Below are 57,671 nucleotides of genomic sequence, written 5' to 3' on the forward strand. Positions count from 1 at the left end.
ACATCAAGTTGTTTGACATTCACAGTCTGACGATGGAGCAACTGAACCGCCCTGGTGCCCAGCGTGGTTTGCTCTATGACTCGATTGTCCGGGCGATTGCGAGGACACTTCCACTTCGGGCCGTGCGCAGGGGACGACAGCATTTCTTGATCGTCGGAGGACAGCGTGAAAAAGAACCCCGGCTGAAACCACTCGTCGACATCACGAAGCGGGTCTTTGGAAAGATTCCCCAAACCACACTTTCCTGGGCTGAAGCGATCACCGTCCGAGTCGAACATGCAAACGATCATTTGTGGTTGTTGCTTGAGCCAACCGTGTTGGGCTCAACTGTGACGGACGAAACGCCTGCGGATGAACGGCAACGTCGCAAGGAGTTCGTGCGTGAGCGATTGGCGACTCGCTACAACAAGAGATGGAACGAGTTACTGGATGCGTGGATCAATGTTCTTTCAGGTGGACAAGAGAAGTGGACCGTATCGACCTTTGGCCTAACGCAAGGAATTGATGCCAGCTTCACGATCAACGCCACAACCGGGTTCTCGCGGAGGCATCAAGGATGAGCGAATTGCCAACGTTTCCAGCGCATGGCTGGCAAGACGAGCCGTGGTTGAGTTTTCATCCGGAGAGAGAGGAAGACCGTGATCGCCATCCGCTAAAAGGGCTGCGACGATTTGGTCCACTCAGTGGTTCACTCGTCAGTTCAATGATGGACCCAATCCGCGTAGCGGCGATATTCCCGCACGGCTGCAGAACGTGGTTTACCGGCATCATTGGTGAATTGAACCGGACGCATCATCCACAAGAACGCCAACAGTATTTGGTGGAGTATCCTGGATTCTCCACCGCTTTCCGTGTTCGAGCCGTCGAAGCCGAGGGCATTAGTCGTGAGCTGCCCGCAGCCACAGATGGCGCAATCACAGCAAGTTCGACACCGCATCGCGAATTGGCGGATCGGCTGTTGTCGGAGCTGAATGCCCTGCGGCGGACATCCAGCCAGTTCGATGTCCTCTACCTCTTTCTGCCGGAACGCTGGTCGCCAGGATTTCGTGGACCTCTGGGCGAGGACTTCGACCTTCACGATTTCTTGAAGGCTGAGTGTGCCGCCGCCGCAATTCCACTTCAGATTCTGCGAGAAGATCGTGTTCTCAAATACAAATGTCGCGCAAGCGTCATGTGGCGACTTGGCCTGGCAACGTACTGCAAGGCTGGTGGAATTCCGTGGAGGATCGCTGGGGGAGACCCAGGTACGGCGTACATTGGGCTCAGTTACGCGATCCGGGCTTCTGATACTGGCCCGCGGTTCGTCAACTGCTGCAGTCAGGTCTTTGACGCAGATGGCTGTGGTCTGCAGTTCCTGGTCTACGAATCGGAGGAGTTCCGCGAATACGGCAAGAACCCATTCTTGACGAGAGACGGAATGCGGCGACTGATGTCGCGGAGCCGCGTCATGTACCAGAAGCGGCACGATGGCCGGTCACCGAAGCGAGTCGTGGTCTACAAGACGACACCGTTTCGTTACGAAGAGATCGACGGCTGCCTTGATGCATGGAGATCCCTGGCCGTCGATCTGATCCAGGTTCAGCAAGACACTCCGTGGCGGGGAATTCGTGTGGCGGGCAAGCATGACATTGCAGGCTATCCGGTCCATCGCGGCTCGTGCCTACCTTTGAGCGGAACGGAAGCGCTTTTCTGGACTCAGGGAATCGTACCGTCAGTGACGGGTGACAATTTTTACGCTGCCCAAAAAGGTATCCCCAATCCGCTGCTGCTGACCCGGTTTTCTGGGCACTCGGGTTGGGCAGAGTTGACGGCAGAACTCCTTGGGCTGACCAAGATGAACTGGAACAACGACAGCCTGTATGACAGGCTCCCGGTCACAATCGAATACGCGTCGTCGCTCGCTCGGATTGTGAAACGACTGCCTTCGCTGTCGCCCCGCCCATACGACTTCCGGTACTTCATGTGATACCGATCACCTTCACAAAGATACTGGACGAGCCGATGTCGGTGCGGATTATCAAGTACGGCCGGTTCGTGCCGCCCGATTGCAATTCTTTGGTTTCCGGTGGCCGGTGGAAACCGGCCCATTCTGAAAGCCAACCCGCTAAAACGAGCTGACCTGGACGAGTTCGTCGAATGCTACAACCCAAAGAATCCCAATCGCCGCAAGGCCACCTAGACGGAAGAAACTCCCGAAGGTCGCTGGCGTTGCTACGAATACGACGAGCTGCTGAATCGAGACAAAGCCAACCTGGACATCTTCTGGCTGCGTGACGAAACCCTGGAAGAATCCGACAACCTGCCCGACCCCGATATCCTCGCCCAGGAAATCGTCGACGACCTGCAAACGGCCCTGGAACAGTTCGCAAACATCGCGGCAGAATTGAAGGACTCACGCCCGAGATCTCAGCGGCAGCCAGTCGTCTTTCACCAGTCGACGCATTCAGGCTTTCTGCCGAAGCGATAGCCTTACAGGCACTCGGGCAAATGATGACGAGCGGGCGAGAATAGGTTCTCAACCGATTGTTTCTTGCAAAGATGGGCAACCAGCATTCCGACAGTTGAAACCGTTGGCTCCAACAACTATGCCCGTTCGGCACGATGTTTCTCGATACCCCCGCCACTCGAGAAACTTCCGGTGCCTGATTTCCACACAAAGGACAAATCACCTGTTCGAACATTCAGCCCCAAACTGATCGAACCCTTTCAGACCAGTTGTCATTCTGAATCACAGCGACACGAACAGCGTTCCCAGACAAACACAGTGTTCATGAACGTCGTTCCTTATCATCCACAGTGATTCGTAACTACCTGGCTGGTGGTTGCCACGGTACAGCGCCGCCGCGTTGGAGATGGAGACGCAGTTTCGCATTGAGCTGGTTGACGATGCCTCGGTTTTTGTCTGCCAGATTGTTTTGTTCCCGGGGACCCGCCGACAGGTTGTAGAGTTCCAGTGGTTCAAACGGGGAATTCTGAAGCAGTTTCCACTCGCCTTCGCGGATGGCTTCAATCGTCTTGCCTCCGTATCGAATCCCGCCTTCGCGTCGAGTAAACAGCCACTCACTGCGCAGCGGTGGCTGGTCTTTGCCCTGAAGTGCCGGAAGAAAACTACGGCCATCGAGATCATCCGGGACAGACAAACCAGCCGCTTCAAATAACGTTGGCAGAATATCCATCGACATCATCGCCAAATCCGTCTTCGAACCGGGCGCAATCCGGCCCGGCCAGACTGCACACATGGGAACTCGGATGCCGCCCTCGTAGACGCTTTGCTTACCGTCTCGCAACGGTCCGTTATTGGCCCCTGCGTCCAGCTGGCCACCGTTGTCGGACGTGAACACGATGATGGTGTTTTCCCATTGACCGTTCTGTTTCAATGCTGCCAGAACTTTGCCGATACCGTCGTCCATATGTTCAATGAGTGCGACCAGTTTGGCTCGATGTGGTGGCTGCATATTCGGTTCGCGCACCTGGACTTTCTTCAGCCAGTCTTCCGGAGGCTGAATAGGAGTATGCGGCGCGTTATAGGCCAGATACATCAGAAATGGCTGATCGGAATCCCTTTGCAAATCCAGAAAGTCGACCGCCCACTGCGTGAATAAATCGGTTGCGTGACCTTTCGGATCAATCTCCTTTGTTCCATGGCGCATGTAGTTCACATCGTGACGCCGATGGTGGTAATAGTCATCCATCATGTCGCCGAGAAATCCGTGGAACACATCAAAGCCCCGTTCGGTCGGTGTATTGGGTGATTCCAGACCCAGGTGCCACTTACCAACGATGGCCGTTCGGTAGCCGGCCTTCTTTGCGTGAGACGGCAGCAGTTCAATTTCAGGTGAAAGATAGCCCCAACTGTTTTCGGGATGGGTTCGGATGACTCCCGGAACACCAACAACGTCCTGATATCGACCGCTCAGCAATGCGGCTCTTGATGGCGAACACACCGGACAGTTCGCATACCCATTGGAAAACTGCATACCCGCCGAAAACAGTGCATTCAGATGCGGCGTTCTCATATCGGTCGAACCACAGCACTGCAAATCTGCGTACCCCAAATCATCCGCCAGAATCACCAGCAGGTTAGGGCGGTCAGCAGCGATGGCACGGGACGACAACGAGAAGCCAATGGCGCATGCCAGCAGAATTGTGGAAGCCATGGACGGCAGGATCCTGTCCATCAGATACTTTCTCCCCAGATTGATCACCACTCGAACGGACGACGCTGCTGCATATGGTGACGGAATACGGCCTCCAGGAAAACCAATACGTCCAGCACAACGTTTGCAACTCAGGCAGCATCAACTCAGGCAACATCAGTCAATGCAGATGGCCCGGGCCAAAATCCCCTGGAATGGCCCTGGTGCAGAAGTTGACATCAACGTGGTGGGAGTCTTCAGGGTCGCTTTCGTTTGGTTGCATCCCTGTCAGCGGAGGACTCAATGACATGATCCGGTCAGTCTGATCCGGAATTTGGTAATGACGAGGCATGTCATGGCAGGACGCGGAGGCGTTGCGGCGCCGCAGGTAATAAATTCGTCAACGCTGAAAAACTTCCGACGCTGTCTGAATGTATTCGCCAAGTGGAATTCATTTCCGATCCTGAATTTCAAAAGCAGCACATCGATTCAATCCAACGGTTCATTGGCCGGTCGAATTTGGCTGTGAAAAGAGAATACGATGGCGACATTGCCGAAGCGAAACCTTGGGTCGAGTTCGCTACGAATCGTGTAAGCGAGAGTCGATGTCTTTCCTGCGGCTCAACTGAACTTCTTGATCAGGCAACAGCAGACGGAATCTTTGTTCCGAGTCACGGACACTTTCAAATACGATGGATTGGCCTGTGCAGCCGAGAATATCTGGACTGGTTCTACACTCCGGAAGGCCTTCGGATTGCGGACGGATAGTGACGAAGTCTGGATTTCTGCAGCACGATGTGTGGCCGTTGTGCCACAGGCTGTCCTGGCGTTGGCGAGATAAGGAACGTCACGTTTACAATGTGGTGACAACTCACTGACACACATCGTTCCATCCTGGAGATGCACGTCCCATGCGATTCATAGTCCGCTTATTGATGACCGCTTGTTTGTTTGTATCGGCAGTCGTTCAGGGTGCTGATGCGTTGCGAGTGGGCGTTGCTGAAACCGATATCACGCCGCCGATTGGCTTTCCGATGGCAGGCTACTATCACGAACGGTTGGCCGAAGGTTCGATCGATCCGCTGAAGGCGAAGGCGATTGTCTTTCGAGACGGCGACAAGGCCGCAGCGGTTGTTGTGTGCGATCTGATTGGCATCGCCACTGACCTGTCCCGCGAAGTGCGGCGGCGTACCAGCGAAGCGACGGGCATTCCGACAGAGCACATCGTCATTGCGGCTACACATTCGCACACCGCGCCCGACTATATGAAGGAGCTGTATCTGTACCTTGGCAAAGAAGAGCAGGAGCCGCTGCGAGCCGAATATATTGAAAAGCTGATTACCGGACCGGTCGATGCGATCACGCGAGCGTACGCCGGTGCGAAGCCTTCACTGCTCACGACGGGCTCGGCACTGCAACAAACTCCCGTCGCCTTTAACCGCCGATTCGTCATGCGTGACGGCAGCGTGAAGACGTGGCAAAGTCTGTCCAATTCGGAAGTCGTCCGGGCAGCCGGGCCGATCGATCCGAACATCGGTCTGCTGGCTGTTCGCGATTCCGAAGACGGCCCCGTGCGAGGCATCTTCAGCAACTTCGCTCTGCACCTGGATACCGTGGGAGGGATGCGGTGGAGTGCAGATTACCCGTTCTTCATTGAACGCACGCTTCGCGGTTCGCTTGGGCCGGATGTCATTTCCATCTTCGGCACGGGTTGCTGCGGTGACATTAATCATGTCGATCCTTCAAGCCCCGATCGCAACAAAGCGGACTTCATTGGAAGTTCCATCGGGAACTCGATCGACACGCAAATCGTATCACTTTCGCCGGTGGAAGACACACGACTGACCGTTCAGTCGCGAGTGGTTCAGTTGCCTCTTCAGGATGTTTCACAACAGGAAGTTGAGCGAGCTGTGGAGATCGTTCAGCTGGCCAAACGCGGCGGAAAGGTCGACTTCTTCGACCATGTGACGTCCTACAAACAGATTATCCTCGACCAGTTTCTGCATCGTGAACCTTTTGTGAAGGCGACCGACCACATCACCTGGGGACTCAGCCGTTCGCTCGCGGGCATCGGACCGACCATTCCCGTCGACGTGACTGTGATCACGATCGGGCACGACGTTGCAATTGTGTGCCTGCCGGGCGAAGTGTTTGTGGAACTGGACTGGCTATCAAGCAGGCGTCTCCCTTTGGCACGACTATGATCGTCGAGCTGTCGAACGCGGTGGAAACAATTTACATCCCGCATCGCAAGACTACGCCGGCGGCAGTTATGAAGTCACCAATTCTGCTTTGCAACCGGGAGGCGGTGAGATGCTCGTCCAGACCGGCTCCTCGAACTGCTGCATCAGGCAGCATCAAACCGCATCCGAGAGCCAATAAGGCGAGCGGCGGTGTCAACCCGCTGATTGCGTGATGCCTGGCCTCCAGTGGACAACCCTCATTTTTGAGTCGAACCTCTCTGATGTCGGGTTCATAAGGCTGGCAGATACTGTGGCAGCGCCTGCGGCTATTTGGCATCCGGGTCGTTGTCAGCAGGCTCGATGTGGTTGGTTCGGATTTCGGCGTTTGACAGGAACAACGGCATCGGCAGGCCCCGGTCTCTGTTCAGGTGCATGCGTGATGGATTCATCAGGTAGTGCTCGTTTCAACGTGATGCCGTGTTCTGATTCGCCACAATGGATGGTGACGACAAAGAAGTCCGCAAATTGAAGTGACAAAGGCCGCCTGATCGTTGGTCTCGGACCGGACCACAAAATGGCAGTGATTCGGCATTGCGACCATCGCATAAATTGGCATGATTTCTCAGGTCCCTGCGAAGACAAGCATGAAGTGCCATCGTCATCGCCCGATTCAGAACGTGGAAGACTTTACTGTGCCAAATTGCGTTTCCGTGCGTGCCATGACTACTAACGTCAATCAAGAGACAAGATCCAACGCAATCAAAGAGACCTGGACCTCTTCCCTTGCTACTGCATACTGCAGTGCAAATGGACGCACCGCTGCCCCCTTTTCACTTTACTCCTCCTCTTCCCTTTCACTTTCCAACTTTTACTCTCGACTCCTTTTTTACTCGGCCATGGCAGTACCGGCATTCATAGAGACGCTAGTGGATTGGCCACGCGTTTTGAGCACCTAAGAAATGAGACTCCACGAGATAGAATTGAAATCGCCTGGTTGGGATGATGCCTGCGGCTCGATGCAGATCGTCAGCCACGTACCCGGGCGCCCAAGGATTCTGCAGCCGAAGCGGACGAACAGTTTCGGCGAGTCTTGTGATCCGAATCCGGATGTTGAAGAGGTTACGAAACGGTGCAACATGACTAATACGAATCTGTGCGATTGAAGTGCCCCGCGTAAAAGGGTGCGATGGCTCGCGGCCACCGCAAGAATCTCTCCCGCGATTTGATGCGCCCTAAATGCCGAACTACAGTACGATTTCAGCTGTTGCCTTCGATACGCCACGAGCAAGAGTGCGAGCCAGATGCTCATGTGGCGTCAACACCGCCGAGTCTGCCAATTCAACCACTTGTTTCCATGTCTGGGATCGCGACCTGGTGATGATGGCGACTCGTCTGAGAGTGAATCACCCCCAATCGTCCGCGTGCCGAGAGTGACGTTTGCTCGCAATCCACGAACCACCACAGCAATTCGATTCACACGGAGACGATCGCCGGGCAAGTGCCGCAGCCATCGGATTTCTGTGTCTCATAGTGTCACCGTTCCTTCAGGGGTGAATTTTGGAGCGGGGGGACTTACCGGCATAATTGGCGACGGCAAGTACTCAGGTGCGGGGATCATTGCGGCCGTCTTGTTCGGATTGTCAATCACTAGACGTCCGTTGCTGACTATCCCCCTGTTGATTTCTCAAGGAGTCGGTACTTTGGCTGTCTTTTGGATGGCTGCTCTTCTCTGGAAGATGAGTTCGGTGTTCAACACTCCCGAGCTTCGGAATAACCCGCTTGGCGGCCTAGTGCCGCACTTATGGTTAGCTCAAAGTGCGGGATTGTACTTCGGTCTTGTCGGTGGCATTTTGGTTGCTGGGGCCATTGGATACCCGTTCTCCGTCAGCCCGGCAGGGACCCGTGCCCTTGATCATCAATCAAACCGTGTTCACTGCTGGTGGGCTGCTTCTTGCAGTATACATCGGCGGGGTGGCTACGTGTTGCAGGACGGTTTGACGATTGGTGCTCCAGCTGGCGATCCATCGCGCCCTGCCCAACCATTTCAAGTTCCTGCGTTCGTAACACCGGAAGACCCAAGGGTCGCTTGGCGACGCAAGTACAACGTGGACGAGGGACAGTTTGAAGGCATGATTGCCAACTATCGTGCAAGGAAGTACCCCGAACAGGTATCCGGCTCCGACTGGTGGGAAGAAACGCCGCACCTCGAACACCAGTCGAAATCAATGACCTCTACCCACCGCTCAAATCACGAGAATGGTATGTGGCGGAGTGGAGCGGAGGCTTCTCGTCATCGCGCAACTTTGATCGCAACATCAATTTCGGAAGTGGTGAAACGACGTACAAACTGACTCTTTAAGACGCGGGTCCGCACGGAACCCAATTTGCCGATCAAAGAGCTTCATGGAGAGATGTATTTTGTCAAGGACGGAAACACGATCTTCGCGACGGAAGTATCAGATGTTCCTGACGTGAGTTTTACCGGATTCATGCCCGGTCTGGTTGAAGATCGATCCTTACGACGACAACAACCCCGCGCATCGGGAGTTGCGATATGCGAAGGATGAGGAAATCATGCCGATCTTCAAAGTTCGTCGGGTGGTTCTGGCGGATGGGATCGAAAAGCGATTCGACTAAAGGGTCTGACCGGGGACGGTTGTTGGGGAGACGGGGGCGAAGAGTTCCGCCGAGCTGCAGCGAGTCGGCTCGGACGAGTTCCCAACAGGACTTCTGCTCCAGAACAGATGATTGCCCGTGCAGCCGATCGGTGGGGACTCACCGGCAATTGTCAACCACCGCGCGGGCTGCTTGATGCCGAATTGTCCCCGTGACAAATCGACCGGGGCCGTCGGCAATCTCGGAACACGCTTCGATCGCCAGCATTTTGGCATGACCGTCGATGCCGCATTCGGGGACGGCGATGGGCTTCCGCTGCCGCAGCGTCACACTGGCGTCGATGTCACGAGATTGTGACGATGATGATGTCCCTCTGCGATCCAGCCCGGAGGGCTTGCAGAAATTAGCCGGCGGTCAGCGCAGCGCCACCGCCGGTCCCGAGCCCCGAATCGCCCGCATCCTGAAGGGATGCCAGAACACGGTATCGGAGGTTTTCATGTGCACGTTTCTCAGCCTGCCCGTCAACATCATCTTCAGAACGAAACATCGAAATCCATGGATCGTTGACGGCTGGATTGAACGATTTCACGAATACATCGGCGGAACCATTCGAGCACTCGATGGTGTTCCTGAATCCGTCGGTGGCATTGTCGATCACGTTTAACTGCTGGTCGGATTGAAGTCCACTCACTGACGGTCGGATTTCACGCGTGAAATGAAGAAGAGCACGGCTCAGACAGCTTCCGGTGGTGCGCCGCTCGGCGGCGACCACCGGCTAATTTCTGATGTCCCTCCGGGACGAATCACAGGAGGTCGCAACAAATCATCAGCAATCGCCAATTGCTGATATTCGTCCCATATGCCGTGTTCGTGGAACAGCATCGCATCTGCATCAACGCTCTCGACCACGACCGAACCCTGACCTTCGCCGTTGCAGACACCTTTGCTGGTGCCTGATGAAGCCTTGAATACCAGAGAGTTTACAATCGACAGTCGTTTCCAAACTGAATTCAGGATCAAATGCAACTTCCCTGTTCACTCTCCGATCACTTTCACCAGAACACGTTTGTCCCTGCGACCATCGAACTCGCCGTAGAAGATTTGTCTCACGGCCAAAAGTCCAGCTTCCCCTTCGGTGATGGCGACGACGACTTCGCGGCCCATGATCTGGGTCGTTTCGCTATGAGCGTCGGCATTGTCTTCTCCGGTTCGGTTGTGAGCATATCGCTGAGGTGAGGCGTCGAAGGGTGCGAGACCTTTCCAGCCATTTCTGAGCCGTCCTCGTGGAGACCTGATTCGTCATCGTTGATAAAGACAGATGCCGTAATGTGCATTGCATTGACCAGGCAAAGTCCTTCCTGAATTCCGCTCCTGCGTACGATTTGTTCGATTGTGGGTGTGATGTTTTGAAAGCCCATTCGGGCGTTGACGTTGAATGTCAGATATTCAGTGTGGGATTTCATGGCTGGTCTGTCCGGGAAAGTGAAACAGTGGATTCTGATTCCTCGAACGTTACCAGAGGCGGTCTGTCCTGGGGTGTCTGAAGACAGGAAAACAGGATCGGTCGTCCAACCGCGAATGGCTTCTCATCCGGATTCTGGGCGGGTGGACGGTGATCGCAGAGACGTTCTGCCGCCGGGATCTGCGTCGTCTGGTTGAAAACACTCGGTTTTTTACGTGATTCCTGAGATCAGAAGAAAATTCTGCAGAATCTTCCAGGGATTTCTCATGCCCGCCGAATAGCTACCTCGTGATGCGAGATGTGGGCTCGCGGATCAATCGTGTGGTCCCCCGGTGAGGAGAAGAGAGATGCTGAAGAAACTGGTTGTTGGCGCTATGGCAATGGGTCTGGCAACAGGAATGTTGTTCGGGACCGATTCGTTCAGCTACTTGAGGACATTTGGTAAGAATGTCCGGACGGCTGTGAAGTCTGAAATCACGCCGGAATTCGAGCTGGCTCGAATTCGCGACGAGGTCGATAATCTGCTGCCCGAAATTCGTCGTCATATGACGGTTGTTGCCGAGCAGTCGGTGGATGTCAAAGACATGGAGCGATCTCTGGCGGATAAAGAGTCAAATCTGACTCGTCAGAAGGATGCGATTCTTGCGTTGCGGAGCGATCTGGAGAGTGGTTCCAGCAAGTTCACCTACAAGGCGGTTTCGTACACCCGCGGCGAAGTCGAGGCGGATCTTTCACACCGTTTTGAAAGCTACCGATCTGCAGAAGATTCGATCAAACGAGATCGTCAGATCCTGACCGCTCAGAAGGATACGCTTCGTGCGAATCAGCAGAAGCTGGATACGATGCTGAGCAAGAAACAGGATTTGGTTGTCAAAGTCGCTCAGCTGGAAGCCCGACTGAAGCAGGTTCAGGCTGCAGAAGCGGTCAACTGTATTGAAATTGACGACTCGAAGCTGGCTCGTGTTGAGCAGTTGATTAAGGACGTCAATCGTCAGTTGGACGTGCGAGAATCGATGCTGGAAACAGAGGGGCACATAATGGGGCGAATTCCGGTAGAAGATGACTCCCCGGTTGTGGATGCGGATGTGCTGAATGAGATTGATGCTCATTTCGGACTGGCGTCTGATGCAAACGTCGCGGAAGCGGGCTCAGACACCTCGATCTGAATCTGACACCAGATGGATGAAGTGCCAGCGCTGGGCAGCATGAATTTCAATCTGCTCTCCCATTTGCTGGAAGGGGATGCATCGAAGTCCAGTTTCTGGCTTGGTTGCTGATGACCGGGATCACACGACGCTCCGGGTTCGACATGGCTCGGGCCCGGAGCTTTTCTTTCGAGCGTGGTAGAGTACTACAATGCTTTCAGGCGTACTCAGAATTCCAAATCCGCTTCCGAAGTCATGGTTCGCGGAGACTTGTGTGCCGATGGCGTTTCCAGACGCTGTTGATTCACGCAGACAATCATCAACGACACTCCCGACCTCGACATTAAAAGCTGATCCTGTGTGGCAAAGTGAATGCGAACGATATGTGTTATGGATCGATGGCGTCGGGGCCTGGCAGTTGTGCATGGGTGGCCAGTTCCTGATTGGCGGTCCGACGCTCGAACATCAGGCGGCTGATATCTGTTTGCTCGCAAACCTGTCCCGCCAACATGCGACTTTAAAGAGAATTCGCGAAGACTGGTTCATCCAGCCCCATGCTGCGACCGTTGTTTCCGGTCGAACGATCACCGATCAGACGTTGCTGAAGACTGGTGACCAGATCAAACTGGCAGAAAGAGTGCGACTGGGGTTTCGAATCCCCAGTATTCTGAGCGGTTCGGCTGTGATCGACTTCGAAAGTTCTCATCGCCCAACGCAGTCCGTCAATGGTATCATCCTGATGACGGACACGTGTCTGCTGGGGCCACGGAGAGATCATCATGTCTGCTGCCCGGACTGGGGAGATCTGGTGGTGCTGTTTCGGCAGGACGGCCAGCTTCGATGTCGATCGAAACTACCACTCAAGGTGAATGACGTTCAAATCCGGGACTCGGCCCCATTGCAGGACGGAGCAATCGTTTCCTGCGAAGACCTGAGATTTCGGATCGAGAAAATGAAAGACGGAAACGGACCTTCGGGCAGGTCCACATAAACTAAAACGCAGGCTTAAATCTGCGGGCCGAGTTTGTCGTGTGTTTTGTGATTGAAGAACTCGGCGACTGTAAGCACTGAAGACTGCAGGAACAGGATCATGAAGTTCACCTTTGCACCAGAATCCAGACCGCTTGATGGGTATACCATCAAACGCGCGATCCATCGTGGTGGTTTTGGCGAGGTGTACTATGCGTTGAGTGATGCCGGCAAAGAAGTTGCGCTGAAACTGCTGAACAACAATCTGGATGTCGAACTGCGAGGGGTGTCGCAGTGCCTGAATCTGAAGCATCCCAACCTGGTCACGATCTTTGATATTCGTCAGGATTCGGACAAAGACCACTGGATTGTGATGGAATATGTCGGCGGTCGAGGCTTGTACGAAGTGATGACCGATTATCCTGCCGGGATGCCGCTGCCGGATGTCCTGAGGTGGCTGGAGGGGATCACAGCCGGGCTGAGTTTTTTGCATGATCGCGGCATCGTGCATCGCGATCTGAAGCCAGCGAACGTGTTTTCGGAAAACGGCGTCGTAAAGATTGGCGACGTTGGGTTGTCAAAGTATATCTCTGAAAGTCGCCGCAGCGCGCAAACGCAGAGCGTTGGTACCGTCTATTACATGGCCCCCGAAGTGGCGCGAGGGCGATATGGTCGTGAGGTCGACGTTTATGCCATCGGGGTCATGCTGGTTGAAATGCTGACCGGGCACGTCCCATTCGATGGTCAGACGACCGCTGAGATTCTGATGAAGCACTTGACGGCAGATCCCGATCTGACGCCACTGCCGGTGTCACTGCGTCCTGTGATCGCGGCAGCTCTGGAAAAGGATCCCGAAAAGCGAATCGCGGATGTAGACCGTCTGTTCCAACAGTTCCGCGAAGCAGCCGGGGAAGCGGCCTCGCGGGAAGTTGCAAAGACGCTGGACCCCGCCAGTGATCGCGTCGCAACGCCGAATGCCGGTCCTAAACAACGACTGCAGTCGGCGTTGAGTCGTGGAAAAAACGCTCGTGAACGCTCGTTGACCGGAATGGCCGAAACATGGCAGCCTATGCAGCGTTTCTGGAACGACAGAGTTCCGGCACCTGCAAAATGGGTCATCTGCGGTGCACTGTTTCTCTTGATTCTTGAGTCTGGTGTTCTGCGGCCAGTCGCGGCCGGAGGCCTTGTCGGCGGCATCGCCTGGATGGGCTGGCGCATAACCAAACGTGTGTTTGGACTCGACAACGCTTTCGACACGGGTGAAGTCAGTCGACAGGCTGCTCACGCTGGTCCGCAGTACGCTGCAACGATGGTTCCGAATGCTTCTGCTGATGCGTCAGCCATCTCCGGACGTCCAGCTCAGTATGCTGATGCTCGCCGTCCTCAGGCGACCGTTCCACAGCCGCAGGTTGCTGCGGTCAGGACGTACACGCCAAAGACGTCGCGGCAAATTCCGGCCAGACAAAAGACCAGCGACATTACAACGTCGATGTCTGTTGCCATGCTGGCTGTCTTTCTGGTGACCGTTGCGATTCACTTTGTCTCCGCTCTCCTTCCTCAAACAGTGCATGTTGTCTACTTTGGGTTAGTAACGTTGCTCGCTGCCTGGACGCTGATCATTCCCTCAAAAATCTGGGAAGGTCGGACGGGTGACGGAATTGTCCGTCGAATGCTGCTGGGAGGAACTGGCCTGGCCGTCGGGGCATTTGCGTGGATGTTGAAAGAATTCCTGATGCTGTCAGACGATGGGCTGCTTCATTCGGGCGAGGTAGGTCAGGTCTACGCGGGACGAGTTGGCGGCATTCATTTGATTACTGAAGGTGGGCTTCCGACTCTGGCAGGATTCATGGCGTTCTTTGGATTGCTGTTCGCTATCCGTCGGTGGTGGTGGCAGGCTGACAGTTTCCGAAAAGCTCGCTTCCGGGTCTCATCAGCGTTGGTGACGCTGGTTCTGGGGGCAATCCTGACGTCGGTACTTCCGTTTCCGGATGGGTTGGGAGCGACGTGGGCACTGGCCATTTCTGCTGTTGTTCAATTGTCCGCAGGCTGGACGCCACAGGAAGATCGCCGACTTATACCTGCCACTGAGTCAACAAAGACGGCTCCGGTACTTGCTGCCGTTCGTCATCCTGTGTGTGCGGAGTAACTGCTTTGATTGTCCAGACCGCAATGAGCAGAGTTGAGCAGACGGAAAGAATCCGGGTGACGGAAAGGTTGAGGGACTAATGCTGGGTATATTCGTGCTGGGAACATTCGAAATCCTGCTGCTGGCTGGCATCGCCTGTCTTGTCCTGACTGCGAAATCGACCTGCCGATCCAATCCTCGCGCAGCGCCGACTCTGGTTCGATCCGGTATTCTTGTGGTTTCGGGCATCGTCATATTTCTGGCGGTTGTCAGGTTCAAATCCGATCGGCGTGAAATCATCCCGCAAAACCGGGCAGAGATTGCTGCTGCAGACTTGCAGGAATCCATCACGGAGCTCGAACAGGCCCGCGAAAAACTTCACCAGCAGGTGCATGGTACAATCGAATTGCCAGAGCCTTTTTCCCCGCCGACTGTCCCCGAGGTTCCTCTGGTCCCGGGTGCTGCCGTGGGCCAAAACGAGGTCGATCAAACAGCTGATACTTTGCCTGTCGAACCAAGTGTCAAAGCGGAAGAAGAATCTGCCTCAGTGGGCAGGCTGACATTGCCGAACGGTGATGTCATCCTTCTGGATCTTTCGGAAGGCGTCATCGAGGACTTGATTCGTCAGTCAGGTGGTGATGCTGTCCAGTCTCTGGCAGAAGATCTGCCGGAAGGAATTCAGCGCATTTACAGGTTGGTGCCCCTGACAACTTCAGGGCCAGGGCTTCTGCCTGCGGGTAGTTCCACAAAGCAACCATTGAAAGTCGTAGAAGGGATTCGCACCGTGGCCGACGCCGTGCGTTATGCGATCGTTACCGGTCGTGATGATGCGGCCAATCGCTCTGTGTCAAACGCTGCTGCCGCGCTGCTTGCCGAAAAACCGGCAGACTCGACAGACTCGACAGACGCGACAAGCTCGACAGACGCGACAGGCTCGGAGGTATTGACGTCGAAGTCACAGGTCGGTGAACTCCTGCCTGACTGGGTTAATAATCCGGACGGCGGTAGGCTTGTTGTGGAAACACAGTTTCATCCATCAGAGGAAGACGATCAGGAACTCCTGCTCAGTGAAATCGACAATTCGCTTCTGGGTCACTTAAAGGAACGCCACAATCAATGGCTTGCGGTACACCATGCTGGCAGGCTGCCTGTTCGATTCTCTCTGACACCGGAGACAGCCCGGCAGTGCATTGTGGCTCGGGTGGAGCAGAGTGAGGTTCTTGAAACAAGCGCAGGACCTCAGTCGATGATTCGCACGATCGCTTTGGTTGAGTTTCCTGAAGCGGTGGACAAACAAGCATTCGACATGATTCGAAAGGCTGTTCAGCGTGAGCGGATGTTTCTTGTTGTTCTGGTCACAATTCTGATTGGTTTGTCTGTTCTGACGGGAGGAATCTTTGTCAGGACTGGCATTGCTGCAGGAAAAGCTCGAAAGGTCATGGCACTTGCCGGACTGGCATTAACGACGTTACCGCTTGCTTTGGTGGCTGTTGCAGCCATTGGAACAACGATCCAGGGAGACCCCGTGGAAGTGCCCTGGGAGCCAGAGCATGCGACCATTGATCTTGCACCAGGAACGAAGCCGGAGAAGAACAGCTCGGTTACGGTGAGTGCCAGAGCGGGCGCCTCCGGGGCCAGCTTAACGATCAATAAATCGTGGTAGGCATCTCAAGCCACGCAGCAGAAGTCAAACGGACATCCTGCGGACCGGCTCGGCGATTCTCCGGAGTCCCGCTCCGGGGAAGCAGGGCGAATCGTGGATTTGAAATGGCGTGTATCAGCTCTGCTGATGAAAGCAACGAACGACCATCTCGATACTTAAAACGGAGCGGGGCCGTCGTCCTCGTTGTAAAATGAACCGCCGACAAAGTCGTCATCGTCCTGAGCGGGCTGTGCAGAGCCACCACCTGAAAGGACCTGGAAGTTTGTTGCTTCCGCGCTCAGGAAGAATTTGACTTCGCTTTGAGGGTCACGCTGCCACTTTCTGCCGTTCAGACGGTAACTCACGCTGACCTCGTCGCCGACATTCAGTGTATCTGCTCGGTCACATCCGTCCTGGACGAGTTCCAGTGGAATGTAGTTGGTGAAACGGCCGTTGTTTTGCTCCAGAACGATGAGTCGTTTGCGGAATCCCTTCTGGCCGTAGGTTTTGGTTTCTTCGATCAGGTGAACTTTGCCCGTGACGGTTGGGTCTGCCATTTCAATATCTCTTGTCAATCAGAACTGTGGTTCGGCCTGAAATTCGCCGAGAAACTACTGGTCCGGTGGCGAATGCTAGGCCGTGAGCTGCGTGCCTTCAAGCTGTCGTGTCCGTTACCAGTCGATGTCTATGGATTCCTCCATCCAGTACTTTCAATTCTTGCCAGTTCTGAGTGGATATCCGTGCCCTGGTAGAACGAAAACCATCCCCTGAGTTGGCGTACCTCGCCCGGAGGGCAATCTTCAAACTTTGGATCGGAGTGAAGGCAGGGGCAGGGAGCATTGCCCCAGGCACGGTGAATGGGATCCCAGGCACTAATGATCCATCGTGTGCTGTCAGCGGATCCAGCGATTGCGTACCCGTTCACAAACAGCTTGTTGTCATTGGTCTGCGCGTCGAAGCCTTCAACGGCTTTGAGCATTACGCAGTTTTGAACTCGTAAATCGGTGAGTGTGTCTTTCGTGCCATTCTTCAGCCACATCGACATTTGAAGATGGTCCTTCCGGGGAACGACCCTGGTGCCAAATTCTATTCCATCACCTGTGGTAACTTCTCCACTGTCGGACCTCTGTCGACTGATTGCGAGTGACGGCATTCGTCGTCTGAACTCGAATGCGCCGTCTTTGCTGACGGACCATTCCAGTTGTTCGAGCCTGATTCCCTGTTTCGTCCAGATGGTGTCAATGTGCGTATGTGCCAGGTAGGTCAGCCCCAGGTTCGACCAGATGGCTTCCGGAACATCCAGAACAGCATAGCTGTGCTCATCCCATGGGCAGAAGACGCTGAGTTTCGTTTCCCGCTGAGGGTCAATGGCTCCGTCCAGGAAGCCGATTCTTGGATGACGCCCACCGGGGTAGGGAAGAACAAACAATTTGTCTGTTGGCCGAACAGGCCGGTTTCTGCGATGGATCCCGAACTGCTTTAGTTTGTCAGACAACTCCGCTTCTGACAGGCCCGTGACTTCGCTGGCCTCTCTTGATTCGAAGCGATGGTACCAGATCATATTCTGCAACCATTGCTTAAGTTGGTCGTCGTGTGAACAAACACGCGTTTGTCCATTGGTATCAGCGTTCGTTTTCGCCGCAGGTTTTTCTGTCACCTGAGCGTTGCTCTGCTGGTCCCCGGCGAGGCAGACAGAGAATGATGCCATGATTGCAGGAAGTGTGATGCGCTGTACGGCATTCAAAATCCGGGAGTTCTTCAGGGACATCATGGCTGTGTCTTTCGCAGACCCGTCAAAACAAAAAAGCCTCGAACGACTTGTCCGAGGCTTCATATTAACTCACAAGCGATGTTCATGACACCTTGGCGCTATTCTTAGTGAATAGAACATCCGGCGACATGGCACACGTTTTCTGCAAGGACCGCTACCAAATCTGAATGCGTTGTTCTTTTGGCTTGAACAACTTATCACCGGGTTTTACCTGGAATGCCTCGTAGAACGCATCCAGATTGGAAACAGGTCCATTGGCCCGGAATGCTGACGGCGAATGCGGGTCGACGACAAGTCGGCGGACAAGCTCTTCTTCCCTGTACTTTCGCCGCCAGATTTGTGACCAGCCAAGGAAGAACCTCTGATTGGCGGTGTATCCATCCATTTCAGGGCCGGGTTTGTTTCCCAGTGACATTCGATAGGCCTTGAAGGCGATCGCCATGCCGCTCAGGTCAGCGATGTTCTCGCCCAGTGTCAATGCACCGTTGACGTTCTTTCCCGGCAGCGCTTCGTAGCCCTGATACTGATCGACAAGAGCTTTGGTTAGTTTTTCGAACGCTGCTTTGTCTTCATCGGTCCACCAGTTTTCCAGGTTACCGTCGCCATCGTACTTGCTGCCCTGGTCGTCGAATCCGTGGCTGATTTCGTGTCCGATGACGGCTCCGATGCCACCGTAATTGACGGCATCTTCTGCTTTCGGATCAAAGAACGGTGGCTGCAGAATGGCAGCCGGGAAGACAATCTCATTTTTGCCGGGGTTGTAGTAGGCGTTGACGGTCTGTGGCGTCATTCCCCATTCTTTTCGATCGACAGGCTGACCAAGCTTGTTGATCATTCGATTGTGCTCAAACTGAGCTGATCGAAACATGTTGCCAATCAGGTCGTCTTCTCGAATCTCCAGTTTGCTGTAGTCGCGCCATTCATCCGGGTAGCCGATTTTCGGCGTGATCTTGTGAAGTTTTTCAAGCGCTTTTTGTTTTGTGGCATCGGTCATCCACGTGAGTTCATGGATGCTGGATTCATACGTTTTCAGCAGATTTGCGACCAGTTCATCCATGCGTTTCTTTGCTTCCGGCGTGAAGTGGCGCTGGACGTAAATCTGTCCCAGTGCTTCCCCCAGGACTCCAAAGTCGCCAGCGCCGGCTCCGGAAACAGCGTCAACGGCTTTCTTCCATCGCGGTTGCTGTTCAGGGATACCGGATATGGTCTTGTCGTGTAGTTCGAAGTGGGCGTCGACAAAGTCCTCATCCAGAAAAGGAGCGGCAGCGTCCAGAAGTTCGAAAGTCAGAAATTGCTTCCATGTTTCGACTGGTGTTTCTGCAAGAATTGAGTCCAGTTCCTCGAAGAAACTGGGAGTCATGACGTTGATTTCCGTCAGGTCAGCCGTTCCGGATGCCTTCAGATATTCGCTCCATGGGAAATTTGCTGTCAGCTCCGGAAGCGTGTCAACCTTTCGGATGTTGTATCGTTTTTCGGCGTTTCGCAATTCTGTTCGCGGCCACTGTGCCTTCGCGAATCTGGTTTGCAGTGCGAGGATTGCATCGGCGGCTTTTTCACCCTCTGGCAACGCGGCCAGTTCGAACAGGCGGGTGATGTATGATCGAAGGGCTTTGCGAGCGGCAACGTACTTCTCGTCGTCCAGCAGGTAATAATCGCGGTCGGGCAGTGTCGTGCCACCCTGAGCGATCTGAGCCAGGTAGCGTGTCGAATCTTTGGCATCGATCATCACGAAGAATCCGAATGGTCCGCCCAGGCCAATCGTGTTCAGGTGGCCAAGAAGTGGTCCCAGCTCGGCTGTGGACTTCAGACTTTCGATTCTCGACATCTCTGATCTCAGAGGCGAAATGCCGTTTTTGGCAATTCGGTCCGTGTCCATGAAGCTGTTGTAGTAGGCCCCAACCTTTTTCATGTTCTCATCGGTCGGGTTTGCGGCAGCATCTTTGACGATCTGCAGGATGTTTTCCCGGGCGGCGTCATCAAGAGCAATGAAGGATCCGTAGTTCGACTTGTCACCCGGGATCTGGGTCATTTTAAGCCAGCGGCCATTCATGTGTTCGAACAGATCGTCCTGAACGCGAACTGTTGGCTCAATACCGTCCAGATCCAGACCTGAATACAAGTCCTCAGCCCGTGAGCTGGCTGTCACGATCACGAGTAGAACTATTCCTTGCAGGAAGCGCATTTTGAAGTCCCTCAGTTTTAAATTCCATTGCCTGTTCCGTTTCCCGGAACGCCTGGGAAAGTGTAGCAAGGCAGGCGGAGTGATGCCTCCGATGCCTCGAATGTTGCGTATTTGCCCCCAATGGGCTGGGGGTTCCTGCGTCACAGGCGTGCAACCGTGCGGGTTTTGCAAATTTTGTGTGGCGGATTGCCAACACTGAGTCGCCTGGATGCATCATCCTGCGGAATTTCACCAGTCGCTGTTTTTCAACAGTTCTTTAAGAAACAGAACGACATCCTACCGCCCCAACAAAACCGAATAACTGACATCAATCCTGTGCCGCCGTCGATTTTTTGGCCTTTTCTTGTCGCTGTCAGGAAGCAAGGTTGTCGTGCACAGAATTCACAATTCTCCGTGCCAGGTTACTGTCGTTGCGGGCCCTTCTGTTTCCTCCAGCGTCTTTTGAGCAACACGAAAGTAGAATCATGCAGTACGTCACCAGAAACCCCCGTCGATTTCGGTTCAGAGATCGCAAAGGCGCGGCCATTGTGGAACTTGCTGCAGTCCTGCCGGTGTTCATGATGACGCTGATCGGCATTATTGAATTTGGTCGAGCGATGTCGGTGAGTCAGATGCTGAACGCTGCTGCACGCGAGGGTTGTCGACAGGCGATCCTTGATGGATCGACGAACGCGAATGTGACTGCCGACGTCAGGGATCTGGTTGTCAACACGGTCAACTGCCCGATTGGTGCAGTGACTGTCACGATCGCGGTGACCTCCGAATCCACCGGGCAAACGCTAACGGACGTCAGTCTGGCAAAGCCTCGAGACTTGATTGAAGTCGACGTTCTGGTTCCTCAGGAATCCTGCAGCTATGCGCTGTCCCGTTGGCTGTCTGGTCGGTCCCTGCGTGGGCAGTGTGCTATGCGGCACGAGTAGAGTTCCGAATCTGCTCAGTCAGGCACGATTCAAGAACCGGTGAATACACCAAATTCCATCTCGACAATTCAGGGGAGAACAATGCCATGGTCACTTCAACCATCCCGAAGACATTGCGGGGCCTGTGTGCCCGCAGAGTCGGTCTCTTGCTTACGGGGCTGTGCCTCGCTTCAGCATCAAATTCGCTTCAGGCGGAAGAAGAACGAACTCTGATCAAGGTTGAAGAAGACTGGGAAGCGCTGATCACAGAAGCTGACGAGGATTCCTGCAGCCCGCAGATCATCAATGTGATCTCCCCGGTACAGACTCTGTCGGGACTTTATGGCATGGTTGAACTCAACCACAACTCCTTCCCAACCTTCAACGAAGGAGGAATTCAGCTTCAGGGGCGAACGGGAGAAGATCTAAACTGGGCTCGTTCTTTCGCTTACGATCGTCGACTGCGTCACAGCTATGATCGATTGCAGTACACAGTCGGGCTTCGAGTTCTGCAGGAAGAATATTTCGACAATGCCGACTTACTGCTGATCGTCAAGAAGGTAGCCTCCAAATCGTGGGGCAATCTGAATAACGATGTCATGGTACTGGGGCTCCGGATGGAAGACGCCACTCTCGATGATTACTCACCCGAGTTTTCTGTGGCATCAAGCAGCGTTCACGTCGGTGCACATCGTGTCGCGTCAATGTATATGAAGGAGTGTCGCCGCTACTACTCCAACGGAGACGTCGAGACCGATACAACCGTTCGCTACGCGAAACGGTATGTGGAAGTGGAAGGCGCGATCATGCTGGACTACTACTCAAGCGTTCTTGAATAAAGAACGGGCCTGTTTCTTCCCTCAAGAGTGGCTTCTGTTTTGGTGTTCAGCATTCACTGGTTTATCAGGAAAATCCGGGCGTTCTTCCAATTGGAGACAGGTCATGAGAATAAGCGTTAAGATCAATCAGCCACCAAAGCGAGAAGGATCCATCCTTGTGATGGCAGCGGTTGTAATGGCCATTGTAATGGCGTTTGCAGCCTTCACTGTGGACCTTGGTATGATCACCGTGACCAAGGGGCAGCTGCAGAATGCCGCAGACTCAGCTGCGCATGCCACCGCCAAAGAGCTACTTCGGGCGTTTGGTCCCTCAGCGACGCTGACTCCAGCCGAAGCAGAAACTGCAGCCAGGGCAAGAGCAGTCGAAATGGTGGGGCGGTTCCGAAGTGGGGACGTCCAGTCCACGATTGCCGTAGATACGCGTGACGTTCGGTTTGGAAATCGCAGCTGGGACGAAGCGAACCAGGAGTGGTTGATGCAATGGGGCGTCCAGCCATACAACATGGTCGAAGTGACCGCGCGGCGAACAGCTGCAACGAACAGCGCATTACCCATGACATTCGCTCGTTTCCTCGGCATCTCAAGTCACGACGTCGCGGCTTCCAGCATTGCCTCAGTCGCACCGATTAACGGTTTCGAAAAACCGAAGCCAAACGAAACCGTTGATATCCTTCCGATAGCTGTGGATCTGCAGACGTGGGAAAGTCTGATGGTTGCTGCAGCTGGAAATTCAAGTGGGGGCACGTCGTCCACATTCAAAGATGTCTATCGCTATGCGAATTCTACCGGTGGAATCCTGTCTGGCTCAGACGGCGTTCTGGAGTTTGACATCTACCCGGATGTCAATACGAGTTTACCACCTGGAAATCGCGGCACAGTCGATCTGGGCAGTCCAAATAACAGCACCGCCGACCTGAAGCGTCAGATTGTCAATGGGCTGAATGAATATGACATGAGCTACTTTCCAAATGGTGAACTCATGTGTTCTTTCGAGCATCCGGTTCAGTTGAACGGAGATCCGGGCATCAGTGCCGGAATTGAAGCGTCATTGAAGAGCATTATTGGTCAGGTGCGAGCTATACCGATCTTCACTCAGGTATCCGGGCCGGGAAACAATGCCAACTACACGGTCGTGAAATTTGTGGGCGTGCGAATCATGGCTGTGAATCTGAAGGGTGGCCCCAAGAGTCGTTACCTGATGGTACAGCCAGCCGAGTTTTCGTCACCGTATGTCATTCGATCCAATGGAGATATCCAGTTCGATTCCATTGTCAGTCAGCCTTACCTCATTCGCTAGTTCGGCCAGCTTCGACTTGACGCAGCGACAGAATGAGTCGATGTCGATCCGCTCGGATTCGATGAATGCGATAACTTCCGGGGGCCTCTTCTGTAACAGAACCTGACAGCACTGAAACGTCCGTTAACTCCGCCAAAGCCTGCATCGAGAATTCTCTCGGAATGGCTGGCGGAGTTAAGTCGTTTAAGAGCTTTCGGCTCATTTGTTCGACCAGTGTCGTCATCACGTTTGGCGGGTCACCGGCTGTGTACTGTTCCTGAGTCGGACCGTCCGGTTGGGAGGCAGGTTCTGAACCCTGCGGAATGCGAAGGGGCTGCGAAAAATCCTCCGAAAGCTGTTGCTTCACTGGAATGACCGTGATTCCATCATTTGTCAGCGCCCAGCGATTGTCATCGACTGTGATACCTTTCCACCGGGATTCGATCACCATCCACTGGCTGGTTCCTCCGAATGTCGGGATGACACGCAGTGTTAATCTGAGCGTAATACGACCCTGTGAAAAAATGACCTGAAGCGGAGCCTGAGCGGCAAGTTCCACAGAGAAGACCGTGGCAACGCCAGCCTCAGGAGTGAAAAGGTCTGCCGCAATACGCTCGGCTTGTCGCTGAATAACGTCCAGCGTCATCCCGGGCGAATCGTCGGATTGGAGTAGTTTCGACAATCCGGCCCGGAGTCGGTTGAGTTGGTTGTCTGTGATGATCAGACCGCCGGGTACGAAACGGTTGATAACATCGTTCAGCAGGTGGTCATTGAGAACAACTAACACGTCTTCTTTGTCTGCGAGTTCTATGTCCGGCGCGACGCGTTCACGATCAGGGTTTGGTTGCCTCAGGACAAGCTGACCGGCCAGCTCCTTCGAGAGAATCAAACCTCGTACGGACTGCTCCGTTGAATCAGTCGATAGCTGCTGCCCGGACACCTGAAGTAGCGATTCCACACGCGGGATGATCGACTGGATGGTCGAATTGAGTTTTGATAACTCGGCATCGACCCCAGCGTCGACACGCGGGATAATGTCGCGCGACAGATCTTCGGCCAGAGCGCGGTCGATCCGGGGTGATCGCCGCAGGACCTCGGACCAGGCGATCTGATCTGCGGCCGGGCCGATTAATGGCAGCATACTGGCAATGCTCATCACGCGAACGGGGTTCTGCGAAGCCTGGATCACGCCGTAGCCTTTGTTGGTAAGCAGCTGCGGTCCGTTGATGTAGACGGGTTTGGTGATTTCAAAACGATGCAATCCGTCGCTGTGAATCAGCGCCTGTGGATTTCTGGTTTCGGTGCGGCTGGTCACTGTGCCTGAAGTAATGATCTCTGCGTGCAGCCAGCGGGCATCAGGAACAATTCGGAGACGGGTTTCAGTGATGGTCGTCTGACATCCCTGAACAGGATTTCCAAGCAGTTCTTTCGTTACCGGCTCAGATTCGCGTCGCTGTTCCTGAACCCGTTTTTCGACAAGACTCGATCGAATCACCACCGCGGCCAGGATCCCATCGTCTTCCGATACCGCGATTTGCTGCCCGGTGGCTTTTGGCAGCAGAATGCTCGACGCCCACAATCCGATCAGAAACCAGCATGGCATGGTATTTTTCTGTGTCGGTTGCATGTTCCCGAGACTTTCGGGTGGATGAAGGAGGGTTCTGAACGCCGGGCAGCCTGTTCGAGCTGAAAGAATGCCACAACCAGACCGAAGATTCAATCCGTTGTCCGGAATCCCGCGAAATACTCGCGACGTGTTACATTTCCTGGTAGCCTTTGCTCGCGCGGCGAGATGCCAGCCACCAGAATGGGAGCGAAAAACCGGTTTTCGCCCCTGGCACCTGTCTCAGAGTTGTGCCGGAACGTTGTTTGTCCAGGGCGAGTACAGATGACTTTGTTTTTACAAATCGTAGCGGGGTTCTTTGTCGCTCTTATACTTGTCGGAGCCCTCGCCTTTTGGTTTATTCGACGCAAGATTCGTAAGTTTACCCAGAACTTTGGAGGCATCATCGAAAAGGCGCTGGAACAGGCCATGTCCGGTTCCATGGTGCCCCCGTTCCGAATGCATTTGAAGTTGCACGAATCCGATGACGACGAAGATTCACCGTTTCATCACATCGATGATGTTGAGCGTCTGAGTGAACAGTTTGATGGACTTGGGTTTGAGCGGGTGGCGGATTTTGACGTCACAAACATGCCGCTCGGAATTCGAGGCTGGATTCACGCGGAGCATCGGCTGTTCGCAATTGTCTATGACCATCCCGTTGGTGGCGCAATTTGCGATGTGAGCAGGCGATACACGGATATGGCAAGCTGGACAGCTTCGAATTCGAAGTACGACGGCATGAACATGCCGCCCGGCGCGCATGCGGTTTTTCTTCCGGAATCTTCAGTCGAAGAACTCATGCAGAGAGTTCTGGAAGAGTCTCCTGTTAACAACATTATGCCCGCGGATCGCGAAAAATTTGCCTATGTGGTTGAAGCCGCCTATGCACGAACAATGAACTGGAACATTGAACGAGGAGGTCCGACGGAACAGGAAATTCGCCGTATGGCAGAAATCAACGGCGACGAAGCGACCGACGAATTCGTTGATCAGGTCCAGTCAGCATGGAAAAGAGCCATCAGCGAGTTTCTTTCTGAAAAGGCGCTGCAGCTTTGGAAAAAGGATCAGAGCCTGACAGACGCGCAGTTCGATCGGATTCAGCATCGATTGACCGTAATACATAATCGCATCCAGCCGGAACAAATGATGATGGCTGTGTTCCCCGATTTTGAACTGGCGGATGCGAACATGGACGATGAAGATTCGGATGCTGAAACCCGGCGACAAGCCCGTATTTTTGAGAAACTCAAAGCTCTGCTGCGACGTGAACCTGTGCCAAAAGCCTTCGAAAAACTGCTTCAGGTTGCAGGGCAGTCCGAAGCCTGGGCACTTCAGGGTTCGATTGCAAAGCCGATCCAGTGTGATATCTGGCTGCGACCGGACGACGAAGACGTCGATGAAGAGGACGAAGAGTTTGACACGAGCGAATATGACGACGAAATCAGTTTGTGAGTGATCCGACGCCGATTCCGGATTCGGTTTCCAGCGTCGAATCAATGCGACATGGATTTGCCGCTGGTCACGTGTTCGTGATTTCGAATATGTTCTGCGCAGTAGCAGAGGTCGCCGTCGCACTCAGCGCAGTATCGAAAATCCATTTGTGGGTGTGTCTTGTCCGTGATCTGACAAATCGTGCACTTATGAAAGTACTCGGCCGGTTTGTCAGACAATTGTCGGAATTGCCGTTTCATGTGCCGGTGTCCGCCAAGAATGCGGTAGCGAATGTCGCCGGCAAAGAACAACAGGAAATTCAGCACTGACGCGATGATGGTCAGCTTAAGGGGCCAGGTTCCGACGATGACTCCCAGTCCGTAACCAATCCATGTCAGCATCGCCAGCCACTTAATCTTTACCGGCAGGATGAAGAAGAGGTGCAAAGTGAAATCCGGGTTCAGGAATGCGAACGCAAGAAAAACGGTTCCCTGCAGGAAGGCATTTGTGGCGAATCCATTTGGCAGGATGAATGCCGCGATCAGCGTCGAGATGTAGCCAATCAATAGGAACATGTTGTAGCGAAACGTTCCCCAGTACTGCTCCAGCGCTGTCCCCATCATGTAGAACAGCCAGTAGTAGAAAAATGCCCAGACAGGGTGGCTTCCGACAGGGACAAACAGAAACGTCAGCAGCCGATGCCAGTCGCCCCGTTTTACTGCACCCACATCCATCACGATGTTGCCGATTAGTTCGGGGTTTCCCGATGAAAGCACGAAAACAGCGACCTGGCCGAAGATCAGCAGGATGGTCAGGTTGGGGATGGCGTAACGTCCGAGATGACGCTGCAGCCGGGTTAAGAGCCTGTCGAACATCTGGGTCCTCTGATTTACATTGAGGCTTGAGCTCAAAATCCTGTTCATAGCCGGGGAAACTGGGAGATCGGCGGTTTCAGCAGTGTAACAACCTGAGTTCGTTGATGCTGAATTCTGCAAAATCCGGAATTGTGCCGTGAGATTTTGCACGAATCGGGGACTGTATCAACGGAGGATACGAATATGCCACATCCGGAAACACGCCATAGTCTGATTGTGCGGCTCAGGAATGAGCAAGATGAACCAGCATGGCGCGAGTTCGTGACGACTTACGAATCCTTTCTGAGGAAACTGGTTTCTCGACAGGGCGTTCCGGAGCATCATGTACCCGATGTCACGCAGCAGATTCTGATCGCTATCGGTCGATCCGTCGAAAACTGGAGTCCTGATGATCGTCCGGAGTCTTTTCGTCGATGGCTGACAACTGTTTCTCGCCACGTCGTTATTAAGTTCATGACCCGCGAACGGAAGCAGGCCGCTGGCCCCGGCGGAACCGAATGGGTCGAACAGCTTCGCAGTGTGCCGGCAGTGCCCGATCCCGGCGATGACGCACGATATCGGCATGAGTTGATCGTCTGGGCCGCAGAGCAGGTGCGCCATGAGTTTCTGGAGTCCAGTTGGTCTGCATTCTGGTTGACGGTCATCGAAGGTTTGTCTGTGGGTGAAGTCGCGCAACAACTGGGCATTACCCCGGGAAGTATTTACATGTCACGCAGTCGAATCATGTCCCGTATCAGGAAGAAGATTCAGGAGCTCAACGACTAAGCCGTCTGTCTTCGTGGCTATCGCTGTGGCCAACACTGACATTGCGTGCGGTTTCAACGGCTGGCTCTTGTCGTTTCCAGTGAGAAGCTTGTTCCATTTGAAAACTTCAGAGGGGTGGCCCCGTCTCTCATTTTGAAATTGATCGGCAGAAACTATGCAACCAATTGCCTCACAATGCAGTGAAGAACTGTTGCGACTGCTGCTTGCCGACGCGCTGACGGAGATTCAGGAAGAGCAGATCGCGATGCACCTGAATGGTTGTAAGACGTGTCGCAGCAGGTTGTAACATCTGGCAGCCGATGATGCCGCATGGCATCAGATCAGCGCCGTCCTGCGTCTGGAACACGCGAATTCCCTGTCTGATTCGGCGGGTGAATTCGTCAAACCGCTGCAGCCTCCAGAGCAGTTTCCCGCTGACTTTGCCGTCGATTTTCTCAGCCCGTCAGATCAGGTCGACTCCATTGGTCGCCTGGCAGATATTGAAATCAAATCAGTGATCGGCCATGGAGGAAATGGTATCGTGCTGAAAGGATTTCAGCCCGAACTGAATCGACTCGTCGCCGTCAAGGTGATGGCTCCCCATTTGGCAGCCAGTGCTGCAGCTCGCCAGCGTTTTGCGAGAGAAGCGCAGGCTACCGCCGCGATCGTTCATCCTGCGGTCATGCCAATTCTGAGTGTGAATTCAACCGGGCAATTGCCATTCCTGATCATGCCCTGTGTCGACTGCGAATCGCTTCAGCAACGGATCGACAGGGTGGGCGGCCTGTCGGTCGTTGATGTCCTTCGTATTGGTCTTCAGGTCGCAAGAGGTCTGCAGGCAGCGCACGCCCAGGGCCTGGTGCATCGGGATGTTAAGCCGGCAAACATCCTGTTGGAACGAGGTGTGGAACGTGTCATGCTGACCGATTTCGGGTTAGCGCGCGCGGTGGACGATGCCTCACTGACTCGGACCGGTTTAATTGCGGGCACGCCCCAGTATATGTCGCCCGAACAGGCGCGCGGGGACGCCGTTGATCCACGCAGCGATTTGTTCAGCCTTGGAAGCGTGTTGTATGTGATGGCAACCGGTCGGCCCCCGTTTCGAGCGGAAACCAGCTACGGTATTCTTCGCCGGGTCACGGATGAAACACCACGGGCAGTGAGAGAACTGAATCCTGAAGTACCCGAGTGGCTTTGTGCCATTATTCTGAGACTTCTGGAGAAGTCTGCAGCAGATCGGTTTCAGACGGCAGAAGCCGTTGCAGAGTTGCTGGAAGACTGCCTTGCCCATGTCCAGCAGCCTGCGGCGATACCACTCCCGATCACTGCTCGATCTCTGGTCAAGTCGTCCGGGCCGTTGTCGCAGTGGCGACTCTGGCTGGCAACTATTGGTGGAGGTTTGTTGCTGGTTTTGATTGCTTATCAAACTGCGACTCTGGTTGAGGGACCATCAAACGACTTTCAAGCCGAGTACGGTACAGATAGCCAGACTGCTGTTGATCGCAATTCCCTGGCCAGCGGTAAGCTGCTGACTCCGATTCCATCGTCATCAGGATCCGGAGTCTCAGCAACTGGACAATCGGCAGGTTTCTCTGCAGGCAGCAGTCATGATCTCCCAGATGATCCGAGCTTCGACATTGAGCAACTGCATGAAGAAATTGATCAGCTGTTGGAAGACACAAGCGAACTGCCGTGAAGGCAGATAGCGGGAAGGCCTCTTGAAATTGAAAACACGAATTGACGATTCAGACACTGTGATACTGCAGAGGAGATTGAACATGTGGAACGGGATTCACCTTGTGAAACTGGCTGTTTTAAAACTGTTTGCTGTGATCGTGGTCATGCCAATTGGTCTGGCTGACGAACCCATTTCACAGAATTCGAAGGACAACAATCCGTCGAAATCGGAAACGTCTGCATCCCGGATGGGCGAACCGAATCTACCGGGCTCAGGCGGTCTCAGTTCGGATAGTCTGGACCTGGATCCTGGTGGCCCTGGATTATCACGGACAGCAACGAAGCGGTTTGTTCAGTCGGGTTCAGTGATCATTTCGTGGTCGGAAGGCAATGATGAGCTGCGTGGGTTCAGCCTCACGAAGGGCGAATGGACGAAGTTGAGTGTACATGTCAGCCCGCATCGAAGCCTTCTTCCGGTTGTCGGCGATTCCGTCGCCGCCGTTGTTCTCGACGACGCCATTGCTGCTTACAGCAGCATGGCCGGCCGTTGGGATGTGGTTAAGGTGGCAATGAACAACGCGAATCTTCCGATCGTTGACCATGATTTGGTGAGAGGCAACTGGAACGGTCACCTCTATACCTTTGCGGCGTCGACAGGTCGATGGACATCACCCACCGATCCGGAACTGCAGGGTGACTCTTTCACGTTTCTTTATTCCCGCAGAGAGCATGCCGATCTTGAGCAGCAATTCGTACAATGGCTGAATGCTGACGACAACGAATACGGACAATATCTGGGTGCAAACTTCACGGGAGTCCAGCCGTCTTTGACGTCGAAAACAGGAGCAACCAGACAGATCATGGTTGAGGGCATTCGCAAAAGTGCGCTGGAGGCTGCAAAGACAAAATTGAACCAGTTGCAGGCATCGTCAGCAAAAGACTCGGTCGCGGGGGAAACAGCAGATCATCCGGACGAGCCGGCTGCTGTGCAGAGCGATCCGTCGGACTTCGGGATATCCGACGTGGATGTCGCGAAGGGGAATCTCGCAAAAGCTGCGGAAGAAATTGCATCGCTATCGGTCAGGTTGAAGAGTATCGAAGACCAATGTCAGCAGATTGCTTCTGAGGCACGCTCTTCAGCGGAACCATCGGCTCACAGGACTGCCCTCAGGAAACTGATTGAGCAGTCGTTCCAGGTGCGCTTTGAAATCCAGTCACTGGAGACTCAGCGCATGCAGGACAAACTGACAATCATCCGGTCCAATCTGGAAACCCGCCGTCAGAACAGGAATCGAATTGTGAATCAGCGGATCGAACAACTGGTCAGTGCCACCGGCAATGCGACACGATGGGATCGTCCGACTGAAAGCGTTGTCCCCAATGGTACCGGTGCCGGACTGTCAACGGCTTCCGACCGAGAATCAATCAGCTTGCATGCGGAATCACAATTGGAGCCAGGTCGTGATTTGCAAGCCACTTCCAGAGTAAACGTTACCGCAGATCATCGGCTTGCTGCCGCTGAAGAATTGGCTCAAAAACTCAGACGGTTTCGGGCGGCCACGCGGGAACTGAATGCTGTACTCGCTGAAAGAAGTCAATCGCTCGAAGCGCTTCGGCAATCCGGTGCATTGCCTGCACAGGGGATCGCCTCTCGCATGGGAATGCTTCAGAAGGAAGTGGTGGAAGTCTCGTCGCAGTTAGATGAAACTCGCCGCGACTGGCAGCAGACGTGGGATACTTATCAGGCTCAGCTTGAATTGTTGCAACTGGATGCGAAGGAAGCGGAAGTTGCGTTGCATGCGGCCGGTACCAGAGCAAAAAGAATGAATCAACTGGCGGAACGAAACGCCGCCAGTGCGATCGAACAACTGGACGCAGAGACGGAATTGCAAAAATGCGAAATTCAGTATCAGCGAGCCCTGACAATGCTGAAACTCTATGAGGATCTGATCAAAAAATCGCCGGAACTCATGCCGAACCAGCCATCTGACGATGCGGTGCGAAGCAACGAGGAAAGTCGGAAAGCTGACAGAGATTCCGTCGAATCTGAACCCATTCGTGTTCACCAGAACTGACGCACTGCGGGTGGCAGGTGGCCGGTCGTTTCAGAATATGCTGTGCGGCGTTTCTGTTTTCCGGGTATCTTTCGAATCCCGCTATTCGCAGTGCTTTGATTGTCGGTATGAATGGACCTGCATGTCCTGCCGAGTTCAGTCCGGGGAGAACTGGTCAAGATGAGATTTTCGTTCGGCAGCGGTGGCCCCGGGATTCTGGTCTGACTTGCGAATGACGAATTTCCCCAGAACCAGTACATCCATATCGGTCATCTGAAAACATTTCAGTGCATCGTGTGGAGTGCAAACGATCGGTTCGCTTCGCACGTTGAAGCTGGTGTTGATCAGCACGGGGCATCCTGTTTGCTGATGAAAGGCCGTCAGTAGCTGATGCAGAAGTGGATTTCGGATCTTATCAACGGTTTGCACCCGGGCTGAATAGTCGACGTGAGTCACGGCGGGGACTTGAGACCGAACTTCATTCAGGCGATCAATCCCAAACCGATGGTCACCAGCGGATGTTTCGGGGGTATCAGCCAGCCGACGACCGGGAATCACTGGCCCGACAACCAGCATATAAGGACTTTCAGTTCCCTGTTTCAGCTCAAAGTACTCGGATGCTTCTTCTTTCAGAACGACCGGAGCAAACGGACGAAATGATTCGCGGAATTTGATTTTCAGATTCATCACGGACTGCATCTTTGGGTTGCGGGCATCTCCGAGAATGCTGCGGTTGCCCAGTGCCCGCGGTCCGAACTCCATACGTCCCTGGAACCATCCGACAACGTTTCCCTGTGAGAGCAGATTCGCGACAAGTTCACACAATTCCATTTCATTATCACACTTTGAATAGGTGACACCCTGGGACTTCAGAGTGTCAAGAATCTGCTGATCTGAAAATTCGGGGCCCAGCAGGGAGCCCGCCTGGCCGTCCGGAGTTTCAGCGCGGCGGGGCTTATTCAGTAGTTGATGCCAGATAAAAAGTGCATTCCCCAGGGAACCACCCGCGTCACCGGATGCTGGCTGGATCCAGACATCCTCGAAAGGACCGTGTCTCAGAATATGGCCGTTACCAACGCAGTTCAGTGCGACTCCACCGGCCAGAACGAGATGTTTCATGCCCGTGATTTTGTGTGCCTGACGGGCGAGTTTCATCATGATGTCTTCTGTGACACTCTGGACGGACGCCGCCAAATCCATGTCGCGTTGTGTCAGCGGTTCTTCTGGTGTTCGAGGCGCACCTCTGAACAGTCGGTGAAACTCTGGCGACGTCATCGTGAGGCCGTGGCAATAGTTGAAGTAGCTCATATCCATTCGGAATGAGCCATCTTCTTTCACATCAATCAGATGATTCAGGATCAGATCGCGATAGATCGGTTTGCCATAAGGAGCCAGCCCCATCAGTTTGTATTCACCACTGTTGACCCGGAACCCGGTGTAGTATGTGAACGCCGAATAGAGCAATCCCAGCGAATGTGGAAATCGAATCTCCTGGCAGAGTTCAATGCGGTGATCTCGCCCCATACCAATGCAGGTAGTGGCCCATTCTCCCACACCGTCCATCGTGAGTATCGCTGCCTCCTGAAAAGGCGACGGATAAAACGCGCTGGCAGCATGTGATTCGTGATGCTGCGTGAATACAACTCGCCCCTTGTAGCCGCCTCCGATACCGGCCCGCAATTCTCCCGGAATGTGTAGTTTCTGGCGGAGCCAGAGCGGAAGCCCCCGACGAAACGCCCGGTAACCGCGTGGTGCAAAGGCAAGCCACGTTTCGAGCAGACGATCGAAGTGTGTCAGTGGCTTTTCATAGAAGCCCACGTAGTTCAGGTCGGCAGCGGTGATTCCGAATTGTTGCAGACAGTACTCGACTGCATTTGCCGGAAATCGTTCGTCATGTTTCTTTCTGCTGAATCGTTCTTCCTGCGCCGCCGCCACAATTTGTCCGTCAACCACCAGTGTTGCCGCGGAGTCGTGGTAAAGGGCGGATATGCCGAGAATCGCAGTCAAGCTTCATTTCTTTCTTGCTGGAAAGGCGATGATTGCCTGCCTCGCGCCGATCAGGATGCCTGTAGCAAAGCCACTAACGTGGCACGCGTTTGCGACAGGACCCAGAGCACCTGTCATGCACAGTAAGAGCCAGGCAATGGAATAGACAACCTGACTGGACATCAAACCTATACCAAGTTTTGGTTGAGTTAAGCCCTTCATCCAGATGTATCCGATGAGCCCGAATACGACTCCTGACATGCCACCAAATCTGGGGCCGGAGTAATAGAACTGCGTCAGATTTGAGACCACTGCGACAATGATTACCAGAGCCAGGAACCTGCGGGTCCCTCGTACGAATTCGACGGCAATGCCAAGGTTGCGCAGCCACATCAGGTTGAACAGGATATGCAGCACATTCATGTGGATAAAAACCGGCGTAACCAGTCGCCAGACTTCACCCCGCGACATCGTCTCCGTCAGCGTTTCGTTGTGGTGCGAATAGAGTTGGACACCGAAGACCGAAAGTACGTAAGTCGGCGTGGACCAGTCTTGTATCCAGAGGTTCTTCAGCAACGGAGAATCCAGATTGTTGCACGTTTGTGGCATCCCCATCGAATTGTCCATTTGGGGAGGCCAGCGTGTACAGAGCGCGACCACAAGAATGCTGATGATCATGAGAGCCTGAGTGGCCGGATAGATACGCCACCACGGTTGTTCCCAGCGACTCCTGATACTGACGGTGTCAGTGCCTGCAGCAACCGCAGACTGATTCAGCTTCGACCTGCGTCTTTTGATTTCCTGTACGGATTCTTTGTAGACCTCAGCAGACGGATTCTGCAGAAATGTCTCCAGAAGATTCTTTGCCTGCTGGACCTGATCGTCGTTTTCGACCCAGAGCGTCCACGCGCCGTCTTCTTCCTCGAGTGAAGACGTGATCCCCAGTACAAGCAGGTAACAAACGAAGTGCAGAGCCTGATCTTCGTTCTCAAGCCTTCCGATTTCCCGCATGATTCACAACCTGATAATGAAGTGGATCATGTTTCAGGGATCCGTTGACTGAACATTATTGCGACCAGATTTCTTGGCAACATACAACCAGTGATCGGCAATTCCGATGAATTGATCCACGGAATAAGATGTCTTGCCATTCGCGCAAGCGATCCCCAAACTGCAGGTAACCGTAATTGGCCCTGACTGTGTCTGAAAACTGGTGGATGAAATGGCCAGACGGATGCGTTCTGCAATTCGCCTTGCTTCCTTCAGGGTAACCTGCTTTGCAATGACAATAAATTCTTCTCCACCCCAGCGTGCCAGAAAATCTTCCGGCCTGAGTTGATCTCGAACTCGTTCGCAGAAAACCCGGAGCACTTCGTCGCCGACCAGATGGCCGTGTTTGTCATTGATGGCCTTGAACAGGTCGATATCCATCATAATCATTGCGACGCGTGCGTCTGACGACTGGCACTTCTTCAGGAGTGACTGGAGTGTTGGAATCAAATAACTGCGGTTGAATGCATTGGTCAGAGAATCCCGGACCATAAGATCCTGAACCACCGTGTGATACTGAGCTTCCTGATCGAATGACGACAGAAATTTGAAAATCGTACCACCCAGGCGGATGAGCTCTCCGCCTTTCAGGGCAAGTGATCCGCTGATTCGGGCGTCGTTGACATAGGTTCCGTTTGTACTGTTCAGATCCTGAATCAGGTACCCTGCGTCTTCAAAAATGATCGCGGCATGATGTCTCGATGCGGCAGAATCTTCGATTGCAATCTGACAGTTAAGATCTCTTCCGAGAATCGCTCGCCGCTGGTGAATCCGAATCATATGTACGTCGGGACGGGCAGGGTAGATTTGCAGCAGGCAGCCCCGCGGCATATCCGGTTCCTGCATACAGTTTAAATCGAAACCGCTGGCGTTCGTTTCCGCGAGTGAGATGACTTCTACTTTTTGCGTCGGTTGGTTCATGGCCGGAACTAAGCTCGATGCTGTTATGAGCAGGGTTTGAAAATCGCGGATTGCTGAATCGGTTCAGTCCGGTTGGCTGCACGCGAATAAAGTACCATCGTCACCTGGTTGCCTGGTTTGTTAAAGAACAGCTCATCTGAAAACGCCTGCATCATCATCAAGCCACGGCCGCTTGCCAGAATCTGCTCCGGATCATTGGCCCGTTCGAAGGCCGCCTCAACATCAAACCCGCGACCCTGGTCCGTGATTGTGAGCCAAAGTCCGGGACGTCCTGCTAATTCATGGATGGTGACAACGCGGGACTTCCATGGATCCCGGTCTTCTCTTTCCGCTGCCATCTCCAGAAATCTGGAGGAACCATCTTCTTTGAGTGACGAACAAAGTTCGAGGTTGCCGTGATAAAAAGCATTGGCCAGGGCTTCCTCCAGCGCCATACAGAAGTGGTTGGAAGCTGAGTCGCTGGCAATCTCGAAGTCCGGGATACTCTGCAGCAGTCGATTGCGTATCACCGGTATAAAACGAGTTTGTGTGGGTATCACAAACTCTGTGCCACGAAGATATTCCGACTCCAGGACAACTGTTTCCCGGATTTGTTGCTCTGGTTGTATCATCATGCCAATTCCCCGTATCCGAAGGGTCAGTATGTCACGGCTCAGGGATTCCCATTCACTGACACGAAGTCCCGAATCATTCTTCACACACTTCATTATCGCATAGGGTTTGTCTGAACTGGATGGCTGGGCGTCAAGTAAGTCCAGTGATGAAGCCACTTCGGCATCGAGGATTAACCAGGTCCCGTTTTGTACCGAAGCGAGGTCTGTTCGTTCCCACTCTTCCAGCGATTTGTGCTCAACCAGGAGCTCAGGAGCCAGTTTCTGGCCGATCCCGAATATGTCCAGGAAGAAAACTGCTCGGTTAGAAATGACAAGAATCTGCATCGAAATAGGTCGAGTATGGGGAGGCGAAAACTTCGTCCTGAGGTCCAATCCAGAAGTTTATGTCATAAAATCGGGGCAATTCGGCGCAGCCTTCTCTGAATTCGGTACGGAATTCGTTCTCCGGTACGGTTGGGAGTGATGGTCTGCAATCCTGAGCCGCACGGTTCAGTGCTTTAAGTACGGTTCGGTTTTCTGATCGGCTCCACTTGTGCTGAAGGTCCTATTGGGACGGATCGATGGTTAAACGTCGAAATGCTTGCAAGGTGTACCGCCTTTGCGGTCTTCTTCTGCGCGATCCTATTCGGACAAACCATCCATTTTCAGCAGGATGTGTGCGTCCACTCATTGGGCACCGGCACCTGTCCGAAGCTGCATATTCGTCACGACCAGGTCGTTCGATGGAATTGTTGCCACCATCACAACAACAACCCCATTCACCGGGGCCTCCACCACGATGGAATTGCATTCGATTCACCTTGCGGGGCAGAGACTTCAATCCCTTGGCATGATCATGATTGCGTCGTCTGTTCGATCCTGACGCAGTCATTCGATACTCCGGAACAGATTATCGAGCCAGAACGCCCCGGAATTGTGTTTCCCCGGATCACATGCAGAGACGGGTACCAAAGACGATTCTTGTGTGATTCGAGTGTCCGTGGTCCACCCTGCATTTGAATTGGTTTGACCTCTCGCACAACAAATGCGGCTGTTTCTGAAGTTGCGGAGGTTGTGCTGGCCAGGTTCCAATTTCAGTTCTGCGGAAGCAATCGCAGCCATACACCACGAATGTACGCAGGTGCCTGGAAGCGATGGCTTAGAAAGGCATGCCTGTAATGTTCAGACCCATTCGGCGGCGCGGATTAACTCAAGCAGATCGGCCTCATTCCTACCCGACCATTTCAACCAGGGCACACCACAGCCAATTTGCGGTGCCGGACCGTGAAGTGTGATGCTGTTTCCGAGGAAGAGTATTTTGTTGATTCGTATCGCCGCGGTGGTCTACTCTTTGAACCCTTTGACGATTTCACTGGCAAATACCTGGAAACCGCTGTTCCTGAATTCGCAGGTCTGACCTCTGCGATGACCGGTAGCCATGTGGCTGCCATCGTCTGAAATCGCGAAGCCCCAAACAGATCCCGGATTGTCGCTCAGAAGCATGTCATCCACCAGTCTTTCACCCGTTGTGCAGTCAACAAAGGAAAGCGCCTGCGTACCAACAATCAGGACGTCCGGGTGGAGCGGTGAGAAGTGGAACTTTGAAATACTACTGTAACTCAGCCGCGTGATATGAGGTTTCTCAGCCTTGCCATCGTCGTTGTAAAGGTGAATCGATCCATTCTTGCAACCAGCAGCGATCACTGTGCCGACTCCAGGTTGGACCTTGAGATCCATGATTCTGGACGATGCGTCGAACAGCGTGACGGACTCCCGTGGTGTCTGCCCCATGCTGATTGCTGTGATGACGCCACTTTCAGAACCAACGTAAAGTTTGGTCGCGTCATGGTTAAAGGCAATTGAGCAGATCGATTCGTCGTGGTCGGTCTGGATTGGTGCCAACAGCTTTGAGGATTTCAGGTCCACAAAATCAATCTGATTGCCTGCTGAGATAAACGCCAGCGTTCCTGTCGATCGGTGCAACGAGAATCCATTGCGTCCTCCCGCGTACGGTCCCACTCGGCCGAGCTGCTCACCGGTCTGCCAGTCGAACAGTTTGATGTCACCCGAGCGTTCCGAAGTGCCACTGAAAACGGCCAGTGCATCTGCTTCAGGAATCGACAGCATGTCGGTGACACCCTCCAGTCGAACCCGCCATGCTCTTTCATCTTTTCCAATATTGTGAGCGACAAGTGTCCCGTCGGACTGGCCTCGAGCGAGGATGCTGGCATCGCCATTAAATGCGAGTGCTGTGACCGTTGCACCGGTTTCTGACGGTGCGGACTGGATTTCTGAATACGCGCCGGCAGCTTTTTTTGAAACAGCATCTTTCCTGATGTCCGGGTTTGACCGGATCTCTGTGTTTGACCCGGCGTCCTGACCGGCAGCACTGGTTGCAATGCAGAGTAATGCTGAGACGACGAATGGGATTGCTGCAAAATTCATGTTCACCGACCTTTCCTCAGACCTTAGCTTAGCGTTAGCTGTCATTTACGGTGCTGCCGTGTGCCGCGTACCGGCCATAAGTTTCTGGTGGATGGCCGCATGAAAGTGAGCGATGAATAGTGATCGCTTTGCAGATGCCGCCCGGTTCTTTCGATTTGATTGCGTTGCCCTGCGAGTAATTGTCAGAGCAAATCGAAGGAGTCCAGCGCTGTCACGGCCGTGCGGCTTTGGACGAATGATTCGGATCCAACGGCATAGACCTGATAGAAGCGGGTCCCGCGAATGATCATTCGTCCGCGTATGTTTGACCCGCCCTCGTTGGCATCAATAGCGACTGACCATTCTGCCTGATCATTCTGGTCGGGCAATCTCTGGAATGACCGTACCGTACCACCCATTTCCCGGCCGACGGTGTCTGCAGCCGATCGGAGTGTCTCGACAAGTTCTCTCTCACTTTCGAACATGCCATCCTGCAGGTCTGCATGTACAACCAGCAGCAGTGACGGGCGTGCGCCCATAACAAAGAAGTTCATTTGCAATTCATCGCCGCACGGCAGCGTGTTGCTCTGCTGGATGAGTTTTGGCTGGGCGATTGTGTACATCTCAAAACCACCGATCTTTGACTGGAGGTACTGGAGCCCTTTCGCATCGATCGGGCCGGAGCTGCCGCCATTGACGGAGCGTTTCCTTTTTTTCTTCGATGGAGCCTTCAGATCGAGCGACTCGAAGGAATTCACGAACTTCTCTGCTTCACGGTTCTCAACCTGGGCAGGGCCGCCGATGACGGCAATTCCGTAAAAGAACTTTCCAACGACAAAGAACCGCAGACGCATGGTGATGATGGAATCTGGCAGGAAGACCTGCAGTTCACGCGCTTCGATGTCTCCGGGTAGGGTCAGTTGCTTTTCTGATTTCAGTGCCGTCTCACTATCCAGTGAATCGATGATTTTCCTTCGGAAATCATCCATGACGTTTTCTTCTGTGTCCGACAGGTTCTTTACCTGATCGACAGTGACGCCGAACTTCACACCATCCCGGGTTGCCGACCACTCTCGACGCTCCGCAGGCAACTTTTTGAAGTTGGTTATCTTCACAATTTCCAGTGTCGGTGCAGCCGGAAATTCTATGCGAAATCTGTCGACTTCAGACGTAAACGCTTCAGTGAGGGCCGGGCCTGCCTCCGCGGTTCGACATGTTGACACGGATGTAAATGCAAGGGCTACGGCCACGAACGGCAATAGTGCTCGATGCGTTGTGTATCGTTTCATTGAAGAATTTCCTGCTGGCTCTGGAGGGATTTCGGTCTCTTCCACCATCTCAAACGCAACGCCACCGTAAATCGGACATCGATCGTTAAAAAACTCCCGATATTCTGTCGTTGGTTGAGGGTGAGAGGCTTTTCAATCACCTCGCCTGAAGCAACTGGAGCAATCAATCACCTGGGCCGCAATGTTTTTTTTCACCCGGGATTCCGGGTCAGCCAACTCGGCAACGGCTGCCTGCAGGAGCTTTTTCCGCCAGAGAATGCTGGTGGTTCCCGGATAAACGTCCGGGCTGGAATCAGAATCTCGCTTGCATTGAGTGCCGGAAACCAACGAGGCTGAGTTCTGCATCAAACAACCTTTGCCTGATGCTGAGACATCCATCAGAAGCCCTTGCATTCGATGCGGCGAAATATGACAAAACACGTGGTTCCTGGCTGTCCGTTGAAAAATCGTGACAGGCACGCAGGACAACTGGAAACCATCGTGTTTTCAGGTCTCCTGCTTGAGGCAGTCCCGTTCTTCAACAGGCTGCCAGGTGACGTATGACGCAATCGGGTTCATTGGAGCGACTGAAAAAGTATGAAGACTGTTTTGAGCGTGGGTCAGTGTCGTCCGGATCAGGCCGCAATTTCACATTTCTTAACGTCTGCTTTTGAGGTGTCTGTCACGACTGCAGACTACGCCGAAGATGCAATTGATGCCGTAAAAACGGAGAGCCCGGATTTGGTATTGATCAACCGAAAACTGGACGCCGACTACAGCGATGGCATGGAGATACTAAAAGCTCTGAAGGCCGACCCGACAACCGCATCGGTCGCCGTGATGCTCGTTTCAAATTTTTCTGAGTGGCAGGAGAAGGCAGTCGCCGCCGGTGCGCTTTATGGATTCGGTAAAGCAGAGCTGGCCGCTCCCGAAACGCGTGCGCGGGTTGCTGCCGCCCTGGGGTTGTAGTCGTTCTATGGATCCAATACCGGACGAAGATCGGATGGCGTCGGACGAGGCGGAGAATCAGGCAGCCGCCTGTGGCTTCACTCGTAATATTATGCTGACAATTGCCTACGACGGCACAAATTACAGTGGCTGGCAGATCCAGCCCCGCGTCACTACTGTCCAGGAATGTGTGGAACGAGCCGTTGAAAAACTGACTGGCGTTCGCAGCGCTGTTCTGTGCGCTGGCAGAACCGATGCCGGTGTTCACGCCGTTGGACAGGTTGCGAGTTTCCGGACGTCCTCACAGATTCCGGCGAATCAGATCCGGCGCGGCCTGCAGAGTTTTCTGCCCATCGATATTGTCATTGTGAAAGCCGAAGACGTGTCGATGAAGTTTCATGCGACATTTTCGGCGGTACGCAAGATCTATCGATACATGCTGTTCGACGGAACCGTTTGCCCTCCCTTTGTTCGACGATACGTCAATTGTATTCGCAACGAACTTGATGTCCCTGCCATGCAGCAGTCGCTGATTCATTTGCTTGGCACGCATGACTTTCGGTGTTTCGAAACTCGCTACCCCAACAAGGCGACGAGTATTCGCACGATTGAACGGGCAGAGATTCGACGCCTGTCGGCATGGACTCCCTGGCAAAGTGGTCACGAATGGCATAGCGATGATTCACACATCTCGCAAATGCGCAGTGGCGATTCGAAGTGCTGTCCTTTTGTCATGTTCGAAGTTCAGGCCGATGGTTTTCTGTACAACATGGTCCGGGCGATCGTCGGGACTCTGATTCGCATTGGTGTTGGGCAGCGGCCGCCGGATGACATGCAACGCGTGATAGAATCCATGGACCGTAAACAGGCCGGGATGACGTCACTGGCCCAGGGACTATGCCTGACGGAGGTTTTTTATCCCCCCGAGTTACTTCGCCCGGATGACGCGGACTGAATCGATTGAGCAGCCGTCGATATCGGTCGTTGACGCGAGCTGTTCTTCTCTCGATGGCCTACTTCTTTTCGACCTCGTAGGGTTGTCCCGGATTTGTTCGACGTGGTGGCGTCAGGTAGTGATAGCCGGTGTTGGGGTTCGTTCTGTCGAACGCAAAGGCATCTCGATTTCGCAGGAAGTGTTTCAGGTATGCAACGGGGATTGCGAAACCAAGTCCTTCTCCAAACGTCAGTTTCATGTTGATCACGCCAACGACTTCGCCTTTTGTGTTAAACAACGGCCCGCCACTATTGCCTGGGTTTATCTGTGCTGTCGTCTGAATGTAGACGATGCCGTCCATGTTTCGGTTTCGCGTACTGATAATTCCTTCAGAGACGGATCGTTCGAGTCCAAGTGGGCTGCCAATCGCAAAGACGTTGTCGCCCTCTCGCTGAGAGTCATCGTCTGCGATGAACACTGGTCGAAACTTCAGATCTTTTTGCGAGGGTATTTCGAGCAATGCGAGGTCGAAATAAGGATTCAGTGACAGAATCCTGACATCACGGATGGCCACTCGTTCAAAATCACCGTTTTCGCTGCGGTGAAAGATGGTCACTGCGACACGCGTTTGACCTTCCACAACATGGAAGTTCGTGACGCAGTAGCCTCGTTCATTGATGATAAAACCCGAACCAAGTCCATCAGGTGTCTGGATCAGCACCACACCTTCACCATAACGCGAGACAAGTTCTTTGACTGTGCGTTCCGGCAGGTCTGCTGTCTGGAAGATACCGGCAGTATTTGACTTTGGCGTTGTGGATTCGGGCTTTGATTCAATTCGTTCGGCGATTTGATCGACGGGAACTCGAATCACGTCTACTCCGATGTCAACGAAGAGTGTGTCCTTCTGGACCTTCAGTACTTCGCCATCAATTCGCTGTCCTGACTTCAGGACGATGCTGTCGGCATTGACAAGTCCACCGCAGATCGCAGCCAGAACGAGCGTCAAGAATATACGACCTGCAAGATTCTGCTGTGATTTCAGTTGGGACAACATGGTGCTTCTTTTGATATCGGATTGACGGTATGTGGAATTCATCGCCGTGTTCAGTCGTTCTTGTATTGTGAATGGCACGCCTGACAGTTTGTAGAAATCCTGGAAAGCGATAGTTCGTAGGTCGCAAAGTCACCCGACTCACTCGCCTCGCGAATTGCGATGGAGGCGTCGACGATTGCTTCCGCAAATTTGACAAATTCCGGGTCGTCTTCGTAGCCGTAGCCGGACTGGGTAATGGCACGAGTCATTGTCGCAAGGATTGAGGCTTCGTGCCTGACCATATCTTTGTTTGTACCAAAGGAACTCTCGCTGCCTGCCTCTGTACGCATTCGTTTTTCGGCTTCCTCCATTCGCATCATCACCAGTCGCATTTCAGACACATCCGCAAACGTGTCCCCTTCAGGAGGCTCCGCGAGATCTGCGGGACGCGATCTGTTGAGTGTATCGGACATCGCTTCGTAGAGTGCAAGAATTCGCCGCTGGTCTTTGGCCCCACGCTGCAGCGTTGATGCGTTCATTTGTTTGGCAATATCCCGCACGTAATTCGCGTCGTCTTTCCATGTAATCGCGTCAGGATGCTGCATTGCGACTCCGGCGAGCACTCCAATTGTCGCTGCCTTGGGGGGAATCATCAGCATGGAAGAATTGAAATTGCCCACGGACTGAAGATTTTCATTCAGAAAGTTTCGTACCGTTTTCACTTCGTCGTCCAGGTCGGTGGCAGAAATCAGATCACCCCAGCCCGCAGCGCCTCCGGAAACTTCGACAGGTGCTTCCGTTTGATTCTCCTTGACAGGCGGAGCATTACTGGAATTTGTCATGCTGGATGCAATGTTCTCTGTTGCATCCATCTCAGGATTGACGAGTGCTCCGCCGCCTACTGGTGTTTGGTTCGCAGCAATCGAGAGCGGCTGATCGAAGAAGACATCATAGGGGACGTTTCCAAACCATTTCTGGCCGTTCTCATCAACCCAGACTTCGTCTCGCCCCCGCTTCCTGGAGGCTTGCTTTGGACTGGCCTGGGACTCCACCGCATCGGAAACACCGGAATTTGAGGAAGCCGAGGCAACGTCTGCCGTGTCAGCCGGCTGCCCGGTGGACGTTTCTGATCTGCCACACCCCAGGATGCTGATTGTGGTCACAGTGAATGCAACTGCGATATGCCAACAGTGGTTGCCCACGCGCTGGCGGGTGGCTGAAGAGCCTGATTGACAGAAACGTTTCATGGCATGACTCGTCTAAAATCGGGCAGTTTTGTCTTTGGGAATCCAGTTTCTGCCGGATTCAATTGCCGTTCACACAAACAACCGCCTCTGCGTGATTTCCACACTGAAACCGGAGCGTCGTTCTGCATTGCAACAGGGTTGAAAGTGCCTCTTGTAGCGGAATTTACAGGAATTCCCAAGGCTTCCGAACGTCAAACGAAACAGGTGACACGTTGTGAAATGCCGGGCAGTCATTTGGTGGGGTCTACCAGTCACTCAGATGGGATGCAGGCATCGTTTGCAATCATGACTTCTGTGCCAGCGATCCCGGGCACGATTGTGCAGCTTTGGTTCAAGCTTTGCCAGTCCGGCAGACGATGCAGACTGGGTAAACTTTGTCGTTCCGTGGAAGATTTGCGCGCATCGACAACGATGAGCGGACCTGAATTCATTTGCAGGACCAGCGACTGTCGGCTGCAGAGAAGGCCTGGTCGACAATCGACCGATGGAAATCCGGCGTTAAGGGCCGGATGAAACGACGATCTGGATGAAAATGGCATGATACTAACGGACTATCGAATTGATCTTGGACAGTATCAGGGACCCATGGACCTGCTGCTGTATCTGGTCCGGCGTCACGAAGTCGACATCTGTTCCATTTCGCTGTCGAAAATCACTGCGGATTTCCAGCAGTACATCGACGTTCTCGAGTTCCTGGACTTTGATTTCATCGGCGATTTCGTCGTGATCGCCAGTACCCTGCTGGAGATCAAGAGTCGAGAAGTGCTTCCGGTTCAGGAAGAAGAAGCTCAGGAATCCGAGGTGGAGGACGATCCCGGTTCGGGGTTGATTGCAAAACTGCTTGCATATCGCAAATACAAGGAAGCGACAACGGTGCTCGAAGATCGAGCGGCAGAATGGCTTGAGCGATATCCGCGGCTCAGTGACGATAAGCCTGATTTACAGCGCAATCGAGCGCTCGATAAGATTCGCGAAGTGGAACTCTGGGACCTTGTTAGTGCACTGTCTCGGGTCGTGAAAATTCCCGTGATGGATCGAGAAGGAACCGTTCGTCTGGACGAGACGCCCATCGGAGTCTTCCAGGAACGCATTCGAGCGATTGTGGCAGAAGAGGGCAGGGCCGCTTTCAGTTCGTTCTTCGATGGCGAAAAAATCCAGTCACGGATTGCGGGCATCTTTCTGGCGATCCTGGAACTCATTCGACACGAAGACTACCGGGCTGAGCAGCCGGTTGACTTCGGTGAAATCTGGATACTACCGCCGCACACACCGCGGCCCCGAATTCTTTGAAAATTCGGGGAGATTGTCAGCAACGCTCCTGTAACGCCCTCGCTCGAAATGACCTCAATTGGCTTCCGGGAAATTGAGGTTCCGTAAATTCGCTAAACCAAACAGATGACACGGGTTGCCTGGACGGTAGAATCTGGGTGTTCTGTGAGCCCGAATTGCGTTCCGGGCTGTGGAAGCGAAATTCAATGCCCTTCGCAGAATTCAGGTCCTTGCTGCGACCAGTGAAGGGTGAAATCGAGTAAACGGGGGATTAGCTCATGACGATTAGAACAATCGCTTTACTGTGCGGTTTGTTTGCAGTCAGTTCGACCGCAGCGGCCGGTGACCATTTTCACATCCACAATTACGGCGCTGTTTACGGGGTGCCGGCTGCCTACGCTGTGCCTGCCTATGCGGCACCGGTCGTGTATTCCCCGCCCGTAGTTTATCAGCCCGCGTACGTTGTTCCGGTCGCGACTGTTTCTGTAACACCTTTGACGGTAGCATCTTACGGATACGCTCCGATGGTTCCACGCTATTCGACCGCGGGTTACTACCTGGCGCCGCGTGTCGCAACCTACAACGCGGTGTCGTACGGTTCTGTTCCGGTTGTTTATGGTCGACATGGTCGTCCACGAGACGTCGAAGTGAAACTGGATTACCGCCGGGACGGTGGATACCGATATAAAGTGGACTTCGACTAAGGCTTCGAGATCCATTTGATGAATCGGGGCCGGTTCGCGGAAAAGTTGCCGGGCCCACGGAAGGTCTCAGATTCTGCAGCCCCAAAAAGGAGACTGCCGGTGATTTTTCTTCCGGTTTCCTGGGGTTGAGGTCGCACAGGACCTGATCCGAAATCAATCCACGATTGCCGAACAGTGGTTCATTCGCTCCGAGAGCCGGGGTGGGTGGCGTGCGCTGTTCGGCTTTTTCGTTGAATGGTGCAGCTTCTGCGTCATCGGTTGGTCGAAGCCGAGGCCTCGCCGAATTCACAGCCTCGCCGGATCAACTCCTGAACGGGATGAAGATTCATCAAGTGTGAGATTCATCAAGTGTCAGGAAGACGAATTCCTGCCCCGGGGCGGGGCGGATCGTTTACTCACTCACCTTACGAGCATGCCGAACAGCAGAAGTCCGCCGAACAACAGAAGGCCGATTGCGCTGAAGCATGTCCCCAGAATTGCAAACAATTTCCGTCGACCGACCTGGAAGAGTCCGACGAATCCCAGAATGAGTGATGTGAAGATTCCAAACAACATCATCAGGAACGCGAGGCCGATGATCGCGGTCAGAGGCGCATCTTCATCCATACCACCGGGAGTTGTCATTTCGAGGTACCCTGCAAGAATCATGACCACAAACAGGGAGATCCCGGAAAAAACGGACAGGATGGTTGATGCAATGCCCAGCCCGGAATGCCTGAGTGCTTCTTCGCGATGCAGGGTGGAGGGTGATTCGCCGTCGAAAGAGATGTAGGGATTACTCATGGCGAATGGTGACCTTTGCTGAGAGCGATGTGGGTTCCCGGAATCCTGGGATGCCTGATGGCGGGTGTCAATGAAATGACAGTTCGAAGCGGCTTGACACCGTCACTGACACGGAGTGCAATTCGTACCAATAATCGTGAACGGCGGGCGAACAGACTTTGGTTTGATCTGTTATCTTCGGGACCGCTGCATCTTTATTTCTCACACGATTCCGGGCGCATCATTCAGGAGACGGTCACACATGGGCTTGTTCGACAAGTTGCGTAACGAACTGATTGACATCATCGAGTGGCTCGATGATTCACGACATACCCTGGTTTGGCGGTTTCCTCGTTACCAGAATGAAATCAAGAACGGCGCACAGCTGATTGTTCGTCCTGGTCAGGTTGCCGTATTTGTTCATCGAGGGCAAATTGCGGACGTTTTTGAACCCGGGCACTATGAACTGAAGACGGATAATCTTCCGATTCTGAGCACCATTGCCGGTTGGAAATATGGGTTTAACAGTCCGTTTCGGTCGGAAGTTTACTTCGTCAGCACAAGGCAGATTACTGATCTGAAATGGGGAACTCCGAATCCCATCATGATGCGGGATCCGGAATTCGGCCCGATCCGGATCCGGGCCTTTGGGACGTACGCGGTACGAGCAGCAGAACCCAAGGCACTCTTGCGCGAACTGGTGGGTACGGATCAGAATTTTGATGCTGATGAAGTCACAGAGTTGCTGCGATCCATCATCACAAGTGCTCTCGCTGACACCTTGGGATCCTCAAAGGTCGCTGCGCTGGATCTGGCCGCAAAGTATTCTGAGTTTGGTGAAACACTTCGAAAGGCGGTTCAGGAACGCATTGATGACGAGTATGGTTTGGAAATTCCCCAGCTCGTGATTGTGAATATTTCGCTACCGGAAGCCGTGGAGAAAGCGCTGGATACGCGAACCAGCATGGGGGTCATCGGAGATCTCGGAAAATTCCAGCAGTATCAGCTCGGGCAGGCGATGACCATGGCAGCTGACAATCCCTCGGGTGGTGGTGCTGCGGACGGGCTTGGTCTCGGGATGGGTCTTGCAATGGCCGGTCAAATGATGCAGCCCGGTATGTTCGGCTCAGCTCCTGCTGGTGGAATGGCACCCCCTCCGCCTCCGGTCAGTGCGTGGCATGTTGCCCTGAACGGGCAGACCACAGGGCCTTATGGAATGGATCAACTGGCCTCCGGTATCGCTGCCGGGCAGGTCAATCAACAGACAATGGTCTGGACTGCCGGCATGAGCGGCTGGCAGGCTGCCGGTGCAGTTCCCCAGCTGGCCGGTCTGTTTGGTCCTCCATCGCCTCCACCGCCACCCGCACCGTAATTTCGGCCAGTCGCCTGTTCTGAAGATTTCTGGTCTGAAGATTCTATGAGTGTTCCGAACGATTCCTTTGATCCGTCGGTCCCGCCGCCGCTGCCTGCTTCGTCGTCGCCAGCTTCAGGTGATGGTGCTGCGATTCAGACGTCGGTGGATGATCCCGACGGTCCTCTGGATCTGCACCGACGGGATTCCCGCACGCTCGATACAGGACGCACTTTCGATGAAGGTGCGGGCCGTGTATTTCCGTGTGAAAGTTGCGGTGCAGATCTGGAGTTTCACATTGGGGATCAGTCGCTGAAGTGTCCGTTTTGCGGGCACCTCAAACAGATAGAACTTTCAGAGGATGCAGCGCTTGTCGAACAGGACTTTCACGCCATGCTCGAACGCATTCGCGCGTGGCGAGAGGAAACGCGTGACCAGGATGATGAACGCTCCGACGCGACTTCGGATGTCAGGGAGCTGCGTTGTGAATCCTGTGGTGGCAATGTGGAATTCGTTGGAACGCTGACCAGTCGCCATTGTCCATACTGCAATTCGCCCATACAGCTGGAGAAGGCTCATAAATCCGGCGAGAATCGAATACCTGTCGATGGTGTGCTTCCGTTTCAGATTGATCGACAGCATGCAAAGGCAAATCTTGGGCAGTGGGTCAGTTCGCGCTGGTTTGCTCCGGGGGATTTCCTGAAGCAGGGAGCAGAAGGGAAATTCAACGGCATCTATCTGTCCTATTTCACCTTCGATTCGATGACATTCACGTCCTATGCGGGGCAACGTGGTGAGTACTACTATGTAACCGTCGGTAGTGGTAAGAATCAGCGACGCGAACGCAGAACCCGTTGGTATCCTGCCAGCGGTCGTTTTCAGCGATTCTTCGATGATGTCCTGGTCCTCGCGAATACTGGTCTTCGTCGTGACTTCATGCTCGCGCTGGAACCGTGGCCGCTACTGAAAGTCGTTCCATTCAATCAGCATATGCTGGCAGGCTTCATGGCTCGGACCTATGACATGGAGTTGGACCATTGCTTTACTGAAGCGAAGGAACGGATTGATACGTCGATTCATTCGGAAGTGTGTCAGCGGATTGGTGGCGACACACAACGAGTCAGTGCTGTGAATAGTCGCTATGAGGCGATTACGTTCAAGCATCTGTTGTTACCGACCTGGTTGATGGCTTATCAATACGGTGACAAGACCTACCAGGTCTTCATAAACGCCGCTACCGGCGAGGTACAGGGCGAGCGTCCCTACAGTGTCTGGAAGATTCTGTTCGCCGTCCTGTTCGGCGTGGCAGCCGCGGCGGGTATTATCATTGGCTTCAATTCTTAGCCGAATCCTGGTTCGACAGGGGTTGTACCACCGGGCCAATCCCTGCAGCTGGCACGTGTGGTCTTTCTGAAACTGCCCGGATTTCCTGAACAGCCGTCAAGGTTTCTCTGTTACTCATATCGAAGCATTTGACACCCCTTCATTCCTGAGACTCAGTCGTTTTCCAAGTCGGATGGGATTGAATCCCGGTGTTCCTTTCGTACTGTATGGACTGTCGCAGGGGTACCTTCAAATCGCGGTACCCAACTATGGGTCTGCGAATAAATGGGTCAGACGAAGTTTGAAAGGTTAACAAGATGAAATTCGTTCGAAGCTTAAGCATGCTGGTTATGTTGGCATGCGTGACCGTAACCTTGGGTTGCAATGGTGGTAGTGGTGAACCTGCACCGGGGCCTGTTGGGTCAGCAGTTGGCGGCGGCGCAGAAACACCAGGAAGCGAAGTCAGCGGTGATGATGCACCAGCAGCAGACGCTCCAGCAGCAGACGCTCCAGCAGCAGATGCACCAGCAGCAGACGCACCAGCAGCAGACGCTCCAGCAGCAGATGCACCAGCAGCAGATGCACCAGCAGCAGATGCACCAGCAGCAGATGCACCAGCAGCAGACGCTCCTAAGGCTGAGTAAGACGGTTGCTCGATTGAGATGCTCTCGTTGTCTCAATGCCTGCTTCTAAAGGGCTTCCTTCATGTTTGAGGGAGGCCCTTTTTTCATGCGCGGTGTGGACTGTGTCCAGGGAATTGGCAGAGTCCTGAGTGCGAAGGATATGCCGGGGCTCCGTCTGTTCCCGCGTTCCTTTTTGGCAACGTTTGTTGAAAACAAGGAATGGCGGCGGGACGGCAGGAGCAAATTTGTTCGCAAAAACACGGGTCACCAGAAAGGGCATTGATTTTGCGATGCCGTGGTTGGATCACGAATGTGTTCGTTCCCATCGCAAGACTCCGAGTGACCTAAATGAAACTAGCTTATCTGACTGAAGTAGCGGCCCTGATGGCTGCTCACAACGAGATGTTCATCGAGCAGGCTCAGGAAATTCCCAATGACGTCGTCGGCGATTACTACATCCTTTGCCGCAATCGATTCAATCGCTGGATGCGTGATCTCAGCGACCTCGAAAGCGGTCTTGCTGTCCGGGAACCACTCGACTTGATTGGACTGACGTCCGACCGACCGGCGACACGTTCGATTGCGGAACAAGTGATGATTAACGAAATGGTCTCCAGGATCTGGACCATTCTCCTGATTGCTCGGGATCGTCGGCATCAAACTGATCGAACAATACCACTGGCACACAATGTCTTCCTTGGGCATCTCACCGTTCGGCATAAAGCTCTTAGTGTTTGTCTTAGTGATCCTCGGATGTCCCAGGATGATATCGTCGATGTCGATAAGCTTCGTGCTTCAACAGAACGCTGGACGGATATGCTGTGTTGTCATCTGATGCACCGTTTTGACCTCTGGCAATACGCGTTTGATCAGGATCGCGCGCGAGAATTTCTGAATGACCGAGTTGAACAGCAGGCACTGTCGTATCAAAGTCAGGCCTGGATACTGATTCTGGCAGGGATGAGGTACAGTTTCCCGGATCGCGACGGACTTGCAGCACCAGTCCACGAAGACGATCGAACGCTTGCCCGGCTGATGCTGAGCAGTTTTCCTGAGAACTCGCCTGAGATGGCTTTCTGGATGAGTAGCAAGCTGCGCCAGGCTCGCAGTGTCTGAAAGCTCGCAGTGTCTGAAAGCTGGCCGTGTCTGAAAGCTGGCACTCTGACTAATCGGACATCGGCGGGCCAAGTTCGAATCCGGAATCAAAGCGATGTGCGTCTGTTCGAAGGACTGTTCGCGCTGCGGCGCTGTGACCAGGTTCGGCAGAGATTCGGGTTGTTTGTTCTTCCGCGTTGGCAGGTTCTGACGATTCGCTGTTTTCTGCGTTCACAACCTCCAGTTCAGCGACCCAGCGTCGCAATTCCGATGCGTACTCGTCTCCCAGGTCGCTCTTCACCAGTTCTCGCAGAAATCCTGCGGCACCATCGTCAGAGAGTTCTGCATCTTCGGCCGTCGGGAAACGCATCCTGGGGTCCGGGTGCATCAGTCTTCTGAGTAACCGAATCAGCGATTCGCTGAACTGAAATTCTTCCAGTGGAAGCATTGCAGCAAGGCGGTCCAGAATGTCGCGTTTTGCTTCGATCAACTGTGACCAGCTGAGTCCTGCGAATGGCTTGGAGCCGGTCAGCATTTCAATCAGCATGTATCCAAGACTCGCAAGGTCTGACTGTGGCGTTGCGCGATAGCCGGCAAGTACTTCCGGTGCCGCGTATTCGAGTGTGCATGGCTGGCCCTCAGGGGGGCGACCTATCCAGTATGCAGAACCGATGTCAATGATTTTTACCTGACCGGTTCGCTTCACCATGACGTTGGATGGCTTCAGGTCGCAGTGAATTACTCCGCCACGATGCAGGGCAGAAATTCCCGCAAGACACTCGCGAAGAATGGCAATCGCCATACCCGGTTTCAGCCTGCAATCGACTTCTCCTGTGGTGATCACACGCTCGGTAAAGTTGGCCCAGCGTCGTTCGGTCATGGCTTCCTGCACCGTGTCCAGCGTGTCGCGCCGAAGGATGTGTAACAGGTCGAAGCCGTCAATCCATTCCATTTCCAGAAAGTAAATCCCGTCATCCCGGTCAAATGTATGAACGGCCACCAGATGGTCGTCCTGGATGCGTGCCACAATCGCAGATACTTCGGCCAGACGGTCCATTTCCTGATCGTATCGGATCACGGACTCGAACGGGGCCGGGGAAAAGAATTTCAGCGCGACGGGGATTCGGAAACTGGCCGCGCCGCAGCGTTCGGCCAGCATCACGTTGCCCTGTCCGCCGACCCCGAGTCGCTTCATGAATAAACGTTCAGCGACCCACTCGATCCCCTTCTGGCGATACAGCGATTCGTATCGTTTCATGCGGTCCGACAGGTCGGACGCCGGCATCTTTTCCAGATCGTTCAAACTACTCACAGAGGGTATTCTCGTGGGTTGGGTAATATTTCGGTTCGAGATGCGGAAGTCTACGCCGTGGACTGCAGGCGGTCACCCCCTGAAATTCCGGATCGTCTTCCGCTGCCCTGATTGCCAGCGATACTGGTGGTGGGATTCTGAGGAAATTAGCCATTACGCGGCTGAAACGATCTGATGCGGGCAGATTTCTCGTTTCCGGCGTTTCTGAGATCCAGAAGAACCAAATGGAAAAACACGCGCATTCAGTGCAAAATGTGCATATTAACAAAACCACTCATGCTTCCGATTCTCAACACGGGAATGTTGTTGTCATGAACCCCGTTGTGAGCGATCGTTGTGCTTAGTTGGAGCGGAAGACCGCCTGCAAATCTCCTCGTTTTGGAACGCTGGAAAGATGAAAAACTTAGTTCACTTGTTGGTAATTTCGGTCGCCTGCAGCGGCTCAGCGATTGCCGGAAAATCCTCAAAATGCAAGACCTCGGTTTGCTCACCGGTGCAGTGTTCGCCTGTTGAGTGGTACAGGGCGAAGGATGGAACTCTGCGAGAGAAACCAGACTTCTGGACGGCTGTTGGGCGAGCTGAAGACGCTGATGATCTTGAAATCCAGTTGCGAGGGGTTCAGGAGGAACTGACCGCTGCCAGAGCAGAGCTTGAAGCCACAAAAATCGCTGCTGAACAGGCCGCGGCAGAAGCGGCAAAAGTGCAGGCCGAAATGGCAAAGCAAATCGCACAATTGAAGAAGCAGGCTGCTAACCAGAAGTCTCGAGCTGACAAGGCAGAGGCTGCTCTGAAAAGCAGTGAAGGCAAGGTTGCTGAGCTGACAGCCGCTCAGAAGAAAGCCACGGAAGAACTCAGCTCCGCGAAGTTGAATCTGAAGCGTGCTTCTGAAGAGCGGGACGGGCTGAAGTCCGCCAATGCTGATCTGACAAAGCAGGTCAACGATTTGAAGGCTGCCGCGGACGCGGCCGATGCTTCTCTGAAGTCGGCTCAGGCAGAGATCGAGAAGGCGAAGCAGGAAGCCATTGAAGCAAAGAAGGCGAAGATCGAAGAAGAGTCCCAGCCAAAGGATGACGACGGCTCTGAAGCGAAGGCAGAACCCGCGGGCGAACAGCCTGTCGCGGAAACCTCAGCCGAAGAACCGAAAGCTGAGAACTAAGCCTTCGTTGCCCTGACGAAAGAATCTGAAACCCCGCGACTGCCACAAGCATCGCGGGGTTTTTCTTTTTGATCCTGGAATATGGTCAGGAAACTACAGGGCCGCCGCTTTGGTCACTTCGTCGATACACTCGATGGTGACATTGCAGAGTTGCCTGACGCGAGCAATCGGCATCGCCGGAGCGGGCATCAGTACAACGACATCGCCAAGGGGGCGAATGATGACGCCTTGCTTTCGCGCGGCCAGTGTCACTTGATGCCCGATCCGCAATGGACTTTCGAACGGCGTAAGAGACGATTTGTCACGCACCAGCTCGATCCCAATCATCAGACCTTTCTGCCTGATTTCTGCAACATGCGGATGTTCACACAATCCGCTCAGACATTCTTTCGCGACTTCCGCACAGGCGTTCACATTTTCCAGAACCCTGTTGACTTCAAACAACTCCAGAGATGCAAGGCCTGCCGCACAGCCCAGCGGGTTTCCTGTGTATGTGTGTCCGTGGAAGAAGGTTCTGCCTTCTGATGGATCGCCCAGGAAGGCCTCATAGATTCGATCGGTGGTGATGGTCGCGGCGAGCGGCAGATACCCTCCACTAATACCTTTGGCGACGCAGAGAAAGTCCGGCTGAACGTCTTCGTGTTCACATGCAAACAGCTTTCCGGTACGTCCGAATCCCACTGCGACTTCATCCGCGATGAGCGGCACGTCATTTTCTGTGCAGAGTTCCCGTATATGGCGCAGAAAACCATCTGGGTGGATCAGAATCCCCGCTGCTCCCTGAACCAGCGGCTCCATAACGACGCCCGCGAGGCGATGTTTGTTCTGTTGAATCAATCGAGCAGTCTCGTCGAAACAGAATTGCAGCCATGTCTCTTTTGTGTAACCAGTTGGGACACGCAGCGCGACGGGGGAAGGCAGTGTCAGTGTCTGAAACAGTAAATGCCTGTAACACCTGTGAAAGAGGTCAATGCCGCCGACACTGACGGTTCCCAGGGTATCTCCATGGTAAGCGTTACCAACGCACAGGAAGGTATCTCGATCTTCCGGCCCTTCCGGCTTCTGGCGATGAAACTGGTAAGCCATTTTGAGTGCCACTTCGACACTGGTGGCTCCACTGTCTGAGTAAAAGACGCGGTTGAGTCCTTTGGGGGCACGCTGAACCAATGCACGGGCCAGGCGAATGGAAGGCTCACTGGAAAGGCCCAACAGGGTTGTATGCGCCACCTGGCCGAGCTGTCGGCGCACAGCATCATCGATTTGAGGCACCGTATGGCCATGGACATTGCACCACAAAGACGAAATACCATCCAGATAACGGTTTCCATCCGTATCGATCAGATCGAATCCCTCCCCCCGCACGATAATGGGAGCGTTTTCCTGAGTGTAGGCGGACATCGGTGCGAAGGGATGCCAGACGTGTGCGTTGTCCCATTCGCGCAGCAACTCTGGTCCCGCGGATGTGAACTCCGACGGCTGATTTTCTGAAGGCGGATTTTCCGACGGTGGATTGATAGCGTTCTGGCTCATAAGTGTGTTGAAGGTTCCGTGTTTGAAAACTTTGTTCGCTGTGGGTGACACGGCGCGTCACAGCGATAGACTTCTTTCGGAATGTCCAATCGCAGAGCATAAAAACAAGTGGTCAAGTCCCGCGATGCGGTCGTTTACTTTCACAACGGAGTGAAGATTGCGGGATACACCAGACAGGAAGACCTGAGGTGCAGCCGACTTCAGGCATTCGCCTGCCCCTGGGTGCGGAAACGAACTGTGATCAGGGACCGATTCGATTGCCTGGCGTACAGCTAAGCAAATTCAGGGCTGCCATTCAAATTGAACCCAGTTATGCAAATAGAACTTAATGGCGATCCACGCTCGATTCCCGATGCATGGACGATTTCTGACCTGCTTCGCGATTTAAAGATCGAAAGCCGGTACTGCGCTGTGGAACGGAATCTGGAGCTTGTTCCGCGAGAACAGCATGCCCAGTGTCCGCTTCAGGATGGAGACCGTGTCGAGGTTGTAACGCTCGTGGGTGGCGGCTGAACCAGCGTGCGAACAGGGCACATCTTCAATACTGATCGACAGGTTTCGTGTTGGAATTGCACGGCGATCTGCTCGTTATCCGATCAACCTGAGAATCCAGCAACTTCATCAACCCGGGAATTCTACCATGACGAATGCATTTGTTCCTGACGACAAGCCACTTGTTCTGGGGTCACACACTCTGAAGTCGCGTCTTATCGTGGGGACCGGAAAGTACGCCACCTTCGAACTGATGCAGGAGTGTCTTGAAGTCAGTGGTTCAGAAGTGATCACTGTGGCCGTGCGTCGCGAGCGGCTGGTTGATCAGGCTGGTCGCAACATTCTGGATTTCATTGATCTCGGACGGTACACGATCCTGCCAAACACAGCCGGGTGCTTCAATGCGGACGATGCAATTCGCGTCGCTCGACTGGGGCGTGAAATCCTGCGGGGTCTTGAAAACCCGGGAGCCGACTGGATTAAACTGGAAGTACTTGCGGATACACGAACGCTGCTGCCGGATCCCGTTGCCACAATAGAAGCCTGCGAACGTCTCGTGGCTGATGGGTTTCAGGTCCTTTGTTATACGTCGGATGATCCCATAGCGGCTCGTCGTCTGAAAGAAGTCGGAGCGACATCTGTTATGCCTGCCGGCAGCCCGATTGGAAGCGGGCAGGGGATATTGAACCCGAACAATCTTCGCATTTGCCTTGAGTATCTCAAGGAGAACGATCCTGAGTACCCGGTTATCATCGACGCGGGTGTCGGGACTGCCAGTGATGTCTCTGCTGCGATGGAACTGGGGTGTGACGGAGTCCTGCTGAATACCGGCATTGCTGGTGCTCAGGATCCCCTGCGGATGGCCTATGCGATGAAGCAGGCATGTCGAGCTGGTCGGCATGCCTGGTTGTCCGGTCGCATTCCCAAAAAGCTCTACGCGACCGCATCCAGTCCGACAGAAGGCGTGATCTCGCGCGGTCCGAATTGAATTCCGAAATATGTGAACTCAGAAAAGTCCCAGGGATTGAAGGGACCAGCCTGCAAAAACGCGTTCTAATTCCGCTGAATTATCGGGATGAATTCCGGATTCAGTTGAACGTGAAACGGGTAACTTTCATGCGGCTTGTTGAGTTCAGCAAAGCAAATTTCGAGGTCTGAAAGCAGCTGGGTGACATTGATGCCGGCGATCTCGGGTTCGAATTCCGCCATGTAGGCACGGCAGGAAGTGTACATTCGCAGAGCGCCTCCCAGATTCCGCTCTTCGAAGTGAAACAGGGCGACTGCGGCCTGAATCAAGCCCTGAAAAAATGGTTTTTCACGACAGGTTAATTCCTGCCAGTAGTCTTCCAGTACGTCATGACATGCAAAGAATTCTCGCTGATTGAACAAGCAAATTCCTTCGTCGATGCGCGGGTCGTCGAAGTGGCTGGTTTCCGAGGCTTTGCTTGTGTTCGAATCCATCTATCATCCGTTTGTTGCCGGTAATCGTCGCAGAACATGATCGAAAGATTTAAGACGACGGAATCACATTGAAAAGGGTCCCGCATTTTCTGCAGTGGAGCCTGATTACACCTTTGATCGAATTGGGACGCCCTGAGAGTGGCCAAGAAATCTGCAAAATCCAGGTCTTCCGAAGAGACTATTTCTGCGACGACGACTGCTTCCGGACAACCACCCAAAAAGAAGAGTCGGCGGGCAGTCGCGTCCAGAAAAGTCCCCAGGAAAGCGGCACCCAGGAAAGCGACACCCCGGAAAGCGACACCCCGGAAGGCGGCTTCGGCCAGAAAAATCTCATCAAAGGATTCCGGTCTTTCTCTTGAAGAGCGTCGGGAACTCGGAAAATCGGTGATTTCCGGGCTCGCCAAATTATATCCCAGGGCTGTTTGCGCGCTGAAACATGAATCTCCGTTTCAGTTGCTGGTGGCGACAATTCTTTCGGCCCAGTGTACTGATGAACGAGTGAATTTGACGACGCCGGCTTTGTTTCGAAAGTACCCTGACGCCTATGCGCTGGC

At 53.8% G+C, this 57,671-nt stretch carries 52 protein-coding genes and 1 pseudogene (1 of these 53 running past the window's edge); 29 read left to right on the forward strand and 24 right to left on the reverse strand.

Translation table 11 applies throughout. The features are described 5' to 3' along the window. Positions 1 to 560: hypothetical protein (locus R3C20_24925; protein ID MEZ6043753.1), on the forward strand; the 560-nt coding region annotated here is incomplete at its 5' end. Beyond that, entirely contained in the window at positions 557 to 1,966 is a 1,410-nt protein-coding gene (locus R3C20_24930; GenBank protein ID MEZ6043754.1) for a hypothetical protein, read from the forward strand. The genes R3C20_24925 and R3C20_24930, both read left to right, overlap by 4 nt. Before the next feature lie 841 nt (positions 1,967 to 2,807). On the opposite strand, the gene R3C20_24935 is transcribed toward R3C20_24930, so the two are convergent. After that, entirely contained in the window at positions 2,808 to 4,178 is a 1,371-nt protein-coding gene (locus tag R3C20_24935; GenBank protein ID MEZ6043755.1) for a sulfatase-like hydrolase/transferase, read from the reverse strand. A gap of 869 nt (positions 4,179 to 5,047) precedes the next feature. On the opposite strand from R3C20_24935, the gene R3C20_24940 reads away from it, so the two are divergent. Further along, positions 5,048 to 6,340, forward strand: a complete 1,293-nt coding sequence (locus R3C20_24940; GenBank protein MEZ6043756.1) for a neutral/alkaline non-lysosomal ceramidase N-terminal domain-containing protein — start codon at positions 5,048 to 5,050, stop codon at positions 6,338 to 6,340. Between the two features lie 305 nt (positions 6,341 to 6,645). Here R3C20_24940 and R3C20_24945 read toward each other — a convergent pair whose 3' ends face one another. Continuing rightward, positions 6,646 to 6,768 carry a hypothetical protein gene (locus R3C20_24945; protein ID MEZ6043757.1) on the reverse strand — a complete coding sequence of 41 codons (123 nt, stop codon included), beginning with the start codon at positions 6,766 to 6,768 and terminating at the stop codon, positions 6,646 to 6,648. Between the two features lie 1,266 nt (positions 6,769 to 8,034). On the opposite strand from R3C20_24945, the gene R3C20_24950 reads away from it, so the two are divergent. From R3C20_24950 to R3C20_24960, 3 genes are all read left to right on the forward strand, one after another. After that, entirely contained in the window at positions 8,035 to 8,670 is a 636-nt protein-coding gene (locus R3C20_24950) for a hypothetical protein (protein MEZ6043758.1), read from the forward strand. A gap of 151 nt (positions 8,671 to 8,821) precedes the next feature. Then, positions 8,822 to 8,956, forward strand: coding sequence for a hypothetical protein (locus R3C20_24955; GenBank protein MEZ6043759.1), 135 nt, complete (start codon positions 8,822 to 8,824; stop codon positions 8,954 to 8,956). Between the two features lie 319 nt (positions 8,957 to 9,275). Further along, positions 9,276 to 9,599 (forward strand): hypothetical protein, encoded by a 324-nt coding sequence (locus tag R3C20_24960; GenBank protein MEZ6043760.1) that lies wholly within the window; start codon positions 9,276 to 9,278, stop codon positions 9,597 to 9,599. Between the two features lie 68 nt (positions 9,600 to 9,667). Here the strand turns inward: R3C20_24960 and R3C20_24965 are convergent, their stop codons facing one another. From R3C20_24965 to R3C20_24975, 3 genes and pseudogenes are all read right to left on the reverse strand, one after another. Continuing rightward, a complete protein-coding gene (locus R3C20_24965) occupies positions 9,668 to 9,955 on the reverse strand; it encodes a hypothetical protein (GenBank protein MEZ6043761.1) in 288 nt (95 codons plus the stop codon). 15 nt (positions 9,956 to 9,970) lie between these two features. After that, the gene (locus tag R3C20_24970; protein MEZ6043762.1) at positions 9,971 to 10,231 is read right to left on the reverse strand and encodes a YjbQ family protein; all 261 of its coding nucleotides are present in this window, start codon (positions 10,229 to 10,231) and stop codon (positions 9,971 to 9,973) included. Between the two features lie 14 nt (positions 10,232 to 10,245). Beyond that, positions 10,246 to 10,398 (reverse strand): annotated as a pseudogene (locus R3C20_24975) (YjbQ family protein). 346 nt (positions 10,399 to 10,744) lie between these two features. On the opposite strand from R3C20_24975, the gene R3C20_24980 reads away from it, so the two are divergent. The 4 genes from R3C20_24980 to R3C20_24995 all read left to right on the forward strand — a co-directional run bounded on the left by R3C20_24980 (position 10,745) and on the right by R3C20_24995 (position 16,299). Next, positions 10,745 to 11,563, forward strand: a complete 819-nt coding sequence (locus tag R3C20_24980; protein ID MEZ6043763.1) for a hypothetical protein — start codon at positions 10,745 to 10,747, stop codon at positions 11,561 to 11,563. A 259-nt stretch (positions 11,564 to 11,822) separates the two neighbouring features. Further along, positions 11,823 to 12,533, forward strand: coding sequence for an FHA domain-containing protein (locus tag R3C20_24985; protein MEZ6043764.1), 711 nt, complete (start codon positions 11,823 to 11,825; stop codon positions 12,531 to 12,533). Positions 12,534 to 12,632: 99 nt separating this feature from the next. Next, on the forward strand, positions 12,633 to 14,657 hold the full coding sequence (locus tag R3C20_24990; GenBank protein ID MEZ6043765.1) for a serine/threonine-protein kinase: 2,025 nt from the start codon (positions 12,633 to 12,635) through the stop codon (positions 14,655 to 14,657). 79 nt (positions 14,658 to 14,736) lie between these two features. Beyond that, on the forward strand, positions 14,737 to 16,299 hold the full coding sequence (locus R3C20_24995) for a hypothetical protein (protein MEZ6043766.1): 1,563 nt from the start codon (positions 14,737 to 14,739) through the stop codon (positions 16,297 to 16,299). A gap of 155 nt (positions 16,300 to 16,454) precedes the next feature. On the opposite strand, the gene R3C20_25000 is transcribed toward R3C20_24995, so the two are convergent. From R3C20_25000 to R3C20_25010, 3 genes are all read right to left on the reverse strand, one after another. Next, complete coding sequence (locus tag R3C20_25000) at positions 16,455 to 16,835, reverse strand: DUF3127 domain-containing protein (GenBank protein MEZ6043767.1); 381 nt, start codon at positions 16,833 to 16,835, stop codon at positions 16,455 to 16,457. Between the two features lie 128 nt (positions 16,836 to 16,963). Further along, positions 16,964 to 18,049, reverse strand: a complete 1,086-nt coding sequence (locus R3C20_25005; protein MEZ6043768.1) for a hypothetical protein — start codon at positions 18,047 to 18,049, stop codon at positions 16,964 to 16,966. A gap of 154 nt (positions 18,050 to 18,203) precedes the next feature. Then, positions 18,204 to 20,231, reverse strand: coding sequence for a M13-type metalloendopeptidase (locus R3C20_25010; protein MEZ6043769.1), 2,028 nt, complete (start codon positions 20,229 to 20,231; stop codon positions 18,204 to 18,206). Between the two features lie 464 nt (positions 20,232 to 20,695). On the opposite strand from R3C20_25010, the gene R3C20_25015 reads away from it, so the two are divergent. From R3C20_25015 to R3C20_25025, 3 genes are all read left to right on the forward strand, one after another. Continuing rightward, positions 20,696 to 21,151, forward strand: a complete 456-nt coding sequence (locus R3C20_25015; GenBank protein MEZ6043770.1) for a TadE/TadG family type IV pilus assembly protein — start codon at positions 20,696 to 20,698, stop codon at positions 21,149 to 21,151. 86 nt (positions 21,152 to 21,237) lie between these two features. Continuing rightward, positions 21,238 to 21,969: a hypothetical protein gene (locus tag R3C20_25020; protein ID MEZ6043771.1), complete on the forward strand. Its 732-nt coding sequence runs from the start codon at positions 21,238 to 21,240 to the stop codon at positions 21,967 to 21,969. Between the two features lie 103 nt (positions 21,970 to 22,072). Further along, positions 22,073 to 23,266: a pilus assembly protein TadG-related protein gene (locus tag R3C20_25025; protein MEZ6043772.1), complete on the forward strand. Its 1,194-nt coding sequence runs from the start codon at positions 22,073 to 22,075 to the stop codon at positions 23,264 to 23,266. On the opposite strand, the gene R3C20_25030 is transcribed toward R3C20_25025, so the two are convergent. Beyond that, positions 23,256 to 24,848 carry a hypothetical protein gene (locus R3C20_25030; protein MEZ6043773.1) on the reverse strand — a complete coding sequence of 531 codons (1,593 nt, stop codon included), beginning with the start codon at positions 24,846 to 24,848 and terminating at the stop codon, positions 23,256 to 23,258. The genes R3C20_25025 and R3C20_25030 overlap by 11 nt on opposite strands. A gap of 285 nt (positions 24,849 to 25,133) precedes the next feature. On the opposite strand from R3C20_25030, the gene R3C20_25035 reads away from it, so the two are divergent. Then, positions 25,134 to 26,303 (forward strand): hypothetical protein, encoded by a 1,170-nt coding sequence (locus R3C20_25035; GenBank protein ID MEZ6043774.1) that lies wholly within the window; start codon positions 25,134 to 25,136, stop codon positions 26,301 to 26,303. 41 nt (positions 26,304 to 26,344) lie between these two features. On the opposite strand, the gene R3C20_25040 is transcribed toward R3C20_25035, so the two are convergent. Continuing rightward, a complete protein-coding gene (locus R3C20_25040) occupies positions 26,345 to 27,157 on the reverse strand; it encodes a hypothetical protein (protein MEZ6043775.1) in 813 nt (270 codons plus the stop codon). Between the two features lie 183 nt (positions 27,158 to 27,340). Here R3C20_25040 and R3C20_25045 point away from each other — a divergent pair, with 183 nt between their 5' ends. The 4 genes from R3C20_25045 (at position 27,341) to R3C20_25060 (ending at position 31,653) form a co-directional block, all read left to right on the forward strand. Next, entirely contained in the window at positions 27,341 to 27,922 is a 582-nt protein-coding gene (locus tag R3C20_25045) for a sigma-70 family RNA polymerase sigma factor (GenBank protein MEZ6043776.1), read from the forward strand. 154 nt (positions 27,923 to 28,076) lie between these two features. Beyond that, entirely contained in the window at positions 28,077 to 28,208 is a 132-nt protein-coding gene (locus R3C20_25050) for a hypothetical protein (GenBank protein MEZ6043777.1), read from the forward strand. A gap of 198 nt (positions 28,209 to 28,406) precedes the next feature. Then, positions 28,407 to 29,597 carry a serine/threonine-protein kinase gene (locus R3C20_25055; GenBank protein MEZ6043778.1) on the forward strand — a complete coding sequence of 397 codons (1,191 nt, stop codon included), beginning with the start codon at positions 28,407 to 28,409 and terminating at the stop codon, positions 29,595 to 29,597. 82 nt (positions 29,598 to 29,679) lie between these two features. After that, entirely contained in the window at positions 29,680 to 31,653 is a 1,974-nt protein-coding gene (locus R3C20_25060) for a hypothetical protein (GenBank protein MEZ6043779.1), read from the forward strand. Between the two features lie 135 nt (positions 31,654 to 31,788). On the opposite strand, the gene R3C20_25065 is transcribed toward R3C20_25060, so the two are convergent. The 7 genes from R3C20_25065 to R3C20_25095 all read right to left on the reverse strand — a co-directional run bounded on the left by R3C20_25065 (position 31,789) and on the right by R3C20_25095 (position 40,240). After that, positions 31,789 to 33,639, reverse strand: coding sequence for a carbamoyltransferase (locus R3C20_25065; protein MEZ6043780.1), 1,851 nt, complete (start codon positions 33,637 to 33,639; stop codon positions 31,789 to 31,791). 3 nt (positions 33,640 to 33,642) lie between these two features. After that, positions 33,643 to 34,629 carry a rhomboid family intramembrane serine protease gene (locus R3C20_25070; protein MEZ6043781.1) on the reverse strand — a complete coding sequence of 329 codons (987 nt, stop codon included), beginning with the start codon at positions 34,627 to 34,629 and terminating at the stop codon, positions 33,643 to 33,645. Positions 34,630 to 34,662: 33 nt separating this feature from the next. Continuing rightward, positions 34,663 to 35,589 (reverse strand): GGDEF domain-containing protein, encoded by a 927-nt coding sequence (locus tag R3C20_25075; protein MEZ6043782.1) that lies wholly within the window; start codon positions 35,587 to 35,589, stop codon positions 34,663 to 34,665. A gap of 23 nt (positions 35,590 to 35,612) precedes the next feature. Then, entirely contained in the window at positions 35,613 to 36,527 is a 915-nt protein-coding gene (locus R3C20_25080; GenBank protein MEZ6043783.1) for an ATP-binding protein, read from the reverse strand. 999 nt (positions 36,528 to 37,526) lie between these two features. After that, positions 37,527 to 38,627, reverse strand: a complete 1,101-nt coding sequence (locus R3C20_25085) for a WD40 repeat domain-containing protein (protein MEZ6043784.1) — start codon at positions 38,625 to 38,627, stop codon at positions 37,527 to 37,529. A 182-nt stretch (positions 38,628 to 38,809) separates the two neighbouring features. Beyond that, entirely contained in the window at positions 38,810 to 39,895 is a 1,086-nt protein-coding gene (locus tag R3C20_25090) for a hypothetical protein (protein MEZ6043785.1), read from the reverse strand. 132 nt (positions 39,896 to 40,027) lie between these two features. Beyond that, positions 40,028 to 40,240: a hypothetical protein gene (locus R3C20_25095; GenBank protein MEZ6043786.1), complete on the reverse strand. Its 213-nt coding sequence runs from the start codon at positions 40,238 to 40,240 to the stop codon at positions 40,028 to 40,030. Between the two features lie 231 nt (positions 40,241 to 40,471). Between R3C20_25095 and R3C20_25100 the strand changes: the two genes are divergently transcribed. Together R3C20_25100 and truA are read left to right on the forward strand one after the other, a co-directional pair. Continuing rightward, positions 40,472 to 40,843, forward strand: a complete 372-nt coding sequence (locus R3C20_25100; protein MEZ6043787.1) for a response regulator — start codon at positions 40,472 to 40,474, stop codon at positions 40,841 to 40,843. Positions 40,844 to 40,877: 34 nt separating this feature from the next. After that, complete coding sequence (truA, locus tag R3C20_25105) at positions 40,878 to 41,777, forward strand: tRNA pseudouridine(38-40) synthase TruA (protein ID MEZ6043788.1); 900 nt, start codon at positions 40,878 to 40,880, stop codon at positions 41,775 to 41,777. Between the two features lie 58 nt (positions 41,778 to 41,835). Here the strand turns inward: truA and R3C20_25110 are convergent, their stop codons facing one another. Both R3C20_25110 and R3C20_25115 read right to left on the reverse strand, forming a co-directional pair. Then, positions 41,836 to 42,813: a trypsin-like peptidase domain-containing protein gene (locus R3C20_25110; protein ID MEZ6043789.1), complete on the reverse strand. Its 978-nt coding sequence runs from the start codon at positions 42,811 to 42,813 to the stop codon at positions 41,836 to 41,838. A gap of 50 nt (positions 42,814 to 42,863) precedes the next feature. Beyond that, the gene (locus tag R3C20_25115; GenBank protein MEZ6043790.1) at positions 42,864 to 44,039 is read right to left on the reverse strand and encodes a hypothetical protein; all 1,176 of its coding nucleotides are present in this window, start codon (positions 44,037 to 44,039) and stop codon (positions 42,864 to 42,866) included. A 537-nt stretch (positions 44,040 to 44,576) separates the two neighbouring features. Here R3C20_25115 and R3C20_25120 point away from each other — a divergent pair. Both R3C20_25120 and R3C20_25125 read left to right on the forward strand, forming a co-directional pair. Beyond that, positions 44,577 to 45,329 (forward strand): segregation/condensation protein A, encoded by a 753-nt coding sequence (locus tag R3C20_25120; GenBank protein ID MEZ6043791.1) that lies wholly within the window; start codon positions 44,577 to 44,579, stop codon positions 45,327 to 45,329. A 257-nt stretch (positions 45,330 to 45,586) separates the two neighbouring features. Beyond that, positions 45,587 to 46,012 (forward strand): hypothetical protein, encoded by a 426-nt coding sequence (locus R3C20_25125; protein MEZ6043792.1) that lies wholly within the window; start codon positions 45,587 to 45,589, stop codon positions 46,010 to 46,012. A gap of 399 nt (positions 46,013 to 46,411) precedes the next feature. Here R3C20_25125 and R3C20_25130 read toward each other — a convergent pair whose 3' ends face one another. Then, positions 46,412 to 46,795: a hypothetical protein gene (locus R3C20_25130; GenBank protein MEZ6043793.1), complete on the reverse strand. Its 384-nt coding sequence runs from the start codon at positions 46,793 to 46,795 to the stop codon at positions 46,412 to 46,414. 241 nt (positions 46,796 to 47,036) lie between these two features. On the opposite strand from R3C20_25130, the gene R3C20_25135 reads away from it, so the two are divergent. Both R3C20_25135 and R3C20_25140 read left to right on the forward strand, forming a co-directional pair. Continuing rightward, the gene (locus tag R3C20_25135) at positions 47,037 to 48,146 is read left to right on the forward strand and encodes an SPFH domain-containing protein (protein MEZ6043794.1); all 1,110 of its coding nucleotides are present in this window, start codon (positions 47,037 to 47,039) and stop codon (positions 48,144 to 48,146) included. 45 nt (positions 48,147 to 48,191) lie between these two features. Further along, positions 48,192 to 49,469, forward strand: coding sequence for a hypothetical protein (locus tag R3C20_25140; GenBank protein ID MEZ6043795.1), 1,278 nt, complete (start codon positions 48,192 to 48,194; stop codon positions 49,467 to 49,469). Positions 49,470 to 49,910: 441 nt separating this feature from the next. Here the strand turns inward: R3C20_25140 and R3C20_25145 are convergent, their stop codons facing one another. After that, positions 49,911 to 50,063, reverse strand: coding sequence for a hypothetical protein (locus R3C20_25145; GenBank protein MEZ6043796.1), 153 nt, complete (start codon positions 50,061 to 50,063; stop codon positions 49,911 to 49,913). A gap of 356 nt (positions 50,064 to 50,419) precedes the next feature. On the opposite strand from R3C20_25145, the gene R3C20_25150 reads away from it, so the two are divergent. After that, a complete protein-coding gene (locus tag R3C20_25150; protein ID MEZ6043797.1) occupies positions 50,420 to 51,187 on the forward strand; it encodes a hypothetical protein in 768 nt (255 codons plus the stop codon). A 49-nt stretch (positions 51,188 to 51,236) separates the two neighbouring features. On the opposite strand, the gene R3C20_25155 is transcribed toward R3C20_25150, so the two are convergent. Then, positions 51,237 to 52,478, reverse strand: coding sequence for a serine/threonine-protein kinase (locus R3C20_25155; protein ID MEZ6043798.1), 1,242 nt, complete (start codon positions 52,476 to 52,478; stop codon positions 51,237 to 51,239). A gap of 394 nt (positions 52,479 to 52,872) precedes the next feature. On the opposite strand from R3C20_25155, the gene R3C20_25160 reads away from it, so the two are divergent. Next, a complete protein-coding gene (locus R3C20_25160; protein MEZ6043799.1) occupies positions 52,873 to 53,634 on the forward strand; it encodes a hypothetical protein in 762 nt (253 codons plus the stop codon). Between the two features lie 93 nt (positions 53,635 to 53,727). Here R3C20_25160 and bioA read toward each other — a convergent pair whose 3' ends face one another. Beyond that, positions 53,728 to 55,164 carry an adenosylmethionine--8-amino-7-oxononanoate transaminase gene (bioA, locus tag R3C20_25165; GenBank protein ID MEZ6043800.1) on the reverse strand — a complete coding sequence of 479 codons (1,437 nt, stop codon included), beginning with the start codon at positions 55,162 to 55,164 and terminating at the stop codon, positions 53,728 to 53,730. 312 nt (positions 55,165 to 55,476) lie between these two features. Here bioA and thiS point away from each other — a divergent pair, with 312 nt between their 5' ends. Continuing rightward, the gene (thiS, locus tag R3C20_25170; GenBank protein MEZ6043801.1) at positions 55,477 to 55,677 is read left to right on the forward strand and encodes a sulfur carrier protein ThiS; all 201 of its coding nucleotides are present in this window, start codon (positions 55,477 to 55,479) and stop codon (positions 55,675 to 55,677) included. 127 nt (positions 55,678 to 55,804) lie between these two features. Continuing rightward, the gene (locus R3C20_25175) at positions 55,805 to 56,644 is read left to right on the forward strand and encodes a thiazole synthase (GenBank protein MEZ6043802.1); all 840 of its coding nucleotides are present in this window, start codon (positions 55,805 to 55,807) and stop codon (positions 56,642 to 56,644) included. A gap of 65 nt (positions 56,645 to 56,709) precedes the next feature. Here the strand turns inward: R3C20_25175 and R3C20_25180 are convergent, their stop codons facing one another. After that, positions 56,710 to 57,117 (reverse strand): DUF309 domain-containing protein, encoded by a 408-nt coding sequence (locus R3C20_25180; protein ID MEZ6043803.1) that lies wholly within the window; start codon positions 57,115 to 57,117, stop codon positions 56,710 to 56,712. Between the two features lie 138 nt (positions 57,118 to 57,255). Here R3C20_25180 and nth point away from each other — a divergent pair, with 138 nt between their 5' ends. After that, positions 57,256 to 57,671, forward strand: the 5' end (the start) of a protein-coding gene (gene nth, locus R3C20_25185; GenBank protein MEZ6043804.1) for an endonuclease III. 457 nt of this gene lie beyond the right edge of the window; the window shows 416 of its 873 coding nt (coding positions 1–416); the start codon lies at positions 57,256 to 57,258; its stop codon lies beyond the right edge, outside the window.

The sequence above is a fragment of the Planctomycetaceae bacterium genome, from assembly GCA_041398825.1.
In the GTDB taxonomy this organism is placed as follows: domain Bacteria; phylum Planctomycetota; class Planctomycetia; order Planctomycetales; family Planctomycetaceae; genus F1-80-MAGs062.

What these genes read in the sequence shown, in the direction of transcription:
- R3C20_24980 (MEZ6043763.1), top strand. Translation starts at nt 10,745, where the DNA reads ATGCTGAAGAAACTGGTTGTTGGCGCTATGGCAATGGGTCTGGCAACA.
- R3C20_25095 (MEZ6043786.1), bottom strand. Translation starts at nt 40,240, where the DNA reads ATGCAGAACTCAGCCTCGTTGGTTTCCGGCACTCAATGCAAGCGAGAT.
- R3C20_25010 (MEZ6043769.1), bottom strand. Translation starts at nt 20,231, where the DNA reads ATGCGCTTCCTGCAAGGAATAGTTCTACTCGTGATCGTGACAGCCAGC.
- R3C20_25115 (MEZ6043790.1), bottom strand. Translation starts at nt 44,039, where the DNA reads ATGAAACGTTTCTGTCAATCAGGCTCTTCAGCCACCCGCCAGCGCGTG.
- R3C20_25110 (MEZ6043789.1), bottom strand. Translation starts at nt 42,813, where the DNA reads ATGTTGTCCCAACTGAAATCACAGCAGAATCTTGCAGGTCGTATATTC.
- R3C20_24995 (MEZ6043766.1), top strand. Translation starts at nt 14,737, where the DNA reads ATGCTGGGTATATTCGTGCTGGGAACATTCGAAATCCTGCTGCTGGCT.
- R3C20_25025 (MEZ6043772.1), top strand. Translation starts at nt 22,073, where the DNA reads ATGAGAATAAGCGTTAAGATCAATCAGCCACCAAAGCGAGAAGGATCC.
- R3C20_25160 (MEZ6043799.1), top strand. Translation starts at nt 52,873, where the DNA reads ATGAAAAACTTAGTTCACTTGTTGGTAATTTCGGTCGCCTGCAGCGGC.
- R3C20_25015 (MEZ6043770.1), top strand. Translation starts at nt 20,696, where the DNA reads ATGCAGTACGTCACCAGAAACCCCCGTCGATTTCGGTTCAGAGATCGC.
- R3C20_25120 (MEZ6043791.1), top strand. Translation starts at nt 44,577, where the DNA reads ATGATACTAACGGACTATCGAATTGATCTTGGACAGTATCAGGGACCC.
- truA (MEZ6043788.1), top strand. Translation starts at nt 40,878, where the DNA reads ATGGCGTCGGACGAGGCGGAGAATCAGGCAGCCGCCTGTGGCTTCACT.
- bioA (MEZ6043800.1), bottom strand. Translation starts at nt 55,164, where the DNA reads ATGAGCCAGAACGCTATCAATCCACCGTCGGAAAATCCGCCTTCAGAA.
- R3C20_25090 (MEZ6043785.1), bottom strand. Translation starts at nt 39,895, where the DNA reads ATGAAACGATACACAACGCATCGAGCACTATTGCCGTTCGTGGCCGTA.
- R3C20_25005 (MEZ6043768.1), bottom strand. Translation starts at nt 18,049, where the DNA reads ATGATGTCCCTGAAGAACTCCCGGATTTTGAATGCCGTACAGCGCATC.
- R3C20_25085 (MEZ6043784.1), bottom strand. Translation starts at nt 38,627, where the DNA reads ATGAATTTTGCAGCAATCCCATTCGTCGTCTCAGCATTACTCTGCATT.
- R3C20_25125 (MEZ6043792.1), top strand. Translation starts at nt 45,587, where the DNA reads ATGACGATTAGAACAATCGCTTTACTGTGCGGTTTGTTTGCAGTCAGT.
- R3C20_24950 (MEZ6043758.1), top strand. Translation starts at nt 8,035, where the DNA reads ATGGCTGCTCTTCTCTGGAAGATGAGTTCGGTGTTCAACACTCCCGAG.
- R3C20_24940 (MEZ6043756.1), top strand. Translation starts at nt 5,048, where the DNA reads ATGCGATTCATAGTCCGCTTATTGATGACCGCTTGTTTGTTTGTATCG.
- thiS (MEZ6043801.1), top strand. Translation starts at nt 55,477, where the DNA reads ATGCAAATAGAACTTAATGGCGATCCACGCTCGATTCCCGATGCATGG.
- R3C20_24945 (MEZ6043757.1), bottom strand. Translation starts at nt 6,768, where the DNA reads ATGAATCCATCACGCATGCACCTGAACAGAGACCGGGGCCTGCCGATG.
- R3C20_25060 (MEZ6043779.1), top strand. Translation starts at nt 29,680, where the DNA reads ATGTGGAACGGGATTCACCTTGTGAAACTGGCTGTTTTAAAACTGTTT.
- R3C20_25100 (MEZ6043787.1), top strand. Translation starts at nt 40,472, where the DNA reads ATGAAGACTGTTTTGAGCGTGGGTCAGTGTCGTCCGGATCAGGCCGCA.
- R3C20_25135 (MEZ6043794.1), top strand. Translation starts at nt 47,037, where the DNA reads ATGGGCTTGTTCGACAAGTTGCGTAACGAACTGATTGACATCATCGAG.
- R3C20_25020 (MEZ6043771.1), top strand. Translation starts at nt 21,238, where the DNA reads ATGGTCACTTCAACCATCCCGAAGACATTGCGGGGCCTGTGTGCCCGC.
- R3C20_24990 (MEZ6043765.1), top strand. Translation starts at nt 12,633, where the DNA reads ATGAAGTTCACCTTTGCACCAGAATCCAGACCGCTTGATGGGTATACC.
- R3C20_25175 (MEZ6043802.1), top strand. Translation starts at nt 55,805, where the DNA reads ATGACGAATGCATTTGTTCCTGACGACAAGCCACTTGTTCTGGGGTCA.
- R3C20_25035 (MEZ6043774.1), top strand. Translation starts at nt 25,134, where the DNA reads ATGACTTTGTTTTTACAAATCGTAGCGGGGTTCTTTGTCGCTCTTATA.
- R3C20_25140 (MEZ6043795.1), top strand. Translation starts at nt 48,192, where the DNA reads ATGAGTGTTCCGAACGATTCCTTTGATCCGTCGGTCCCGCCGCCGCTG.
- R3C20_25040 (MEZ6043775.1), bottom strand. Translation starts at nt 27,157, where the DNA reads ATGTTCGACAGGCTCTTAACCCGGCTGCAGCGTCATCTCGGACGTTAC.
- R3C20_24985 (MEZ6043764.1), top strand. Translation starts at nt 11,823, where the DNA reads ATGGCGTTTCCAGACGCTGTTGATTCACGCAGACAATCATCAACGACA.
- R3C20_24960 (MEZ6043760.1), top strand. Translation starts at nt 9,276, where the DNA reads ATGTCACGAGATTGTGACGATGATGATGTCCCTCTGCGATCCAGCCCG.
- R3C20_25080 (MEZ6043783.1), bottom strand. Translation starts at nt 36,527, where the DNA reads ATGCAGATTCTTGTCATTTCTAACCGAGCAGTTTTCTTCCTGGACATA.
- R3C20_25030 (MEZ6043773.1), bottom strand. Translation starts at nt 24,848, where the DNA reads ATGCCATGCTGGTTTCTGATCGGATTGTGGGCGTCGAGCATTCTGCTG.
- R3C20_25150 (MEZ6043797.1), top strand. Translation starts at nt 50,420, where the DNA reads ATGAAACTAGCTTATCTGACTGAAGTAGCGGCCCTGATGGCTGCTCAC.
- R3C20_24930 (MEZ6043754.1), top strand. Translation starts at nt 557, where the DNA reads ATGAGCGAATTGCCAACGTTTCCAGCGCATGGCTGGCAAGACGAGCCG.
- R3C20_25180 (MEZ6043803.1), bottom strand. Translation starts at nt 57,117, where the DNA reads ATGGATTCGAACACAAGCAAAGCCTCGGAAACCAGCCACTTCGACGAC.
- R3C20_25075 (MEZ6043782.1), bottom strand. Translation starts at nt 35,589, where the DNA reads ATGAACCAACCGACGCAAAAAGTAGAAGTCATCTCACTCGCGGAAACG.
- R3C20_25130 (MEZ6043793.1), bottom strand. Translation starts at nt 46,795, where the DNA reads ATGAGTAATCCCTACATCTCTTTCGACGGCGAATCACCCTCCACCCTG.
- R3C20_25070 (MEZ6043781.1), bottom strand. Translation starts at nt 34,629, where the DNA reads ATGCGGGAAATCGGAAGGCTTGAGAACGAAGATCAGGCTCTGCACTTC.
- R3C20_24935 (MEZ6043755.1), bottom strand. Translation starts at nt 4,178, where the DNA reads ATGGACAGGATCCTGCCGTCCATGGCTTCCACAATTCTGCTGGCATGC.
- R3C20_25045 (MEZ6043776.1), top strand. Translation starts at nt 27,341, where the DNA reads ATGCCACATCCGGAAACACGCCATAGTCTGATTGTGCGGCTCAGGAAT.
- R3C20_25050 (MEZ6043777.1), top strand. Translation starts at nt 28,077, where the DNA reads ATGCAACCAATTGCCTCACAATGCAGTGAAGAACTGTTGCGACTGCTG.
- R3C20_25000 (MEZ6043767.1), bottom strand. Translation starts at nt 16,835, where the DNA reads ATGGCAGACCCAACCGTCACGGGCAAAGTTCACCTGATCGAAGAAACC.